The sequence below is a fragment of the Nostoc sp. DedSLP04 genome (assembly GCF_034530775.1).
GTDB lineage: Bacteria > Cyanobacteriota > Cyanobacteriia > Cyanobacteriales > Nostocaceae > Nostoc.
The window spans coordinates 115,343-173,013 of the sequence record NZ_JAVRCL010000006.1 but is presented as its reverse complement, the minus strand read 5'-3'; the positions used below and the strand labels follow the sequence as shown (position 1 = coordinate 173,013).

Below are 57,671 nucleotides of genomic sequence, written 5' to 3'. Positions count from 1 at the left end.
CAAAATATCTTGTAAATCAGTGATTTTCGCTTGTAATTCTTCGTGTTCCAGACGAATTTTGTCTGCTTCTAAGGCAGTCAACCGCCGCAATTGCATTTGCAAAATTGCATCTGCTTGCACTTCTGAGAGTCCGTAAGTTGTGATTAATTCGCCTTTAGCTGTGGGTGCATCGGGAGCATGACGAATTAAGACAATAATTGGATCTAAATGAGACAGGGCTATTAATAACCCTTGTAGAAGATGGTCGCGTTCCTCGGCTTTCCGCAGTTCGTAGCGGGTGCGTCTGGCAATGGATTCGATGCGGAAATCCAAGAAGACGGTTAAGAACTGCTTGAGGGTGAGTACTTGCGGTTCGCTATTTACCAACGCTAGCATATTCGCGCCGAAGTTGGCTTGCAGTGGTGTTTGCTTGTAGAGATTGTTCAACACAACGCGGGGATAAGCATCACGCTTGAGTTCGATGACAACTCGCATCCCATCGCGATCGCTTTCATCCCGGATATCTGCAATCCCTTCTAGACGCTTCTCGTTCACCATTTCGGCAATTTTTTCAATCAGCGCCGCTTTGTTGGTTTGATAGGGCAATTCGGTGATGATAATTGCTTCTCTATCTGGGCGTCCCCGTTGTTCAACGGTTTCAATGTTAGCGACACCACGCATGGTAATAGAACCACGTCCGGTAGTGTAAGCTTCTCGAATGGCAGATGTTCCCAAAATTTGCGCCCCAGTCGGAAAGTCTGGGCCGTGGACATACTGCATTAATTCGATGTCGGTGATTTCAGGATTGTGGATGACAGCCACCAAAGCATCAATCAATTCGCCCAAGTTGTGGGGCGGAATATTGGTGGCCATGCCCACGGCAATCCCAGAGGAACCGTTGAGCAATAACTGCGGAATCCGTGCTGGTAAAACTGTCGGTTCTTGTTGGGAACCGTCAAAGTTATCGGCAAAATCTACGGTTTCATACTCGATGTCGTGGAGTAAACCAGCACTGGTTAAAGCTTGCAAGCGGCATTCTGTGTACCGCATGGCGGCTGGCGGATCGTTGTCTACCGAACCAAAGTTACCATGCCCGTTAACTAGGGGCGATCGCATGGAAAAATCCTGCGCCATCCGCACCAAAGCATCATACACAGCTGTGTCACCGTGGGGGTGATATTTACCTAATACTTCACCCACTACACGGGCGCATTTCTTAAAGGGGCGATCGTGGAGCAGACCTAGCTCGTGCATTGCGTAGAGAATGCGACGATGCACAGGTTTTAGACCATCCCTGGCATCTGGCAGCGCCCGACCCACTATCACGCTCATGGCGTATTCCAGATAAGACTGCGACATTTCGTTTCGCAAGTCTGTCGGGATAATCCTCTCCTGTGAGGTTGTCATAACCTAAAAATCTCCAAAAATCGTAGATTTTAGCTCTTTTACTCAACAAAGCGCAAAATTATTCTAAATTGCTCTTGAATAATTGCTATAATTTGATACAATCTTAACATATATTGTTTTTTATTGCCTGGGCAGCTAACTCAGCCGCTTATTTGATCCGTAGCTTCTCTCTGGGATTTGAGTTGAGATGCGATCAGAGGAACTTTAGGGGCAAGAAAAAATCCAATCAAGCTGGCAAAAAGGATTGGCGTAAGGGGACTCAAGTTAGTCAGTTTTGATAGTAGCAAAGTCGTACTTATCGGTGTACGCGTTACCGCTGCGTTGACAGCCGCCATTGTACAAATCATGGCAAGGGCAGGATCGAGTCCCGGAATTAAGACTGCTACTGCTTTACCAATGCAAGCACCAGTGAAAAATAGGGGAATGATGAATCCACCGCGCCACCCACCTGTTACCGTAATGCTAATGGCAGCCATTTTCCCAAGGGCGAGAGTTAAGAGAAAAACAGCACCAAAGTTAGCTCTCAGGACTGAATCTAACTCTTCATGTCCAAAATAACGGGTAAGGGGTAATAAAACTGCTAAAATGCCAAGTCCCACTCCTGCTAGTGTTGTGCGTACATAAATGGGAACAGGAGTTGATGCAGAGACGCCCAGACGTGAAACAGCTTGCCAAAAGGCATCGCAGCCGCGAAAAATACCTATAAAAATCCATCCCGCCACTGCCCCGATAATTCCAAACACGATCGCGATCGCAAAATCATCAATCCTTTCTAAGTGATACTGAGGAAAATGCCAAGTGGGGGCAATACCCAAATGTGTAATTGCTGCAAACACCAGATAGCTAGCGCAACTCGAAACAATGGCTGGCATTAAAGCTTCGTAATATTCCACAATATGCTCGTGGTGCAAAATCTCCAAAGCGAACATCGCACCACCAAGAGGTGAGCCAAACAAGGCAGTGAAGCCAGCCGCCATTGCTGCTAAACTCATGGTTCTGAGGTCTTCACCTTGGAGTTTTAAGCGATCGGCAATCCAAGTACCAAAAGAACCTGTTACCTGTACGAGTGGCGCTTCTGGGCCTGCACTACCGCCTGCCGAGATGCTGACTAGAGAAGCAAGAATCATTGAAGGATTTTTGCGAACATCTAGGCGTCCACCACGGAAATGAATATTATCAACAATCACAGCGATTTCACCGGGATTTCCCAAATAATGAATCACCAGACCAATAATTAAGCCGCTAAGTGGCATCACTATCAGGAGGCTAAAACCCTCAAATCGCTGGAATCTGTGAGTTAGAAACTCTAGAACATTCCAGTACAACGCTGCAAACAGACCACCAGCAGTCCCCACGGCTATCCAGCAGATAACCCACTGCGAAATCATTAGGGGATTACGCTTTACCAGTCCAAAAAGTTGAGCAAATGTCCAGCGTTGAGTTTGATTACTAGCGGGGGGCTTGTTTGGTAACACTGCTTATTTCCTATTTGTGAAACCGAGAGTAGTGAATATTTACGCTTTTATCGTATAGGCTATTTATTAGATATTTCCTATTTTGAAGCCAAATACCCAAGGGTGAAGGACAAAGATTCCTTTCCCTATAGCCCATCAAGTGTTCCCTATTTTCTAATTAGTAAGACTAGCCCTTTTAAGGTGAGCATATATACTATCGAGGTTTTTACGGCATTTCAGGCTTCGGCTGGAATTGAACAAAGAATTTATGGATTAAACTCTAAATTTTGGGATTGTAAATTAAGCGATCGCAGCCGCCAAAATACCAAAAATAGGTTAAAATATCATTTCTTTTGTAGTACAAATGTTCACCTAGAAAGGGCTAGTAGTAAGACTTACGCATTGACAAAATAACTAAATTATGAGTTGTGGATTTTCGACATTCAAGCTCAATTTTTCAACTCTTCTTTAGCAATGTCTATGGCAGATGTTTGCCTATGTGACGATGAAGAATGATTGAAATTAGCTTGAAACTAGTTTTTTGCGAATCTACACGCTGATGAATTTTAGACGACTTTAAGACTTAGATAGTCATAAGTGCTTGGATAAGTAATATTTGCAAGTCGATCGAAAGGAGGATATTCATCAAAAATTTGTCACCTTCAAGAGTGAGAAAAGTATGTCGAAAGCCTCAATTTTCGGCGAACTTTTGTGCCTTCAAACACTAAAAGTTGAAAACTTAAAATTACTGCTAAACATCTATTAAGGAAAAAGAAAGTAATGATACATACTATCATTGGAACCAATGGAAATGACACCCTGTATGGCACTAACGACCCCAACATAATTAATGGTAAAGCTGGGAATGATATCATCATTACAGGTTATGGTGCCAACGATACTTTAACGGGTGGGGGCGGCAAAGATACATTTATTTTTTATAGGTCAGGCGGCGGCACTGATATAATCACTGATTTCGGTGGTGTAGGTAAAGAAACAAATCCAACAGCAGCAGTAATTGCGAAAGTCGATACTATCGAATTTTTGGATGAATTGAATGCGCGAAATTTGCTACTCACCCAAAATGGTAACAATCTAGAAATCACTTTTGAAAACGTATATAATACCACAAAAATCATCCTACAAAACTTCAAACTAGAAGACTTAGATAACCTGAAAGCTTCTGGTACAAGACCAGCCATAGGCAATATCTTGTTTAATGGGTTTGAGGAAACTAGTATCACTGATAGTTTTGATGTCCTGGATGCCAACTCAACTGATACAAGCATCGGCATCAAGAACACAGTAACCTTCCTCAATGACCTGAATAACAACATTACAGGTTTAGACAACTCAGATGATGTGGTGAATGGTCAGGGAGGCAATGACAAAATTGATGGATTAAGTGGTGACGATTTGCTGCGGGGTGGTACAGGCAACAATACTCTCATTGGTGGTCTGGGCAATGATACCCTTGATGCTTCCTATTCTTCTGGAAATAACATTCTCACAGGGGATGCAGGGGATGACTACCTTGATATTAGCTACTCTACTGGCAACAATACGGTTTCAGGTGGAGATGGCAATGATTACTTTTACACCCCTGGAGTTCGGGGTAGCAACATCCTAAATGGAGGGGATGGCAATGACTCCTTCAGTTTGTTTGTTCCATATACTGCTCCCTCTTCCTTAGCAACTCAAACGGTAGACGGAGGGACAGGTGACGATTTGTTAACCGTCAATTCCAATACGACTGAGGCAATCACTTCGACTTTCAATCATGCTACTAATACTGGCTCGATTACAGCAGGCATATATCAGATTAACTATAAGAATATTGAACGATTAGATATCTCAGGCACATCCTACAATGATTACATTGTGGGGAGCAATGGCAACGATACCATCATAGCTAGTCTTGGTAACGACACTTTAACGGGTAGCGGTGGCAAGGATACATTTGTTTACGACATTTATAGCCCGGGTGCAAGTAGTGATACAATCACTGATTTCGGTGGGGTAGGTAAAGGAATTAATCCAACAGCAGCAGTAATTGCCGAAGTAGACACCCTAAATTTCGCTGGCGACGGCTTAACTGCTCAAAATTTAGTGCTGACTCAGAATGGCAGCAATCTAGAAATCACCTTTGACGCGGACAATAGTCCCAAAATCATCCTACAAAACTTTGCTTTAGAAAACCTGGATAACCTAAGCTTATCTACAGGAGCCACTGTCAACTCAGGCAATATCCTGTTTTCTGGACAAACTACCATTACTGACAGCTTTGATGTCTTCAATGCCAACTCCACTCAAGGTACTATCTTCAACAAGAACACAGTCACCTTCCTTAACGATCTGAACAATAATGTTAGCGGCTTTGACAACTCAGATGATGTCATCAATGGTCAGGGGGGTGACGATCTTATTGATGGCAAAAGTGGCAATGATTTACTGCGGGGTGGTGTAGGCAATGATACTCTTATTGGTGGCGTAGGGAATGACATCCTCGTTGAGGATACTGGCAATAATTCCCTTGTTGGTGGTATTGGTAACGATACTTTCAATGTTGACTCTTCAACAGGCAAGAACACCCTCGATGGTGGCGCTGGTGACGATACATTGTATGCTCTGGGTTCACAAGGCAATAATTTACTCTCTGGCGGCGATGGCAATGATTATCTCTTCACCTCTGAGCTTCCTATTGCTGAGGGACACGACTTTATTGGCTCCTCAGGTAATAATACCCTCAATGGTGGCGCTGGTGACGATACATTGCGTGCTGAGTCTCCAAAAAGTAATAGCTTACTCTCTGGAGACGATGGCAATGATTATCTTTCCACCTCTGGCGTTGATGGTTATAGACTGGAATATATTTTTAGATCCTCAGGCAATAACACCCTCAACGGTGGCATTGGTGATGATACCTTGCTTGCTGAGATTTCAACAGGTAACAACCTACTCTCTGGTGGCGATGGCAATGATTTACTCTCGATCTCTGGCATTGTCATCGGAACCGGAACCTACATTGGAGATACTTTCCATCCCTCTTCAGGTAATAATACTCTCAACGGTGGCACTGGTGACGATACATTACGTGCTGAAATTTCAACAGGCAATAACTTACTCTCTGGTGGCGATGGCAATGATTCCTTGTATCTAAGCACCTCATCCCCAGATACTGTCCGCTCTTATTTAGTGACTCAAACAGTAGATGGAGGTCAGGCTGACGATTTACTCTCCGTGGATTATAGCAATGCTACTGGAGGAATCACAACAACATTTAATGCCACTACTAACATTGGCTCGATGACAGCAGGCAAGTATCAAGTTAGTTATCAGAATATTGAAAGATTAAATATCTTAGATACAGCCTACGATGACAACATTGTGGGGAGCAATGGCAACGATACTCTCTCCATAGATAGTGGTGGCAAAGATACGATAGACGGCGGTAAAGGTGACGATTTGTTGAGAGTTGATTACAGCAATGCTACCACAGGAATCACAACAACATTTAATCCTACTACTAACAAGGGAGAAATTATAGCGGGTAGGAGACTAGTTAGCTACCAAAATATAGAAGGATTAAATATTTCAGGTTCCTACTATGATGACTTGATTGTGGGGAATAATGGCAATGATACCCTCGACGGTAGTAGTGGCAATGATACCCTCAAAGGTGGTAATGGTAATGATATCCTTATAGGTGACAGCGGTAATGATAGCCTTTATGGGGGAGCTGGTACTGATACCTTTGTTTTCAATACTTTCAGTGAAGGCGTCGAGCGCCTTTATGACTTTGACGCCACTAATGAACTAATTGAGATATCAACTCGTGGTTTTCCTAGTCGCGATTTATCACTAGGTGTACTTAAGACAAGTCAGTTTACAATCGGAGCATCTGCAACCACAAGTAATCAGCTATTTATTTATAACTCGACTACAGGTGGATTGTTCTTTGATGAGGATGGTAGTGCAGGTGTCTATAGTCAGGTACAGTTTGCACAATTATCTCCTGGCTTGTCACTAACCAACAACAATTTTGTGCTTTTTGCTCCTTATTAGCACTCTATCACTTGAAGCAGAAAAAATAGAAAATCGTCGAATTGCGATGTGCTTAAAACAGATGGGGGAGAAGAGGTAGTATTTTCTCCCTTATCTCCCCAAGAAAGATAATTTTTGAATACTGAATTAGTATTCTAATTACCCAAATAAGTCACTTCAGTTTTCTGCGATCGCACCCTCTTTAACGAGAGTAAGGGTTATTGAAGGTTTCCCAAGCAGCTTTTACAGCCTTTTGCAGGCGAAAGTTAAAGTCTATTAAGTCTTTCATCAATAAGTGCCAGTTTCTCTCAGCTTCATCTTGAATTATCGCCCAAGAGTTTTCTAAGCGATCGCCTTGTATCAGTTTCCTTCCTTCAATTAATTCCCGTGCTTGACGCACAACTTTCAAATAGGTTTCACGGGTGAGAGTACCTGCGGAATCAGCCTCAGCTTGAGCGCGTCTTTTTAGCGCTTCAATTAAGGCTTTGGTTTCGCGTTTCACCTCATCAGTTTCACCAGCCATTTCGGTTTCCACTAATTTGTCGGTTTCAGAACTTATTTTTACAATTACTATGGATTCAGTAGATTCGATATTGTTAGAATTCATACTTAAAACATCCTTAATTGCAAAGTTTACTCTCCAATAAAAACTGCACCATATCTTAATAGTCATTAGCCATTTATTTATTTTACAAAGAACAAATGACAAATGACAAATTAATAAGCTTTTGTTGGCAGTTGTTGCTCTAATTTCAGCAATGCTGCAACTCGCATTTCTGTAGCTGGATGACTAGAGAACAAGTTACCCATAAACTGTCCAGAAATGGAATTAATAATTAATAACGGCTCATAAGCTGGATTGGCATTTAAAGGCATTTGCTTTGCTGAAGCTTCTAAGCGTTGCAATGCCCTAGCTAAAGCGCGGGGATTACCAGTTAATCTCGCAGAACCGGCATCAGCAGAAAATTCTCGCGTGCGCGAAATTGCTAGCTGAATAATTGTCGCAGCCAGTGGAGCAAGCATGACTGTTAATAATACTCCTATTGGATTTCCACCTCTGTTGTCATCTCGCGAACCACCGCCAAACCATAGGCTATAACTAACCATTTGGGCTAAGAATGAAATCGCACCAGCTACAGTAGCAGCAACAGCTTGAGTGAGAGTGTCACGATTAATAATATGGGTTAGCTCGTGGGCGATAACGCCTTCGAGTTCATCCTCTGGCAATATATTTAAAATACCTTCAGTGACAGCTACAGCAGCATGTTCTGGATCGCGCCCTGTAGCGAAGGCATTAGCACCCTGGCTTGGAACGATATAAACTTTAGGCATAGGAATGTTAGCGCGATCGCTCAATTTCTGCACCATCCGATAAAGTCCTGGTGCTTCCCTTTCACTTACAGGTTGCGCTTGGTATACTGCTAGGGCAATTTTATCTGATTGATACCAAGAAAACAGGTTGGTTGCTGCTGCCAAGCCAATCCCGATAATCAAACCACTAGAACCGCCAATTACCCAGTAACTAATTGCAATCAAAAGACCACTTAGTGCAGCAAGCAAAGTAGCCGTTTTCAATTGATTTGTCATGTTTTTGCTCTCCTGCTAATGCTGTGTAAATTTTTCCGAAAACAGCATTACTTCAGCTATATTTTGATTTTATCCAGCTAAACTTAGAAATATGGTATAGAAAACCTATCAGATAAGTACGGTTTTCCTACTTAAGTTTTAATAATACTAATTTAATTATAGAATCAACGTTAATAAATAGTAAAAACAACATCTATCTATAGGCATAAATTACAATGGTGATGCTTAAATTAGGCTATGTATACACCATTAGTTAAGATCGATTTACTTATAAAGATTCTGAGTCTATTCCTTCTGCTTGATATATTTGTTGGGAAAATAGCTGAAAATCTAATTCGCACGCCTTCAAAGCTTCAGTGGCTTGTGAGTATTTTGGGGCATCAAACAAATCGCGATCGCGGATTTTTGGCAACCAAGAACGCAGTTTATTTAATTCCGCCTCGTTCTCTTCTAATTCTGCAAAGGTGAGATTACCTATTTTCCGTTCCTCGCTCAATTCGCGATGCAAATCCCGACATTGCCCCAAAAACTCTTGATATTCTCGATCTGCCTGCTGTTGAAAACGATTTACCAACATAGCATTTTGCTCGGGTTCATCAATCCAAATAATCAATAAATCTGCTTCACCACCACCTGCTGTAATGTCTGCTTTCAATTCTGCTAAATATTGTTGCAAGTCTTCTCTATGCGGTAGCACGCACACCGACTGCTGTAGATAAAGTGCGCCCCAACTCTTGAGTTTACGCCAAACATACACTCGTTGCGTTGAAGGCTGTGCGGGTACTTTGTACACCAATAAGTTCCAACACTTTCTGTCCATAGATAGATTGTAACAGGTGTTGCATTAAATTGATTTTATTGTTAGTCTACTTATGAAACAACTGTTGCATTGCAGAAAATTATGAGTCTGAATCATAAAGTCGGAAGCTCACTTATTGGTTCTCAAGAATTACAGAGTTGATGTAGTAAAAGCCAGTCAGGTAAACAGGAAATATGCAACTACAAAATAAATTTTTCCAGACAATTCCCGGCACTGTTTGGGTATTGGGATTTGTCAGTTTGCTGACAGATATTAGCTCTGAGATGATTAATTCTGTATTGCCCTTATTTTTGGTATCAGTTTTAGGGGCAAATGTTTTGACTGTGGGCATCATCGAAGGCATTGCAGAAGCAACAGCCTCAGTTTTAAAAATCTTTTCGGGAGCGTTGAGTGATTATCTAGGACATCGCAAAGGATTAGCGGTGTTTGGGTACGGCTTATCCACCTTTGTTAAACCACTATTTGCTATAGCTAGCAGTCCAATTGGGGTGTTAATAGCTCGATTTGGCGATCGCATTGGTAAAGGTATTCGGGTAGCGCCCCGCGATGCCTTAGTTGCCGATTCCACCGATCCAGAGGTACGCGGTGCAGCTTATGGATTGCGTCAATCCCTTGATACTATCGGAGCATTTTTGGGGCCTTTGGCAGCATTCACCCTGATGACTGCTTCCAAAAACAACTTCCGCCTGGTTTTTTGGCTAGCACTCATCCCTGGATTTTTCGCAGTCGCTTTATTAACAGTAGGAGTACGCGAACCACAAACAAGTGAAACTCAAGGAAACCGAAGCAATCCTCTGCAATGGCAAGCTTTACGCAGCTTGAGTCAAGGATACTGGGTACTTGTAGCAGTGGCATTGTTATTCAATTTAGGCAACTCCAGCAATGCTTTTTTGTTGCTGCGAGCAGAACAAACAGGCATTTCTGCCTCACTTATACCATTGACATTAATGGTGATGAACATTGCCTACTCATTCAGCGCCTACCCATTAGGAATACTTTCCGATCGCGTGGGTAAATTTGGGTTACTGGTAGGCGGATTTCTCCTATACGCTTTAGTCTATCTGGGTTTCGCTTTTGTGCAGACACCTTGGCAAGCGTGGGGATTGTTTGCCCTTTATGGTCTACATCTGGGCATGAGTAAAGGATTGCTATTGGCGCTAGTGGCAAATAGTATACCTGCAAATCTGCGTGGCACTGCTTTTGGATTCCTCAACTTAGCTGTGGGATTAGCGCTTTTACCTGCCAGTTTGCTAGCTGGTGGGTTATGGCAAACACTGGGAGCAGAGGCGACATTTATTACTGGAAGCTTGTTTGCGTTGGCAGCTGTATTATTGTTAGTTTCTCAAAAAAACAAATATTGAAAAGCAAAAATGGTATCCTTGATTTGAAATCAAATCAATGGCGATGGAGCTCGCCGAAACCGCCTTTCCAGTCCTAAAATTCATCACTGGAAGGCTGATGGCTCCTACTTTCCTTGCTAACTGCGGGAGAGTAGGGCTTGGCTAAATGCATTACCTGACTCCCCTGTAGAAAGTATCTCTCTACAAATCGCACCTCAAGGAGTCATGGTATGAAACACTTTCGTCAGTTTGAACCATTTATTGCCTTACCTCATTTAATCAAGTGGTTGCCTATCTCCTTTGTGGTTGGCATTGTTGCTGGAACAGCTTCTGCGGCTCTTTTAGCATCATTAGAATGGGCAACTGATTGGCGAGAATCACATCGCTGGATTATCGCTTTGCTTCCCTTTGGTGGCTTCTTGAGTGGTTGGATTTATCATCAATTTGGTCGGACTGTAGAAGCAGGAAATAACCTTTTACTCGAAGAAATTCATAACCCCAAAAAGATTATTCCTTTTCGTATGGCTCCTCTTGTTTTACTAGGAACAGACCTTACCCATTTATTTGGTGGTTCAGCCGGTCGTGAAGGTACAGCATTACAAATGGGTGCTTCTTTGGCAGACCAGTTAACTAAAATATTGCATTTTCAAGGGGCTAATCGCAGAATTTTGTTAACGGCAGGTATCAGTGGGGGATTCGCTTCAGTTTTCGGTACTCCCTTAGCTGGAACCGTATTTGGTCTAGAAGTTTTAGCGATTGGTAAAATTCATTACGACGCTCTTTTTCCTTCTTTAATTGCTGCGATCGTCGGAAATCAAGTAACTTTACTATTAGGTTTACATCATACAGCATACCGACACGCTCCCTCTATACCGCCGCTCACAATTTGGGGATTGATTGCTGCGATTATTGCAGGTGCAATTTTTGGAATTGTCGCGAGATTCTTTGCTAAAGTAACTCACAAAATTAGCCACTTATTTAAAGCTAAGATATCCTATCCTCCAATACGTCCTTTGATAGGCGGTGCGATAATAGCAGCAATTGTTGGATTGAGTGGAACAACCAAGTACATTGGGCTTGGTATCCCAACCATTGTTGATTCTTTCTATACTCAGCTATCTCCTTGGGATTTTGCTGCCAAATTGGGTATGACTGCTTTAACTCTAGGAGCAGGTTTTAAAGGAGGAGAAGTGACACCTTTGTTTTTTATTGGTGCAACTTTAGGTAATGCTTTGTCGTTGCTTTTAGCATTACCTGCACCACTGCTAGCAGGAATGGGATTTGTGGGTGTGTTTGCGGGTGCAGCAAATACACCATTGGCATCCACCTTAATGGGAATTGAACTATTTGGTCTGGAATCGGGGATATTTATTGGTATTGGTTGTGTAGTTAGCTACTTATTTTCAGGTCATTCTGGAATTTACTCAGCACAGCGTATTGGGTTGAGTAAATACTCTGCTGTATATTTAGAAGAAGGGGTGACTTTGGCTAATTATGGACGACAAAAAATTGATTTAACCAATGATAACGAAGAAATAGGAAGTAATTATCAGGAATAATTTATTGATGTAATTAATGGATAATTGGAAGAGTGTGTATTTTACCGCCGTAGGTATCGCAATTGTCAGACTAGTGATGCATGAGCGATAACCGCTATGCTTAACTTATATATTTGCGATCATTTCACAAATATGGTGTTTAGGATGAAAAGTTACTATGCTCATAGAGTTTAGTATTGGCAATTACCGATCCTTTAAGGATAAAGTCACCTTTAGTATGGTAGCTGCCAATATTGTTGCGAAAGAAAGAGAAATGCTGAAAGAGAAGGATTTAAAGTTGCTTACTCTAATGAAGCTTTTGAATTATGGTATGTATTGCATTTTGAATTTTTAAATACTGGACTTCCTCGCAAAGATTACATAGGTAAGTTAGAGAAAGAGAAATTGCTTGGACACAAATATAAAAAAAATAGTGCGACAATCTATGACGAAATAGAAAATCGGCAATCTACTGCCATCAAACACGCTAAAAGTCTTCTCAAGCAATATAACCCTTCTAATCCAGTAAATGATAATCCTTCAACAACAGTACATCTTTTAGTTGAGGAGCTAAATAAATTTATTCGATAATGCTTATCTTTGAGATGACATCAATTATTTTTATACCATATACTGCTTATTTTTATTTACTAAATCATCGCTTCCAATTCTTCCAAAGCTTGAAAACTTCCTACTTGCCAACTACGTTCCACAGCAGCAGGGATAATCTCAGTAATAGCTATATCTTCAAAATTAGGACTGGTGTCAGATTTTATGTATTTCCCCTCTTTCAACAAATAAATAGAAAGGCTCCCGCTATCGTAAACCCATAGTTCTGGAACTCCAATGGCTTCATAAGCATCAAGAGTAGTTTTTGATGTGACATCAGTTTCAATTGCTAAATCAGGCGGTGGATCGTCAGGTTGTAAGCGGCGACGACCAATCATTTGTTGATAATTCTGAATATAAAAGCAAGCATCAGGTTCAACTCCTGCTAAACCTTGCTTTTTAAAGGTGGTGGAACCAAAAGGTTGATATCTGATATCTTTAGCCTTCAGCAATATTTTGACAATATCAGAAATTAAATCTTTGGGTATTTCATGTTCTGGTAAAGGAGCCATAATTTCTAAAGAACCCTGGCTGTAGGCAATTCGGGTAGTTCTTTTTTCTCCCAATTCTTGTAATATAGATTCAAATTCTTCCCACTTAACATCTGGAATTGTTACTGTGCTACCAGGCGCTAACTGCATCTGGCTAACGGGTTTGAAAACGGGGATAGCAGCAGTCACGTCGCTTCGCTCCAATTCAAAATTCAAAATTCAAAATCTATTAGGTTGCGGTGGATAATATAGCCCACCGTAACCTTTAGATTAATAGAATGAGTTTAACAAAAGTGGCTAAAAGCGATCGCTCTACACTTTAAACTTCTCAGCAATCCGCTTCATCGCCTCTTCGACATTCTCCCGGCTGTTAAACGCCGATATGCGGAAGTAACCTTCACCCGCAGCACCAAAGCCTGAACCGGGTGTCCCCACAACGTTGACAGTTTGCAGCAACTTATCAAAGAATTCCCAACTGGATAAACCATTAGGCGTTTTTACCCAAACGTAAGGTGCATTCACCCCGCCATACACCGCCAATCCGGCGGCTGTGAGTTTCTCACGGATAATTTTAGCGTTCTCTAGATAGAAACTCACCAATCCCTTGATTTGTGCTTGTCCTTCTTCGGAGTAAACCGCTTCCGCTCCCCGTTGGACAATGTAAGAAACGCCGTTGAATTTGGTAGACTGGCGACGATTCCACAGTTTCCACAGTTCGACATCGGAACCATCGGCGGCTTTTGCTGTGAGTGTCTTCGGTACTACAGTTAACGCGCAACGAGTTCCTGTAAAACCTGCATTTTTGGAGAAAGACCGAAATTCGATCGCAACTTCTCTTGCACCTGCAATTTCATAAATTGAGTGAGGAAGCGACGGATCGGTAATATAAGCTTCGTAAGCTGCATCAAAGAAAATAATCGAGTTATTCGCTTTGGCATAGTCCACCCATGCTTTGAGATATTCCTTAGTAGCAGTTGCGCCAGTGGGGTTATTGGGAAAGCAGAGATAAATTAAATCGACTTTCTTTGAGGGAATCTCGGCGGTGAAGTTGTTATCAGCTGTAATTGGTAGATAAACTAAACCCTCAAATTCGCCTTTATCGTTAGCATCCCCAGTATTTCCCACCATAACGTTAGTGTCTACATACACAGGGTAAACTGGGTCAGTCACGGCAATTAGATTGTCATGACCAAAGATTTCTAGAATATTGCCGGTGTCGCACTTGGAACCGTCAGAGATAAAGATTTCCGAAGCATCTATATTGGCTCCCCGTGCTTGGAAATCTTGAGTAGCAATTTTCTCCCGCAACCATGCGTAGCCTTGCTCTGGCCCGTAGCCTTTAAAAGTATTGCGATCGCCCATTTCTTCCACAGCTTTAATCATCGCTGTGCGGCAAGCCTCCGGTAGAGGTTCGGTAACATCGCCAATCCCCAGCCGAATAATTTTAGCATCACTGTTCGCTTCGGCAAAGGCATTCACCCGCCGAGCAATTTCTGGAAACAGATAACCCGCTTTCAGCTTCAGGTAGTTGTCGTTAATAGTTGCCATTATGTAGATTATGAAAAACGCCCTCAAATAGCTTACTGCTAATTTATGAGGGCGATAACTTTGTTATGGGGAGTGGGAAGTGAGGAGTGGGGAGTGGGGGGACAAGGGGACAAGGGGACAAGGGGACAAGGGGGACAAGGGGGAATTATTGAACAAGTCTCCCCCCTCTTCCTTGTCTACCTTGTCTCTTCTCCATGCCCAATGCCCAATGCCCCATGCCCAATTAGACATTTACTGGTTGTTTATTATCGGCTGAATAACTGTTGCGATCGCCAATTCCAAACTGCGTGATTGATTCTTGTCCTGTAATCAATCTTGCTCCCCGATTACGGGTGAAATAGCTCCATGCCCACTGAATCATTACTACTAATTTGTTGTTAAATTCAATTAAGAAGTAGATGTGAATAAATAGCCAAAACAGCCATGCAACGAAACCTTTCAGCTTGGTAAAGCCCAAATCGACTACAGCAGAATTATGCCCAATCATTGCCAAACTACCATAATCGGTATAAGCAAAGGGTGGCAAATTGTTTCCTACAAGCCGCTTTTGGACTAGTGCTGCTACATATTCACCTTCTTGCTTGGCTACAGGTGCAACACCAGGTAGCGGTTTACCATTTTGATGAGAAAAATTTGCTAAGTCGCCAATTACAAAAATATTGGGATGTCCCTTAATACTCAAGTCAGGTTCAACGATAATCCGTCCAGCGCGATCGCATTCGGCATCTGTGCGTTCTGCTAGCACTTTTCCCATTGCGGAAGCTTTTACACCTGCTGCCCATAATACCGTTTTTGAGGCAATTTCTTTAACTTCATCGCCTTGTTTGAGGGTAACAATATCATTTTCAATATTTGTTACCAATGTTTTTGTCTGCACAACCACCCCCAACCGCGTTAGAGATGCTTCTGCTTCTTGTGATAACTCTGGTGCAAAGGGTGGCAAAATCCGATCCAAACCTTCTAATAACAAAATCTTGGCTTCTGAAGTGTCGATGCTGCGGAAATCTTCTTTGAGAGTTTGATTTGCTAATTCTGCGATCGCACCAGCTAACTCTACACCTGTTGGGCCACCACCCACAATTACAAAAGTTAACCAAGCACGGCGAATTTCTGGATCGGTTTCTTTTTCTGCGGCTTCAAAGGCTGAAAAGATCCGGCTACGCATTTCTATCGCATCTTCTACAGTTTTCAAGCCTGGGGCGAATTCTTCCCAGTTATCTTTGCCAAAGTAAGAATGCTTCGCACCTGTGGCGACAATTAACGTATCGTAAGGGATTGCTTCCTCACCCACAATCACTTTTTGCGCTTCTGGATCGATATTATTCACCTCTCCCAACAGCACTTTCGTATTCTTGCTCTTGCTGAGGACAGAACGCAACGGTGAGGAGATATCAGCCGGAGATAGCGCACCTGTGGCGACTTGATATAAAAGGGGTTGAAATAGATGAAAGTTACGTTTATCAATCAGAGTAACGTTTACTGCTGCTTTGGCGAGTGTTTTTGCTGCATAAAGTCCACCAAAACCACCGCCAACGATTACTACTTTATGGGGTGGATTATTGTCAAGTGAATTTACCATAAGAAATATTATCGTGTATGCCGACTATTGTAACTATTCTTAACAGATTTGTATCAAAATTGTCATCATATATTTTGTATTGCTCTTTACATTTGAAAAAGTATTAAAGTAATCGAAACTACAGGATAAACAAAATTTTTTAACACAAAGGTACAGACAATAGGAGTTTGGAATCTTTGAATCCCTGTTTATCTATGTAGATTTATCAAAGGTAGATGTAGAATTTATGCAAGTTTAGTCAGAACTAGTTGACTCTGGTGTTTGTGGCAAACGTGGTGAATGAGTTCGCCGCCAACGCCTAAAGCCATAGACAAGAGCAACAAAAATTAACAAATAGGGGCTGTAAACAATTAACCAAATACCCAGTTTAAGTAAGCCAACGGAAAATGCCCTCAAAGAATGGGTAGAGTTATTCCAAGTTTCCTTAACTTGCAAACCCAAGTCAGGTTGGGGACTGGTGCTAGAAACTGCTGCTTCTAGGTTCAGCGTAATAGTGGAATATGCAACTTGATTTTGTAAGCTTTTTAGTTGGGCATCAATTTGTTCTATTGTTTGTCGGACATTACTCAGTTCTTGGGCAACACTAAGCACATCTCTGACAGAACCAGCCCGATCCATAATTTTTTGCAAATTGGCTTCAGTTTTTTGCAAATTGGTTAATCTGGCTTGGAAATCTACTAGGCGATCGCCTACATCTTCGGCAGTGATATTACGACTATTAACAGTGCCTAATTTAGCTAGTTGTTCTAGGGTAGGTTCTAGCCGATTCTCTGGTATCCGCAATTGGATTGTTGCTGTGTAGCGCGGGTTGTCGTTTTTGGGTTGTTGTTGTTTCAACCCGATTAAATCCCCTTGCTGTTGATTGATAATTTGCGAAACGGCATCGACAGTTTGATCTACAGAGGCGACAGTCAAAGAGATTGCTGCCTTTTTGATGAGTTGGGGACGAGAACGCGCTATTGGTGCAGCTTCCGCCTTTTGGGAAATATTGTTTTCACGAGCAGCTAATTGATTTACTGCGCCACCAGCTGCCATTTGAGGTGCAGACTGATTTGTTGACCGATCCGAAGAAGCGCAACTGGTGAAAATTACCCCTCCCAATAACGCACTTATAAATAAAGCAGATGTGCGCGGTAATTTAGGCGAAGTATACATAATCTACCCCTAGATGGATGAAGTTAACCCCAGTATTACTGAAGTAAAACTCAAAGCCTGTATTGTTGCGATTTATGTAACAGGGTTAGTCATTTTTATTTACAGAGCTTGATGAGATATCTCAAAAAGATTATTAGCAAGTCATTTGACGATTATTTCAAAAAATATCTGCAACAAGTCTGTTTGCCAGTAGGGTCATAAAATTGCTTTCTGATAGTTGATATTTTTGAAATTGTTTGATTTTGAAAACAAGCTGGATCTGCGATCGCTGCTTGCAAATCTGCCTTTATACCAATTCAAAATAGCCTACGGTATCTTGTCGGTCAAAATTCTCTGGCACTTTCAGCAGCCTGTCTCAATGCTAAAAAAGCTTCTTTTAGAGGTTGGCTAACAGCACTGTCTGGTTCTGTTAGCACTAGCTGTTGGTAGGCTGATAAAAATTGCGATCGCAGCCGATGGAACAAATGCAGAAAGTGACGTACAAAGCTGATACAATCCAAAACCACAATTTCTATACCATCTGTACGGTCGTACATACTTGAGGCATATTCCTGAATACCTTCTTCGATCGCATCCGTCGTGATAAAAATATAGTTGTCAACCCGCTTGCCTGTGCTATTGATTTTTTGCAAGGCACGGTCAATATCTGCTAAGGTGACGCGTCGGGTCTTCATTTCATAGCTGGTAATCACCTTCTCATCATCAACTAAAGTAATTTCCAAATCTCCCAAAGCTCCAGTCTGCTCGTCTGCTGCATTGTGGGATTCTAGAGGTAAAAAACGCTCTCCAATATATTGTTCTGCTACTTGATAGGCAGCAGCAACAATTAGTACGGGAAGACGGCTTGAACCTCGGCAAGCCAAATGCTGTTTTAGGAGTGTGATAATTTCCTCTGCTGACAAAGGTATTGCGTCTTCCGACTTCTTCAGGTCTGCTAGTAGTGTTTCCATACGCTGCCGCTTCTCGTTCCGAGCAATAATTAGACAGCGAATGGTTTCGGCTAGCAGTTCTTCAGCAGTTATTCTACCTTGATGAACATCATCAAGTAATTGCAGGGCAGCTTCATAGAGTTTGGGCGGTCGTCCCACCAGATTGACTGCTGGGGTTAAGGTGATGTTGCGGTTACGTAATGCAGGGGTGAGGAACGCGGTAGTGGGATTACAAGGCAACTCGTGTTTGTTAATGAATGCTGTGATGTAACTTTCATCGTAGTAGCGCCCAGAGTAAGCATCTGTGTGCCTATTTCGGTGTAAGGCTTGCGGATATCAATATTCCCACGGTGAACGGCTGCCAAAGAGCAGGCCAGCAACAAACGAACTACAGCACGATTGCCTACATAACGCGATACATAGTCAATTTTTTCGGCAATGCTGGGGTTGGTGACAATCGGTTGTGCTATCGATGAAGAGACTTTTTGTAAGGCTACATCAAGGATAGCTGCTGGGGTTGTGGACATGGAGCGATTTCTTCAACAGTAAGTGTGGAGGCTTGCGGGTCATAATTGAGCCAAAGTATTTCTTGCCGTAACTGCTTGATGGAATGGCAGTGCTTCAGGGGCGCTTTAATGCAGTTCCAGTCACCATATAGTTCCTGCATCAACGAACAATCATAGCCTGAAAGGGCAACTTTACCTTTAACTGAACGCAAAACACCCGCTAGTTGCCGATGCTGGTCGTCGGTCATTTCATAAGCGTAAGCCTTGCTATCCCCACGGGAATCGTGCGGGTAGGGAGGGTCACAGTAAAATAATGTTTCTGGACTATCGTAGCGTCGAATAATATCAATTGCTCGGTCGTTCTCAATTTGCACGCGCAGCAGCCGTTGCACGATTTCGGGCAGATCCTCAACACTACCAAGCCACCGGGAAACTGCACCAGCCATTCCAGCGCGGCTAGTAAGTTTGCAGTGCGCCCATCGTCCAACACTGGCGGTTTGTGCCAAGCCTGTTCTCACTTGTCGCGCCCGGACGAAAAATCGTCTAGCCCTTTCCAGGTCTGACAAACTTTCTTCTTCTTTGGTAATAGCAATCCGAAATTCTTCACGCGAAAATGGGGTTAACCCAATCGCCTCGATGAGTTGGTCTTTTTGGTCGCGTAGTACGCGAAAAAAGTTGACTACCTGGCCATCAATATCATTGTAGGTTTCCACAGGCGAAGGCTCCCGGTTCAACAACACGGCTGCTGAACCGCCAAAGGGTTCGCAGTAGTGGGTCGTTTTTGACAACAAGGGTAAAAGCCAGTCTAAATGACTGTACTTGCCGCCATACCAACCAAATGCAATTTTCTTTGCCATGAAAGCCAACCTCAAAGGGATTGCTTTACCCGAAACCGAGGATAAGGGTAAAACGCAATTTATTATATAGTGTTGAGAAATAAAGTATAAACAAACAAAAATACTTACATTATTTTTTCAGAGAATAATCTATCATTCTTTTTCGGTAAGGCGATCGCCAACAGTATTAGATACATGTAATTTCCGGCAAAATAGTCTGTAAAAGCGTATCCTGTCTGAGTTTTATACCAGCCGGAGTAGAACGGAACATCTCTAGAAGTTAATAAACTTATTCCAGATAATTGCAGTGAGTTCCATATTCTTGACTTCGGAGGTGGTACGCTCACATTCTCAAGCTACCAAGTAGGCAAGCAACCAAAAGCCATTGAACAAAGTCCAGGTAGCAGTAACGGGATGAAAGCAATTATGAGCGCTTGAGTATTGCCCTAGTGTGTATAGATACAGGTGGTATTCAGTTCAAAAAAGAGGGAATACTAAACGTAAGTGAAAGGTTACTACTTAACAATTGGATTTTTTGAAATGGATTGGTTATTAAAGGATATAGCTAAAAGCGTAGTGAAAGGTATATCTGTGGAGTTCCTCCTAAATCGTGCTGGTACTAAGAGCCAACAACATGATTATAAAGGAGCGATTGAAGATTGCAACCAGATTTTAAGTATCAATCCGAATAATGCTGATGCTTACTGTTTACGTGGTCTAATCCTAGCTAATTTAAGGCAGGATCAATCTGCAATTCAGGACTATACACAGGCTTTACGTATTAACCCAAATTTGTCAGCAGCCTATTTTAACAGAGGAATTTCTCGCACAGAAATAAGAGATTATCAAGGGGCTATCGAAGATTATAATCAATCAATAAATATTAATCCAAATACAGCATTTATATACTCCAAAAGAGGATTGAGTTTCCTAAGTATGGGAAATTACAAAAATGCTATTCAAGATTTTCAGCAAGCACTTTTGCTAGAGCCAAAACTCCCTTCAGCTTATTACGGAAAAGCTTTATTTTATTTACACACTAAAATATATTCAGAAGCAATTGTAAATTTTAATCTTGCTATTGAATTATACCCTAACTATATAGATGCTTTTTGCAATAGAGGTCTGGCGTATGGTGCTATGGGAAATTATGTGCTGGCAATTGAAGATTTTAATCGAACTTTACAATTAAATCCAAACTATTATGGTGCTTATTATGGTACGGGTGTGGTCAAAATGTATCAAAACCAATTTAAAGAAGCGATAATTAAATTTAATAAATGTATTGAAATTAATCCTTTACATGTATCTTCTTATTTCTATAGAGGATATATTTATGAATTGGGCAGTTATTATAATAAAGCGCTTGAGAATTACAGTGCTGCAATTAAAATTGATGCTTTTCATAAAGAAGCTCATGAAAAACAAGGTTTTATTAGAATTAAAATTGGCGATTTAGAAGGTGGTATTCAAGATTTAAAACTAGCCGCTAATATTTCTTTAAAGCAGGGGAATGTGGACGATTATCAAAGAATATTAAATAATATTAAAGAGTTAGAAATTTAGATTTTTTCAAAGCTTAACTTTTCTGAGGTATTAAGATAAACCCCTATCATCCTTGAGTGATTAGGGGTTTTAGTTTAACTATTACTTAGTCAAACACGACGATTTAGTACTAAATCTTCTCTAACTCCTGATTGAAAGTGATTAATTGCAGCTTGAAGCACATTCACATTTATGGGGTTATCAATTGGTACACAAGCATACACCAGATAAATCTTTACAGCAACGAGAGAATTTTTGTTTAACACACCAACAAAAAGCATTCTGCCAAAATCTTCTCTTTTAATACAAATCTCGTAATTTTGAGAATAAAATATATTAGCTAATGCTTGAAAGCATGGCAAATATTGCATTTCTTCGTGGTCGAGAATTTGTAGATTATGGGGATTGTAAATTTTCCCATTTACAGCAGAGTAAGCCACCATAACTCCTTAGACATTCATTTTTTAGGAATATATAATTATACATAAATAATTACGTATTTAGTACATTAGTTCTAAAAAACGTAAAAGCAAGGAACCACAACCGAACAAGGAAGTTACTCAGCATTGGCTGCTGAAAACTTTTACTACATTAGGGTGTCGAAGGTGGGTTATAAATTATCAAAAACGATCAACTTTTTTAGACTTGAACAAAAGTGTATCACAGGCTACTATTCTTTGGCGATCGCTACGCCCCCCGAACGCGAGTGCGTCTCGTAGAGAAGGCATCGCAAAACTTTTCGGTCTACTGAAACTGAGTAACTTTACTTGCTTGAGATAAAGAAGTTAGGCAATTATTGCCGTCGTAAACACTCCCCCTAAGTCCAAAGAGACAAATTGAATGATTGATAATTCATCTGTGTTACTCAATTTGGGGTACAATCGTAAGCCTGCCAATAAATGACGACGCTTGCTGACAGGAGATGCTTCTATGGCCCGGATGTATTATGACGAAGATGCCAATTTAGACCTTTTGGCTGGAAAAACTATTGCTATCATCGGCTATGGTTCCCAAGGTCATGCCCACGCTCTCAATCTCAAAGATAGTGGTTTGAATGTGATTGTGGGACTATATCCGGGTAGTAAGTCAGTCGCAAAAGCTGAAGCAGCTGGGTTAACTGTGAAAAACGTTGCAGATGCTGCTAATGCTGCTGACTTCATCATGATTTTGTTACCTGATGAAGTTCAAAAAACAATTTACAAAAACGAGATTGAACCCAATCTAGAAGAAGGGAATGTGTTAGCTTTTGCCCACGGGTTCAATATTCACTTTGGGCAAGTTGTACCACCAGATAACGTCGATGTGGTGATGGTAGCACCCAAAGGGCCGGGGCATTTGGTACGACGGACTTATGAAGGTGGTGAAGGTGTACCAGCGTTGTTTGCAGTTTATCAAGATGCCAGTGGTCAAGCACGCGATCGCGCCATGTCTTATGCTAAAGGTATCGGTGGTACTCGCGCCGGTGTTCTGGAAACTACTTTCCGTGAAGAAACTGAAACCGATTTATTTGGCGAACAAGCGGTATTGTGCGGTGGTTTGAGTGCTTTAATCAAAGCCGGATTTGAAACTTTGGTAGAAGCTGGTTATCAACCAGAATTGGCTTATTTTGAATGTCTGCATGAAGTCAAGCTGATTGTTGACTTGGTTGTGGAAGGTGGTTTAGCCAAAATGCGCGACAGTATTTCTAACACGGCCGAATATGGTGATTATACCCGTGGCCCGCGGATTGTCACCGAACAAACCAAAGCTGAAATGCAGAAGATTCTCAGCGAAATTCAATCTGGACAATTTGCACGAGAATTCGTTTTGGAAAACCAATCTGGTAAACCAGGATTTACCGCCATGCGTCGTAAAGAAGCTGAACACAAAATTGAGGAAGTTGGTAAAGATTTACGCGCTATGTTTAGCTGGTTGAAAAAGGCTTAAGCACTGAAGTTGTGCTTTCACTAGTTTAAACACACAATCGCTTACAAGCAGCACAATTTTGACCTCCCTTTCCTTCCTCTCTCCTAAGAAGAGAGAGGCTTTAAATCTTACTCCCCTTCCCTGCTAGGGAAGGGGTTGGGGGTTAGGTCTGTATTGGACTCAACTGCAAACCGCTATAGTATGCGACTGAGGCATATTCTATTAACTTTTAATATCTTGAACAATCCGAAAACCAGCGTGCTGATAAAAATTTGGGCGGAACCAGTTGCGGTAATATTTTAAAGCTTCTGTACCATTAGTTATCCAACATCCTCCTAACATCATTTGATGTTTATCATCAAAAAAGATCGCAGAATTATCTTCATAAAGGAAATGAGGTTGATATCCTGGAAGCGGGTTTAAGTTATTACTTAACCATTCCCAAACATTCCCACGCAAATCATACAATCCCGAAGAACTTTTAGCTGTTTCTAACATCCCAACGGGACTAGGGGAGCCAAATTTTAAATTGAGATTATAATTTTCTACATCATCTAATAAACTATTACCATAAGTTGCTAAATGGTATTCTGCTTCACTCATTAAACGAGTATCTTTCCCTTGCCAACGACAATAAGCCATTGCTTCATAATGATTGACTTCCACAGGCCAATCTAGCGGTAAGTCAATTTCATCAAACATAGCTCGATATTTGTAGCTACCATTTTCATGTAACCAAAATTTAGGACATTGAATACCGTATCGAGTTTTCCAATTCCAAGATTCTTCATCCCAATATTCTTGATTTTCGTAGCCACCAGCCTTGACAAAATAGATAAAATCAGCATTGGTAATCAGATATTTACTGGCGAAAAAGGGTGCAACTTCAACAGTGCGATCGCCATAATCAATATCCCATCCATAAGTTGAATCATCTAAGGCTTTACCAAGTTTTACTACCCCACCAGCAACTTTTATCATTTCGTTCTGAGGAGTGTAACCATTAAAAGGAGCATATTGCCAATTTTGAGGACGTTTCACTCTCTCAATTGGTAGTTGGCGAATTAACATCGAAGAAGTTTCAATGTGAATACGCTGGTGTTCCATCCCCATCATTAATGCCCAAAGGGGATGATTTGGATGAATTGGCAGAATAATTGGGATGGTTTTAATTACTTCAGAAATTACAGAATATGCTTGTTTTCGGTACTCCCAAGTTTGTGCAACTTGTGGCCATTCCAAATGAGCGATCGCTGCATTTAACTCCTCTGGTTTTTCTGGATCTACTCCAATTTCAAACAAAATTTCATACTCTGGATTGAGGCGTTTTTCTAATAATCCGACCTGAATTAATTTATTGATGTAGAAAACAGCCGAATGTCCCAGATAAAAAATTAGAGGATTTCTCAAAGGGTCAGGATTGAGATAAAATGTCTCTTCCCCGACTAGACTTTTCAATAATATATCTTCCAATTGCCAAGCATTCTCAAAGTAATCGAGGAGCGCTTGGTTATTACAACTATCAAGTTTTGGAGGTTTAGCAGATTGTAGACTATTCATGGTCTAATTCCTATTAGTGAACAATGAAACAAATTAATTATCTATAATTTCGATTTGATTCCTGAATTTACTTGCATAAGTAAAAAATACGGAAAAAAACAATAGATATGTACTGAGTTTTTTGAAAAAACAAATATTAATCTTATCGGATGTATTAAACACAATAGGATTTAAGGAGAGATCAAATAAGATTCTTAAATATGACAGATTTATTATTTAATAGCAATACTTATTATTTAATATTAGTTATTTAAATAATACTAAAACTGCATCGATTTAGTGTGGTAAGTCTGTAGATTTGAATAATTTCATACTTGTTGAATTAATCAAACTCTCAGTCAAGAAATAATTCAGTGGTAATCAATATAACTATATGATTGAATGTAAAGACTTTTGATACTATTACCAATGAAAAATTACAACTCTCTAAAGAGGGTTTTATTTGTCTTAAATTATTTAAAATTAAGTGAAAAATAATTGTAGGTTGAATAGCAAAGCCCTTACTACAAACCTTTAATTGTTTACGTTGTCCTACTTAGGTGGGTAAAATAATGACTACAACTTTGCAAGACGCATCTCCAATTATCATTGCCCATCGAGGTGCTAGCGGCTATCGTCCAGAACATACTTTAGCTGCTTATGAATTAGCGATCGCACTTGGGGCTGATTATATTGAACCTGATTTAGTTTCCACTAAAGATAGTATTTTAATTGCTCGTCACGAAAATGAAATTTCTGAAACCACCAACGTTACAATTCATACAGAGTTTGCTCACCTGCAAACCACTAAAATAATTGATGGCGAATCAAAAACTGGCTGGTTTACTGAAGACTTTACCCTAAAAGAACTGAAAACACTACGAGCTAAAGAGCGAATTCCCCAACTGCGATCGCAAAATACCACCTATGATGGACTTTTAGAAATCCCCACACTGCAAGAAATTATCGATTTAGTCAAGGTTAAAAGTGGCGAAATTAATCGGACGATTGGCATTTACCCAGAAACTAAGCACCCAACTTACTTTCAATCTATTGGGTTAGCCCTAGAACCACCCCTACTTGCAACTTTAACAGCCAACGGTTATCAGGGAGCTAACGCACCTGTTTTTATTCAGTCTTTTGAAGTCGGTAATTTACAAGATTTATCCACAAAGACTGATTTACCTTTGGTGCAATTGCTGAATAACAGTGGTAAACCTTATGATTTTGTCGTTAGCGGCTGCGATCGCACTTATGCAGATTTAATCACAGCATCAGGTTTAGCAGAAATTGCCAAATATGCACAGGCGATTGGGATTCATAAAAATTTACTGGTTCCTAGAGACAACAATGGTAAATTGCGATCGCCTACATCATTAGTGATAGATGCTCATGCGGCTGGTTTGCTGGTTCATGCCTGGACTTTCCGCAATGAAGACTGTTTTTTGCCACTGGATTTTCAAGGAAATCCTCAAGGTGAATATGAACTATTTTTCAGCTTAGGTGTTGATGGCGTATTTAGCGATTACCCAGATACAGCAGCTTGCCACCGTACTCTTCAGTGGTAATTTGGTAAGGGAATAGAAAATCACGGCAAGGTAACATGGTTTTACTTAAGTGGAAATCCTGTATAACAGCAATAACTTTCACCGCAATCAGTCTGACTGCATCCAAGTCGGCATTGGCGGTATCTTTATACTCACTTACTGACTTAGGCAATCTTACAGGAGAAGCCTACAGTTATGCTACAGACATTAATAACTCAGGTGAAGTAGCGATTAATTCTTTGGACAGTTCTTTTTTTTACAGTAATGGTTCTGTCAAAAAAATTAGTCCGTTGCCTGGTGATAATGTACTTGCAGTGAGTGGTATCAATAACTTGGGGCAAGTAGTTGGTAATTCCATCGGTAAGACCGACGGTGATAATAACGTCTTTATTTACAGTGATGGAACAACGCAAAATACCGGTCTTAAAGGCATTCCTTATGCTATCAATAACTCAGGTGAGGTGGTTGGCGGTACAACTGGTGGCGGTATATTCCCAAAACTTGCCTTTCCCAACGGAGCCGCTTTCCTATACAGCAATGGTACGACGACTATTATTAACAATAATTTAAAAGAAAATTATGTTGCCTATGGCATAAATAATCTAAGTCAGGTAGTTGGCATTTTCGGTTCTTCCGGCCGAGCCTTTTTATCCGACAAGGGTGTAATCACTAATCTCGGTACCCTCCCTGGTGACAGGTACAGTCAAGCAAATGATATTAATGACTCAGGACAAGTAGTTGGTAGTTCGGGACTGACTGGCGTAAATGATAGTCGTGCTTTTCTGTACAGTCCCAACACAGGACTCCAAGACCTCGGTAGGTTACGTCCTACAGATTTGTTTAGTACTGGTTTGGGGATCAATAATTTGGGTCAAGTAGTCGGGTTTTCTGGCACTAACAATAACTTTTTTGCCGCAGATGGCAATGGTTTACGGGCTTTTCTTTATAGTGATAAGACTCTGTACGACTTAAATAACCTGATTGCTCCTGGTTCAGAGGATGGCTTTACCTTAACAGCGGCATCTGCCATTAATAATAATGGACAAATTGTCGGTCGTGGTGCAGTTAATGGTGAATTACACGCCTTCCTCTTGACACCAATCTCATCTGTCTCTGTAGCTGAACCGACTTCAGGCTTTCCTATCTTGTCGTTCGGTGCTGGTGTAATTTTATTTCCAGCACTTAAGCGCAAACGTCACTCAAAAAGTGCAGCCATACAATAAAGAAGTTAATGCAATAACTTCAGGCAGACAAAATGATTACTTGGGAATATGGATTTATAAAAATGCTCGTTGAAAATTCTTGAGGATATGTCTCTAAGCCATGCTTCGAGACACATCTCTACTTTAGGCAAGGGATGACATCACTTAAGTTGTTCTTGATTTTCACAAACTAGTCATCACCTGAGCTAATTGATTAGATAAATCAATTACAGACTCCTGGGATTTTTTAAATAAAACTCCAGCTAAAAAATAATAATCGCCAGAATAAAATGCCATCTGATTTTTTTGGAGTTTTTCGATGTGCTTCTTTACCTTGGGGTCAGAGCTATAGTAACCGAACTTTAAAGGTAACACCATGAAGTTTTGAACATAATAACCATTTTGTTTTGCTATGTTCAACGTATTGATTGGGTTAGAAAAGCTAGATATTAAAACCAATACATTTTCATAATCTAACGATAAAAGCTCATTGGTAACTGTAGCTCCATCTACACCCCCAAATAAAAGTGGCATATAAATATCGTTATCTGGTGCGGGTAGATAGGGCGGATTAGCTACAAGATACTCGGCATCGGGTTGAGAAGAATTAAACAAAGACGAATTGTGGATGATGTATTTATTAGTGAGATTGTATTCATCAATGGTTGAATTTGCAACTTTCCATGCAGAAGTATTTAATTCAAATCCCTGGATGACACCATCAAAGTTGTTTCTTAATAAAGAATTAATTACAGGGCTACCATCTCCTGAACCAAACTCCACAATAGATTCGGAATTTTTACAATTTCTGATAACAAAGCTTTCTAAGCAGTTTGAGTAGAAATTAGATTCTTCTGGGCAAAAAAAGATATCTTTCATTTGATTGCACTTCCAGGTGTAAGGTATAATCAATGTAATAGGTGGTTGTCTATTACCTTGTATTCAGGCAATAAAAAGTTTTCCTTTAGCAATCCTTTGCTAAAGAAATCTGAGCGCAAGTGAATTAGCAATAAAATGATTTAAAGATGTCAAATTAAAAGGCTAATAATAACTTGCTATTTTGATTTTTTAGATTGCTCATAGGAATAAGGCGGCTTATTCTGCTTCGCGTATCGATCGCACAACAGCCGTCCCGGCGCGATCGCTCATGAGTTTCTGCTGATCGTACCCAAGCAGCAATTCCCATGCATCATTGGGATATCGTTCTGCTAATGGCAAAGCCACATCATCTAACATCCAACGGCCGTGGCGTTCATCTTCCCTGATGTGTAGTTCCCAATAACCCACTGCTACTTCTGAAAGTAAGAGCCGTTGCGCCGCCACCATATAATTTTTGTAAACCGCAGGGCCAGCCACCTCAAAATAGGTCAAACCGCCGCTATAACGCAGGAAATAGCGTTTGCGCTCAGTCATCAAAAAATTATGATTGGTAGAAGCCAAAACTTCCCAAGGTACTAAATCGAAATATGCCTCTGGTTCAGTGTTCATTCCAAACTCAGCAAGCATTTGGGCAAAAAAAGTAGAGTGCTTGCGAGATAAACGACCATTGCCGTATTCTTCTATTAATACTCGCATCAGCGTACATTGCACTTCATTAGCAACACCACCCAAAATGCGGGAAAGATGACTAGCTTCAACCAAGCCATCAAAGGAGCCGATCGCTAGCAGGTGACGATAGCCAGATTCAGTCATTTCCTCACGAATGTAGCGGCTACTCTGTGACAAAAGCGGATCTAAATCGGCAGATGTGCGCTCAATTAGAGCTTGTTTTACATCTAATTGTTGCAGTGCAGCCACATCGAATTGTGCCAGTTCCCACTGTTGCCAAGCAGCTTCAATCTGGTCGCGACATGAGGACAAGTAAAGCGATCGCTCATTGTTATAATGCCGCAAATCGTCGTACCAAAACAGCTTTAGCCGATTAATTCGATAAAGTATCCGTTGAAGAAAACGGTGAGCCTGTTCATCAGAGCGATCGTTTCCATAAGCAGCCTCAATTGCCATAGAGAGCGCCTGTTCAAACTCACTGGCTATTGAAGGTTTTGCATCCAGTTGACGATCCAAATCCTCCATTGCTAGCAGTTCTATAAATTGCTTCTCAGCACGGTCGTACTTGGTAATTGTTTTTTCTTCAGTTGGGGTGCTATTTTTCGTAGCCCCAGCATTAGGAAATATAAGTAAATTGCTTTGCATGAAATCTTCGGTAGCTTTAGAAAAGTGATAAATTACTTTCACCTCTAATATCTAGGTTTCCACACCAGTAGCTTTCTGTACCTCTTTCCCTGGTTATAGAGAAAGATTAAGTTTTGGGGCATTGGGCATTGGGAATTGGAAAGAGGACTTGGAGACAAGGAGAATTGGGGACAAGGGGAAAGAGTTGTTGTAAGTTCTAAACTTTTGTCACCTTGTCACCTTGTCCCCTTGTCCCCTTGTCCCCTTGCTTCCCCTGCCCCTCTGCTCCCCTGCCCCCCTGCTCCTGCCTCCTGCCTCCTGCCTCCTTGCACCCCAACCCTACGGTACTTGCGTCCGTTGCTCGATTGTCTTACTGGGCGGAATCTGCTCAAGAGGAATCAGTGCTTCGATTACCGACTTCACAATTGGCGCGGCGACAGTAGAACCATAAGCACTTTCTCCTTTTGGCTCATCCACCAGTGCAAACACTACATAGCGAGGAGATTCCACGGGTAAAATAGCCACGAAACTGGTCATTCTCGCACCCTTGATGTATCCGCCATTGGGACTAGCTTTTTGGGCTGTACCAGTTTTACCAGCAATGCGATATCCCGGAATTTGTGCCGGCTTACCGCTGCCTTGAGTAACAACAGTTTCCATCATTTCCACAACCTTTTGAGTTGTTGCGGTTGAGAAAATTTGCCGGGGGATAGTGTGAGTGGGTGAATCATGCATCTGCCCTTTGCTATCAATCAACCCGCGAACTACATGGGGTGTAACTAACTTACCGCCATTAGCTAAAGCACCGTGCATTTGCACTAGCTGTAAGGGTGTCATAGAAAAGCCTTGTCCAAAGGAAGTAGTAGCTGGTTCAATTGGCGAAGCGATAAATTCTTCTTGACTTTTGAGCCTTCCGCCGACTTCAAAAGGCAAATCTGTATCAACTTTTTGTCCTAGCCCTAAGCGTTCTAACCAGTTGTAGTAAATTGAAGGCTTTAAACGTTGGATAATTTGCACCATGCCAATATTGCTAGAATATTGCAAAATCTGAGCGATGCTGATTCGCCCATTACCATTATTCATCGCATTTTTGATGGTGTAATTAGCGACTCGAATCGAACCGGAGTCATTAAACATATCATCTGGTTTGATGATGCCATTTTCCAGAGCGATCGCCACATTCAAAGGCTTAAAAGTCGATCCCGGTTCATAAAGATCCGCTACTGTCCAATTTTTAAATAGTGAAATATCAGATTTAGCATATTCATTAGGATTATAAGTAGGCTGAGAAACCAGGGCGAGTAAGGAACCATCCAATGCATCCATGACAATTACCGCTCCACGTTTGGCGGCAAATTTCTGCATCTGTTGTTTGAGCGCAATCCGAGCAATTCGTTGCAGACGGCTATCGATAGTCAGTTGTAATCGCAAATCGTCAAAATGCAAAAAACCTTCGGGCGCCCGGTCTGGCATCAAGGTTCCATTTCCCGACCGACTGAGCCGCACCGTTTGCACAGGACGTTCTAGCAACTTCTCTTGAGAGTATTCCACACCAGCTTGACCGCGACGGTCAATGTCCACGTAGCCCACCACATCAGCAACCAAATCGTCTGGCGGATAATATCGGGAGTATTTTTGAGCCCACTCCAAGCCATTTAAGCGCAAAGAAATGACGCGATCGATAATTTCTTCTGGTAAGGCTGGCGCAAGTATAATTCCGCTTCTTTTGCTTTGAAAAGTTTTCACCAATTCAGCAGTGTCTTTTGCCAAAATTGGGGCAAGTCGCTCTGCCATATCTTCATTAGACTTATCAAACAGCTTGGGATGAGCATACAAAGTATATACAGGGCGGTCAATAGCCAACAGATCGCTATTGCGATCTACCACTGGGCGACGGGGCATAAAAGGTCGCACATTCACCATTTGCTGATTGCGTGCATACTCAGTTAACTTTGGCCCCTTGACAATTTGTAGATTATACAAGTTAATAGCCAACCCCAACCCTGATGCCATTAATACGCCCCAGACGATGAACAGTCGCGACTTAGTGTTGGATGTTTGGTCTTGCATATTAGAGGCTAATTTTCCCAAAAGCCCTCGTTTATCACCCTTGTGTCGCCCTGTAAATTTTGGATTCCGAAACTTTCTGAATTTTGTTTTGCTTGGTGACTTCTGCATTGGGTTCGTCCTTTGTCTTTGTCTGTTGCCTTTTGTGATTAACCAGAAGTCTCAGTCCTAATGACTAATGACAAATGACAAATGACTCTTAGAGATTAGTATCCCAGTGGCGAGAGTGTTTGCGGTTGGGTTTCAGAATTTGGCGTTGTGTTAGGCGATGCTGATTTAGGACTCCCAGATGCAGGAGGCAAGAAAATCATCCCTTCAGGAGTTGGTGATACCAGCCCTGCTGTTGGTTGTTCTGCTTCATTAGCCATTTTATTTTTCAGCGTCGCGTTGGTTGTCGTTAGCAGCCGTTCATGACGTTGGAGGCTTTGCAGTCTGCGATATGACTGACCCCAAAGCTCTTGAGAATAGACTGTCCAACCATAAACAGCAAGTGTCGATGCTACTAACAAGAACGCCACAACTGACGAATAACGATGAAAAGTATACAAGCGCAGCAACCACAAAGGTGCAGCTCCAGAATTAGGCATTGTGGGAAGCCCAAGAAAACCTTCCTCCGGACTCTTTTGCTTCGCATTCAACTGTTCATTGAGATTTGGTAATTGTTGTCTACCCAATTCTTTCACCGATTTAGCTATAACTGCCTTATTTGTGGGAGAAACCGCTAAATTTTTCGAGGAACGCTGTTGTCTTGAAGACGATACTGGTATAGAAGCACTCCCTGCTGCTGACTCCATAGGCGCAGAACGTCGCCTTCCTAAAGAAAGGATAGAATCTCGCCGGAACCAATTACCCCTTGTAGAAACAGTAGATTTACGAGCAACTACCATAAATTTTTAAATTTTTTAGATGGAAAATACTGCACTTTTAGATTGATTGTCTGTTTTGCTAAGGTTTAAATTACCTTCTGTACAACCAGCACACATCACAGACTATACCCTTTTAACTTTTCTGATAGGTAGCTGTATCAATGTTTGCATCCCCTAGATATGCAATGTTTGCAATTAGCGATTAGAAACTGGACAGCTTACCTTTTAGGTATCGCACCTAAAGTATGGCAACCTCAGGTAGCCAGATGCAATACTCTGTGAAAAAAATAAAATTTTTTGCTATCATAGCTCCGTTTGCTAAATAAGTTGGTATTTTTCGTTTTGCTCCTGAGTTAAGAGAAACTAATCAGGATACGTAATTCCAAAAACAATACCCCAAAGGATTGTTTTTTTTAAGTATGTAATCTCGCAGAATTTAAAAAAAGCAATAAATACGGTATCGTATTCAACAGGCGAAAAATTATTCTAGCCACAATTGGTGAAAGAGGAGTTATGAAAACAAAAATCTTTGGTTTTGCTTTAATGTTAAGTCTGGCTGCAATTCTTGGGGCCTGTGAAGGTGGTGGTGGTGATGGTGCTGGTACTGCTACTCCAGCCGCTACAGGTGAACCAACTGATGCACCTGCTGTTAAGACTACTCCTGCCGCTACCCCCGCAGCGACTCCCGCAGCGACTCCTGGAGCGACTACTCCCGCTAAACCTAAATAAGGCATCTTAAACTTTAGTTTAAATCGCGCCCAGAACTACTTAGTGACAGCATTCCTCACTACATAGCTCGAAGTATCACTCGAATTAATTGGGTTCACGAGAAAACCTCATTTTTATGCTGGTTTATCAGAGCCGAGAGTTTGCTCAAATATCAACTAAGTAGGGCAGGAAATAAAGGATACTGAGTGCTGAGTGCTGAGTTTCTAGTTCCGAGTGCTGAGTTAAAAGACCGCCCACGTTCGCGCAGCGTCTCGCAGAGAGGGGCGGGGCTTTTGCTATACTGCGAAAGTACTGAGTACTCAACTTCAAAACTCAGCACTCAGCACTCAGCACTTAAGTATGGTAAAGAGGGTTATGTCCTCTACCAAGTGTCCTTGTGAAAGTCCCGCCCGCTCAAACCTTGTTCTCAGTCCAAGGGAGTTGAGTTAATCTAAGCTATTCATTTGGCATTTTAAATTACTTATACTACTGAGTTGTGAGAGGGTAAAATAATTTATCGCGATCGCTGGCAATTGCTCTTGAGCATTCCTGTAGTCTATTCCGGATCAGAAAGACTTGGAAATCTCCCTTGATATTGCCAGATTTTTATTGGGAAAATTTGGGTATGAAAAAAACAGATTTTCATCCTGCGTTGCGAACGTAGTTCAGGAGATGAGGAGAGTTAAAACGAGAAAATCTATAAAATTACTGAGCTTAATAGTAATTAGTGCTACTTTGATTTTTTTAAGTAACTATTGGAGATCGGCAGTAATAGCATTACCGCCACCAGAGGATACCCCAGAAGAAATATTACGGACAAAGATTATTATAGAAGCGCGATCGCCTATTGATGGAAAATCCCTAACAGCTGCCGAATATATTCAATTACAAGCGCAGCTCCAACTTGCCCCGCCCCCAAAATTAGACCCCAAAATTCGGGAACAGATTTTCTTGCTTCGTATACGTAAAACGTTACTCCAGTTTTTCCCATTTTTAAATTTTTGATAAATTCGTCATTAGTCATTAGTCATTTATCCAATGCCCAATGCCCCATGCCCAATGCCCTATTATGATGTAGGATAACGGTGGCGACAAAATTGCAAATAAATGTAAAGAATATATATAGATATTAAAAAAGTAGATTTAGTCAATCACGTTATTTCACTTAGGTAGCTTCATGTCCATGACCACGATCGCCCCTGAACAGGTTAACAGCATCGTTTGGAATCAGCATAACGATCCCTTTGAAATACTAGGTTCTCATCCTATAGAGCAAGACGGCAAAACTGTCTGGGCTGTACGGGCCTACCTACCAAATGCAAGTGCAGCATGGGTCGTTCTTCCTGAACAACGTAAAGAATACCCAATGCAAACAGTGCATCATCCCCACTTTTTTGAATGCACGATTGACACTCCAGAACTGGCAAACTACCAGTTACGGATTAAAGAAGGAGAACATGAGCGTGTCATCTATGACCCTTACGCTTTCCGTTCTCCCAACTTGACAGACTTTGACTTGCATTTGTTTAGTGAAGGCAACCATCACCGGATATATGAAAAACTGGGAGCGCACCCTACGGAAATAGGCGGCGTTAAAGGTGTTTATTTTGCTGTTTGGGCACCTAACGCTCGTAATGTTTCATTATTAGGAGATTTCAACCTCTGGGATGGGCGTAAACATCAGATGCGTAAAGGCCGCACTGGAATTTGGGAATTATTTATTCCTGAAATCGGTGTGGGAGAGCATTACAAATATGAAATCAAAAATTTTGAAGGACACATTTACGAAAAATCCGATCCCTACGGTTTCCAGCAAGAAGTTCGCCCGAAAACGGCATCCATTGTCACTGATTTAGATGCTTACAGTTGGAGTGATGAAAACTGGATGGAAAAGCGGCGTCACACTGACCCCCTAACTCAGCCAGTTTCAGTTTACGAAGTGCATTTAGGCTCTTGGTTACACGCTTCGAGTGCAGAACCAGCTAAACTTCCCAATGGTGAAACTGAACCAGTAGTCGTCGTTTCTGGACTAAAGCCGGGCGCACGCTTCCTTACCTACCGAGAACTAGCTGACCGACTCATTCCTTATGTCAAAGAATTAGGATACACCCACATAGAAATGCTGCCCATTGCGGAGCATCCCTTTGATGGTTCTTGGGGTTATCAAGTAACTGGTTACTATGCCCCTACCTCGCGTTTTGGCAGACCCGAAGATTTGATGTATTTTATTGACAAATGTCACGAAAATGATATAGGGGTAATTGTAGATTGGGTTCCTGGTCACTTCCCCAAAGATGGACATGGTTTAGCTTTCTTTGATGGTAGCCACCTGTACGAACACGCTGACCCCCGCAAAGGCGAACATAAAGGATGGGGTACTTTGGTGTTCAATTACGGTCGCCATGAAGTTAGTAATTTCTTAGCAGCAAATGCTCTCTTCTGGTTTGACAAGTACCACATTGACGGGGTTCGTGTCGATGCTGTTGCCTCGATGCTCTATAACGACTATTGCCGCGAACCAGGAGAATGGCTGCCCAATCAGTACGGTGGCAGAGAAAACCTAGAAGCAGCAGATTTTCTACGTCAGGTAAATAACATTATCTTTAGCTATTTCCCCGGTGTTCTCTCAATTGCTGAAGAATCCACTTCTTGGCCAATGGTATCTTGGCCTACCTATACAGGCGGACTGGGTTTTAACTTGAAGTGGGATATGGGCTGGATGCACGATATGCTGGATTACTTCAGCATGGACCCCTGGTTCCGCCAGTTCCACCAAAACAATATCACCTTTAGTATGTGGTACAACCACAGCGAAAACTTTATGCTAGCCCTGTCTCACGATGAAGTCGTGCATGGCAAGAGCAATATCATCGGTAAAATACCGGGAGATACATGGCAAAAGTTAGCTAGTGTGCGTTGTTTATTTACCTATATGTTTGCTCACCCAGGCAAGAAAACCATGTTTATGAGCATGGAGTTTGGGCAGTGGAGTGAGTGGAATGATTGGACAGATTTGGAGTGGCATTTATTGCAGCATGAAGCCCACCAACAGTTAAAAACGTTTTTCCACGATTTGAATTATCTTTACCGTTCTGAACCAGTTTTGTACACCCAGGATTTTGCCCAACCGGGGTTTGAGTGGATTGACTGTAGCGATAACCGCCATAGTGTAGTTGCCTTCATGCGTCGTGACAAGGATTCTGATGATTTTGCGATCGTGGTTTGCAATTTTACACCACAACCCCATTCTCACTACCGCATCGGTGTACCGCAAAAGGGATTTTATACTGAGTTGTTCAATAGTGATGCACGTCAGTATGGCGGCAGCAATATGGGCAACTTGGGTGGCAAATGGACGGATGAGTGGTCTTTGCACAGTCATCCTTATTCACTGGATTTATGTTTACCACCTTTGGGCGTGTTGATTCTCAAGTTGGATAAGAAGAAGACTGCTGAGGTAATTGGATAACAATTTGGGGTGGGGCGATGCCCCATCCTAAAGATAATTTCGCTTATTCACAGCTACTCAACTCAGTTCTCTAAGAGGATGTCTGAGAAGTATTAAATATTTCGTCCGATCCCCCCTAGCCCCCCTTGAAAAGTGGGGAAAACTTCTAAAAGTCCCCCTTTTTAAGGGGGATTTAGGGGGATCTACAAGTCTCGAATACAACACTAAAAAGTTTTCAGACATCCTCTAATAGACTCTGGTGAAATTAAATATGCGTTATTACCTTTGTAGAGCCGTAGCATTGCTCATAAGTGTCAACTTAACGTGAAAGCCTGCCTAAAACCAGCTTTTATGTATTGTCTCGTTGTCTCGTTGTCTCGTTCCCCTGCTCAGACTGGGAATGCTGTCTTATATCATGTCCGGTGAAAGACTTATCATTAAGAACGCAGGGGGCAGGGGGCAGGGGGAAAGAGGGTTTTCCGGTTTCTGCATAGATGACGGAAATTATAACTAATTAACCGGACATGATATTAGAGGCAGAGCCGCAATTGAAGTGCATTTTCAGCCCAGAGGCTGGAAACGAGATTTGAAAAGGCTTTCAGCTTAAGTTGACACCTGTGAGCAATGCTACGGCTCTACATTCTTTTATATAGCGATTTATTAACTCGCGATCGCTCTCAATTATTTACCTGTGGAATTATACTTAGTACTCAGGGGAAGCTTCCTACTGAAGTTTGCGATGCGATCGCCCTATGCAAGTATTAGGTAGCGGGGGATATGGCTCAAAAGCCAAAATTTTGTATAGTACAAATGTATGATTTGTTAGCCTTGTCTTAGATATTTTATAATTTTATGACACAGATTAAGCCTGAAGTAAAGCGCACAGAAGAATTGCGCCAGTTATTGCAACAAGCCAGCTATGCTTATTACGTCCTAGATGCTCCAATCATGGAGGATGCAGTCTATGACCAGCTATATCGAGAATTGCAACAACTCGAAACTCAATATCCAGAATTGACAGCACCCGATAGTCCGACTCAGCGCGTGGGTGAGAGACCGGCAACGCAGTTTACCTCGGTGCGGCACAATATCCCCTTGTATAGTCTGGAGAATGCATTCAATATTGATGAGTTGCAAGCATGGGATCAGCGTTGGCGGCGACAAGTACCGAAAATAGATGCAGTGGAATATGTCACTGAACTTAAAATTGATGGTTCTGCTTTGGCTCTAACTTACCAAAATGGCATTCTAGTTAGAGGGACAACTAGGGGTGATGGGGTAACGGGTGAAGATATTACCCAAAATGTACGGACAATTCGCTCAATTCCCTTACGTTTGAATTTTGAAGGGTTAGAAATTCTCGAAAGAGTGGAAGTGCGAGGCGAGGCGTTTTTGCCGTTGGAAGTATTTAAACAAATCAACGAAGAAAGGCAAAAAGCCAGCGAGCAATTATTTGCCAATCCCCGCAATGCCGCAGCTGGTACACTCAGGCAACTAGATTCCCGCATTGTGGCTAAACGGCGCTTAGATTTCTTTGGCTACACCTTGCACATTCCTGGTAGGGATGACACCAGTATTGCTAATACCCAATGGGAAGCGTTGGAGTTGTTGGAAAAGATGGGTTTTCGAGTCAACCCCAAACACAAACTCTGTGCTTCGATCGCAGAAGTGGCAAAATATTACGAATACTGGGATACGGAACGGCTGAATTTACCTTACATGACTGATGGGGTAGTAGTAAAGCTGAATTCTTTTAAACTTCAGGAACAGCTAGGATTTACGCAGAAATTCCCCCGGTGGGCAGTAGCCTTAAAGTATCCAGCCGAAGAAGCACCTACGCGTGTGGAAAATATTGCTGTAAATGTTGGTAGAACGGGGGCGTTAACGCCATTAGCAGAGATGCGCCCAGTGCAACTGGCGGGAACAACAGTTTCCCGCGCCACTTTACATAATAGCGATCGCATTGCTCAATTAGATATCCGCATTGGCGATACTGTGATTGTCCGCAAAGCTGGGGAAATCATTCCAGAAGTGCTGAGGGTAATCAAAGAACTCCGTCCCGCTGACACCGAACCCTTCCTTATGCCCACCCATTGTCCAGTCTGCGGCCAATTGGTGGTGCGAGAATCAGGTGAGGCGGTGACTCGATGCGTCAATGCTTCCTGTGCGGCGATTCTTAAAGGTTCCATTGAACATTGGGTAAGTCGTGATGCCTTGGATATTAAAGGTATGGGCGAAAAGCTAGTGTATCAACTCGTTGATAAAGGTTTAGTGGATTGTGTTGCCGATTTATATGAGTTGACAGCAGAGAAATTATGTGAATTAGAAAGGATGGGGAAAAAGTCGGCAGAGAAATTAGTGGATGCGATCGCGCAGTCAAAAAATCAACCTTGGTCAAGGGTATTGTATGGTTTAGGCATCCGTCATGTTGGCAGTGTCAATGCTCAATTGTTGACTCAGAAATATTTTACTGTAGAGCAGTTAGCGGCAGCAAAGCAATCAGATATTGAAGGCATTTATGGTATTGGTGCTGAAATTGCCCAATCTGTGTATCAGTGGTTTCGGATTGATGCTAACCAAAGGTTGATAGAACGCTTACAAGCAGAAGGATTGCAATTAGCTGCCACCCAGGAAACAAAAATACTTGGGGATGGTAATCAAAAATTTGCAGGTAAAACTTTTGTAATTACAGGTACATTGCCAACCTTGAAGCGAGATGAAGCGAAGGCTTTGATTCAAAAAGCTGGGGGAAAAGTAACTGATTCAGTGAGTAAAAAAACCGATTATTTAGTGTTAGGAGAAGATGCCGGTTCCAAGTTAGAGAAAGCAATTTCCTTGGGAATTACACAGTTAAGCGAGACGCAATTGTTGGAAATGCTTGAAGATTAAAATCAGGTAAAAGCCTGGAAAGCTATATATTTCGTGAACGAATCCAGGCAATTAACCCATACTTATCAATTAGCCTAAAAGTATAACCGCTCCAACCTGCATTATTTATTTGGGTGATAAAATCTACTTATGTTTTATATTTTTTAGACTTTGGTATCAATACATATTTAGTACTTCTTAATACTTAACTAATACCAATTCGTAATTAAGAAAGTCAGCTAGGATCTGGGTTTCGGGGTTTAAATCTATTGCCATATTTTAGAGAATTGGTATAAATATAACTTCATAATCACTTTTGCGGAATTTTGATATCTTCTTGTGTATCAAACTTTATTGGCTTATATCTTGCTTTTAGAGCGAGTCCACAAGCGTCTTCATTCTCACCGGAATGAGCAAAGGTGGAGCGTCTCCGGCTCCACTCCTAAATTGTGACTCCTGAATTATTCTTCAATCTTCATTTATCTGAAAGCTGAGTGCAAGATATAAGCCAATATGAACAAAAAAAATTAAATTTTTGTATATTTACAGAGATTTGTTATGAACAAAAGACAACAGGTTTTTAACGGTATTGTCTTGTGGTTGGGACTGGCATTCCTCGGTTTAATGCTGCAACACTTCTACAGTGTACTGCAATATATTTTCTTTTTGCGAGTACCTATAATTGTTGGTTTATTGCTGTTATTCTTGCCAACAATTTCAGTGAATCCTGGTTTATCAGCGATGTTGAAAAACTTATTTGTACTTCGCGCTAATAATCAATTGATTTTGGTTATTGGAGGTGCAGTTTTAGCAGGACTGTCTACAATACAAGTTTTCGATATCATCTTGTATAATTCCCATCTTCGTTTTGATGTACCTCAACAGCAAGTAATTCCAGTATTTCTCCAATATTTAATCGCTATTATTTTAAGTCTTCCAATTGCTATAAAGGCGACTCAGCTTTCTAAAAAAGAAATACAAGAAGCAGATCGTTGCTGGGAAGGTTGGGGAATTATATTTGGCATTATTGCAGGAGCTTTATTGCTAATAACCAATTACTTTAACAAGCATTTTTTTGAACATAATCAGTTTTTAATACAGGCTTTATTAAAAATAATTTCTTTTTTACCAGAAAGAATACAAAGGGGTTATGTAGATGCCAATGGTGATTTATCTTATGGAATTGCTGCAATAACAGTATTTTCACTTTTTCTACTAATTGTTTATGGCTTAGGTTATTTTATCTTGAAACCTCGCCAAAAAAAAGGGAGATTTGAAGCTCCTGCTCTTTTTTATATTACTCTCATTTTATCAGTTATTGTAGTGTGGATAGGAGGAATTTCTTACTTTGTTGATGTGTCTCGCATTCCCACATTGCTATTATTTTTAGCAATTTCATCTGTTTCTTATGCTATTTTTCAGGTAGACCATTTTTATAAAATATACTCAAAAAATAACTGGCTAAAACCAACAAAAGAAAAGTGGATTGACGTTATCTCTCAACGTCTGAAAAATCAACAAACTGAAGATAAAACTTTAGTAGTAGTTTGTGCTAGTGGTGGAGGTATTCAAGCATCTGGATGGACAGCTAAAGTTTTGACTGGTTTACAGCAAGAACTTGGATCTAAATTTACCAAAGCTATTGGTTGGATAAGCTCAGTTTCTGGTGGTTCTGTCGGTACAATGTTTTATTTGGATAGATTTGGAGAACAGGGTTATCCAGAAGAAAATCAATTAAAACAGATTTTTAAAAGCGCTACAGAAGATAGTTTGGATGCTACAGGTTGGGGATTCGCTTATCCAGATTTACTTCGTTTTATTGGTTTACCTTTTGTCTTACCAAAAGAGAAAGAGAAAGATACTACAACTGAACAAGACCGTGGTACTGCTATCGAAATAGATTGGAAAGGGGAAATGAAAAATCCTGATGCAACTTTAGGTAGCTGGAGCAAAAAAATTGACCAAGGAATTATTCCTATTCCTATTTTTAATGCAACTTTAGTTGAAGATGGACGACGTTTTTTAGTTAGTCCAATGACTTTTAGTCCGCATAAGGATTACAAATCTATAGATTTTAATACCCTTTATCCAGAATATGATATTGATGTGACGACAGCCGCTAGATTATCTGCCACTTTTCCTTATGTATCTCCTGTGTGCCGTCCTAGTCAAGACACTAGATGGAATTATCATATAGGTGATGGTGGTTACTTCGACAACTTTGGTATTGGTACTACCATAGATTTACTGAATCAACTATTAGAATCTGAGCAATCTTCCCAAATTAAAAAAGTTGTTTTAATCCAAATAAATGCTTTTCCTGATGATGAGAATCCCCAAAAAGAAAAAGGCGCTCCGGGATGGCAGATGGAAGTTATTGGTTCATTGCTCGCTTTATTAAATGTTCGTAGTGATACACAGAACGAAGGCAATACATTAAATATAGAACTTTTGACAGACAAGTATAAATGTGGCTACAAGCATGATGAGCCGGAAAAAGTGCAGCAATTTTTAAAAGATAAATCTTGTCAGAAAGGAATAGAAATTATGCATATTCCTATTAAATTTCCTCGTGGTAAAATTAATCCTCCACTTTCTTGGCAGTTAACTCAAGAACAAAAAGAAGCTATTCAAAATGCATGGGAAGATTGGAAAATCAGCAACTTTGATATTATTTCTCAACTAAAAAAGATATTTCCAGAGTAATGAGTATTAATTCATCAAATGATTTAGGATTTCTGTAATAATCCTATTCGATTTATCAGCCGCAGATTTCCGAATTTTTAAAGAAGTCAGGGATCTTGTCTCTCAGTCATGATTCAGCATTGATATAGCAAACTAGTTTTGCAAAATTGGATGATTAGACTTTTTGCATGAATAAAAAGCCCTCACCCTAAATCCCTCTCCCAAGTTTGGGAGAGGGACTTTAAAATTGTCTCTACTCAAACGGGGGTAAGTTATTCGGGTCAATACCTTGAGATTGTAAGTAAGCAATCAGTCGTTCTTTTTGCTGACGTTCTTGTTCGGCGCGTTGACGTTCTTGTTCGGCGCGTTGGCGTTCTTGTTCAATCTGTTCTACAGCCCACAGTAGCAAATTACCATCTCGATCCCACCAGCGCAACCAATAACCAGTGCGACCTTCTTTTGTTCCTTGCCAAGTTCCTAAAAATAAGCCCATTACATCAATCCAATGACGACCATTTTCGTCGGGTTGCTTTAACTCATAGCGCTTATTTTCCAGTTGATAATATTCTAATAAACCGCCATAAGGTTCAAAAATCACGTAGATGGGAATCTGCAAAATTTGCTCGTAGAAAAACCATTTTCCTGGTGGATAAGTTCGCTTGACTGAATATTCTCCACCTTCAGTATCGGATAAAAATTCAATAGCGATCGCCGGAATATCTCCTTCTAAATTGGGTGTATAACTTTTGCGGTTAGCCACCATTTCATTAACCGACGGCACATAAACCCAATCTGGTGCTTTGGCAATAAATTGCTCGTTGACTGTCGCACAAAGACCAAAGTTTGAAGCTATCAACATCTGGGGTTGGATGAATCCACTGATTTCTAGGCTTTCACGCAAAGCACCAGCTAAAAGTGGCTGACCGGTATTCTCCACTGGTTCATCCTCTAGTTGAAAATCTTTGGGTAAGGCTTCCCAAGAGATTACCAGTTCTGTTGGTGATTTGGCTTGGCTGAGTTGGGTTGCCATAAACACAGCATGAATTTATTCTCGATCTTATCGCAAGCGATACTAATATCATGTCCGCATAATTAGTTATACTAACCACAGTCATTACACCCCACCCCCAACCCCTCCCCGCTTTTCGGGAGGGGAGACAAAGTGCAGCTTTGGCGGGGTGGGGTTCTTCGGGTTTAATAAGCAATCAAGCGGACATGATATAAGAGCAAAAAAAGGGGCAGAAAACCCGCCCCCTATTTAACCAGGAAAGTAAAAATGCTCTAAAGCAGTACTTTAGCTAAAATCGGTTCCACACTCTTAGAAATCTCTGGAACATACACCTGTGAAACGTAGTCGGCAATCATTCTGTCGGTGTTGAATAACGGCGCATTCGTCTTAATGGACGTTTTCATCATTTGCACCCAACGGTGGGGAATGCCTTGGGCATCTTGGTCATAGTATAGAGGAACGATTTCTTCTTCTAACAGCTGATAAAGCGATCGCGAATCAATCCCATCTTGCAATTCTTGATCGCTAGTATGAGCATCTTCACCAATTGCCCAACCGTTAATTCCTTTACCATCGGGCCCTGTTTGGTAGCCTTCGCACCACCAGCCATCCAAAACGCTGCAATTCAGACCGCCGTTAAAACAGACTTTTTGCCCACTCGTACCAGACGCTTCCAAAGGACGACGGGGATTATTTAACCAAACATCCACGCCTTGCACCAATTTTTGACCAGTGTAAATGTCGTAATCTTCAATAAAGGCAACTCGGTTGATAATCCCAGAATTGTGACACCACTCCATTAAGCGTTGGATAATCCGCTTACCTTCTTCATCGGCTGGGTGGGCTTTACCTGCAAAGATAATTTGTACTGGACGTTGAGCATTACCAAAAATCTTCAGTGCGCGTTCGGCATCGCGCAAAATCAGATCGCCGCGTTTATAAGGGCTGAAGCGTCTGGCAAATCCAATGGTCAAGACATTGGGATCGAGTAATTTTTCGGTTGCTTGAATGAGTTGATGATTTTCGCCACGCAACTCCCGTGATTTCTTTACCTTATAACGGGTGAAGGCAATCAATCTTTCTTTAAGAATGAGATGCCGCGACCACAATTCCTCATCGGGAATCTCGTCAACTTTAGCCCACATCTTGGGATCGACGGCGCGATTTTTCCAGTCTTCTCCCAAATATTCCTCGTATAAGTCACCTAACAAGGGTGCAGTCCAAGTGGGTGCATGAACGCCATTGGTAATGTAACCAATTGGTACTTTATCTTCGGATCGCTGTGGATAGAGAACTGTCCACATTTTACGGGAAACTTGACCGTGCAATTCACTCACGCCATTACAAGCACGAGACATCCGCAATGCTAAAACGGTCATCCCAAAGGGTTCCCAAGGATCGCCCAATCGCCTTGCACCCAGCGACAAAAATTGTTCGCGCGAAAGTCGCAATTGCGGCCAATAGCTGGCAAAGAAGGAGTCGATTAAATCGGGTGAGAAGACATCATGACCGGCGGGAACGGGGGTATGGGTGGTGAATACGCAACTGTTGCGCACCTTGGCTTCGATGTCGTAGAAAGATTTACCAGTCCGTTCAATTTCTACCCGCGCAACTTCTAAGGTGCAGAATGCAGCGTGTCCTTCGTTGAGGTGATAGACAGAAGGTTCAATTCCCAAGGCGTGTAGGGCGCGAACACCACCAATTCCCAAAACGACTTCTTGGGCGATGCGGGTTTCCAAGTTACCGCCGTATAAGTGTCCCGTCAACCAACGGTCAATGGGATCGTTATCGTGGCGATCGCTATCTAATAAATATAAGGTGACTCGCCCAACTTGCACTCGCCAGATTTGCACTTTTACAACCCGTTGGCGAACTTGTAACTCGATAGTCACCGATTCCCCTTGCTCATTTTTAATTAACTCCAAGGGCATGTGGTCAAAGGGGTTGTCAATATAATAATCTTCTTGCCAACCTTGGCGGTTCAAGCGTTGCCGAAAATAACCTTGGCGGTACAACAAGCCAACACCAACCAACGGCACACCCAAATCTGATGATGATTTCAAGTGATCCCCGGCGAGAATTCCTAAGCCGCCAGAGTAGACGGGTAGAGATTCATGGATGCCAAATTCGGCGCAAAAGTAAGCAATAGGATGCTCTCTGGATACTTGCGGTGCAACTCGACTAACCCAAGTATCTTGCTGGTTGATGTATTGGTCAAACTCACGTGCGAGGGCGGATATCTGCTTTAGATAAAATGGGTCTTCTGCTAATTGCGTCAAACGCTCATAAGTTGCCGACTCTAAAATTGCGACTGGATTATGCCCACAGCGTTCCCATTCTTGGGGATCGATGCTTTGGAATAGGGAGATGCGATCGCCGCTCCAACTCCACCAGTAGTTATAAGCCAAATCTGCTAAACGTTTGAGCGGTGAAGGTAACTTTTCACTCAAGTGTCGTGCTGCGGTGATTGCACTGCTATTAGCCATACTAAATCTACGTCCTCGCGCTTAACTTTTTCTCTATGTATGGGGAACTGGGGAAGAAGCAAGGGAGCAGGGAGCAAGGGAGAATTTTCCCTTTTGCACCCTGCCCCGATGCCTCTTTTCCATACCCAGTCCCTTTTATTTACTCTTCAGGTTTATAACACCGGAGCCTTCACGTGCTGAATTCTCCCCTGAAGTTGGAACAGTTTCTCGACATCAAACCTTATCCAAGTAAATGGTTTGTATTGTTTTCGTCTTCTAAAAATTATCTCTACTTTTGGACAGATTTAATATGTTTTTTCTATCAAATTCGTTGACATTATTTTACTTTTTTTGTTTTATTGTAAATATTTATTTATATTTTTACAATCAGTAACTAAAGTTATTTATATGTCTTGATAATAGTCAATTTTTAACTACAGCTACTTGCATCCCAATAATGCTTTTTATCTGAATTTCTTTTATTCCTTGGTAGCAAACCATTGTAGTGGCAAAAATTTCATAATATTTGTTACAGTTTTTAAAGTTTTTAATTCTGGTATATCTGGTTTTAATTGTTCTGCGATCGCTAATTTTGGTTCAGCTTGTGTAGGTTGAAAATTATATAAATAAACAAAAGCTAAATAAATCCATGTGTAAGGATTTTGAGCATCATATTTAGTTAATTCTTTTAAATTTTGGATTAATTCTGGGACTTGGCGCTGTAAAAGTTGTGATAAGACTAAAGTGTAACGCCAATTTAAATTATTTGGCTCTGCTTGCAGATAATAATTAGCCGCGAAATCAATTTGTTTTAAATAATCCTGAGTGGGATCGTATTGATTGAAATGACCTATCTGCACAAAGATATTATTTAATTTACCCTGTTGTAACTCTTGTGCTAGTTGTGAAGTTCGGGTAACTAAATCTAAAGCTGGCGATTTTTCTACTGTTCTTACATCTGTCACATTTACAGTAATATCTGGAAAATTTAAAGTTGTGGTTTTGTTGTTTCTTCTATCTAAATATAGTGCTGATAGCTGATATTTTCCTAGTGGTAGTGTTTTCGGAATAAATGTAGCTAAAGCTTCTTTCACCCGGAAAGTTCCTTCAGGATGACATTTGATCCCACAGTATAAATTACCTAAACCAATGGCATGATCGTGATACCAGGATGATTGGCCATTTTGCCATTTTAGCAGTAATATACCATTTTGCAAATCATTCCATGAACCTGTTATCTCATAGTTTACAGGGTTGTTTTTATCTAAAATTAATTGCTGAGAAATCGCAACTTTTTCTAGACTAATTGCAGACTCGCTATTATTAATTTTTTCAACAGTTACAGGAGGATTTTTGCAGTTATATAAATGCATTTTATCTCCATGAGGTAATATCCAATCGCCCTGTAATTTCAAATCAGGAGAAGATTCGACTAAAAATTTTAATTTCTTTTTAGTCTCTCCACTTTCTCCAGGTCTATATGGTTCATTATCTCTAGTAATATACCAACAAAAATATTGTAAATCTTGCTCTATCTGAGATAATTTGGTTGTTAATTTTCTGCCAGATACGCGAAAATCTGCTAATACTCCAAAATAATTTAAAGTATATTCATTTATCTGCGGTGTAGAAACAGGAATTACCCCTAAATTCGACCTTAAATATAAATTGGTTTCGGTGATTTTATGTATAAGTTTCTCTAGAGGATATTCTTGAGCATCATTATTAGGCAAATGTCTACCACCCCATGTTTGAATTAGGGGCAATGGAAACAAATTGTTTAGTAAAACTATGCAACTTAATACTAAAGTGGCTAATCTCAGTCTATCAAAATATATATTTTCAACTAAATTAAATAAATCCGCCAATATTAAACTAATTATCGGAAAGCATGGCAGAATAAATCTAATGTCTTTATTTGTGCCCAAAGAACAAATTATATAGCTACTAATTAAGGTAACTAATAACCAAATTCGAGCCGATTTATGGAGATTCGCTGAAATTGAATTAGTAGTAAATTTATATTTCATCAGATAAACCAATAAAATGCCAATACTCGCACATAATATTGGGAAACCAACGCTTTCTGGGATCATTTGTGGATAGTATAGCCATCCAGCAATAGTTGTGGGAGAAGGATCGCCCTCCCTTTTTCCAACTTGGTTAGCATTTAATGCCGATGTAATAATTGTTAACCAATTTAAGCCATACCAAAAACTACAAATTAACCAAGCTATTATCAAAGATAAGCAAGCTTGAATTAGTTTGATAAATCTACGTTTTCTAATAAAACTAATTAATACCCAAAGACTAGGAACTAAAATAAAAATAAAACCTGTAGGTTTAGCCAACAAAATTAAACCTATTCCAACGCCCAATAGGATAGTTAACACCCATGATAAAAACCCAATATAACTATCTTTCCAAATTGTCAGGGCTGTAAAAGTTACTGTAACAATTGCTGTCAACCCATAATCTATTAAATAATCTGTCCTAATAATTCCTAAAATAGGAAATAATACACAAAATATACTGGCAGTTATGCTAATTTTTCGATTTTCAAATAAAAAATTACCTAAATAATATACTGAAAATATAATCATTGCAGTATACAATAAGTTGACCAAACTTGCTTGGTCATATCCACGGCCGAACAATATCAAAAATGGGACAGTGCAAATATATACAAAAGGAGCGCGATAACTTGGAGTTAATTGCCACAGAGATAACCACCAATTCCCTGAGAAGATATTGAAGTTTTGAAAAACTTTATAATGATGTAATGCTGTAGCTAAATGTGCGCTTTGATCGAAGGCTGGAATTGAGTTATCTAATAAAAACCAAGCTCTATCTATAGCTAATGCTATCACCCAAATTACTAATAAAATAAGATAATCTTTTCGATGCTGAGAATGGTCAAAATTACTCATATTTATTTGCTCAAAAACAAAGTTTAATCAATTATATATCTGTCATGTATCGACGTTTTATTAATACCAAAATAAATATGTATAGTGAAGAATTATACCGCTCCCAAAGGTGAAGAGATTCTAGTAGCGGAAGATTCGCCGATTCAGAGGCTGGCCGACCTAAAGGGTAAAAAGCTCGCTTTTGACAAAGGCTCAAACGCCCATTATGTGCTTGTGCGATCGCAAGCAAAAGTCGGACTTGATTTTAGTAGCATTGAACCAATTTATTTGACACAATCGAAGGCGCTGCCCCGATTTTGCCGAGGTGAAATCGATGCTTGGGTGCATTTGGGTTCCCTACACAGCTACTCATGCCCATTGCAGATTTAGAGAGCATAGGTGATAAAGCTTACTGGCGTGTCAAGACTAAAATAGTGCATAAATATAACTCTTGTGGTGTGGGCATCTTGCCTATCGGTAATCGTGTTACCCAGTTCAGTGGCAACGGCTCCTGGTGAGATATTAGTCGAACGGATTTCACCATTTGACTCTAGCCGCAGCCCCTCAGAAATCGCCCGCACTGCGTACTTGGTGGCACAGTAAACGGCCGCTCCCGGAAACACTTTATGTCCGGCCACTGATGATAGGTTAATGACGTGACCAGACTTTTGCTGACGCATAATCGGCAACACGGCAGCAATCCCATAAAGAACGCCCTTAATGTTGATATCGATCATCCGCTCCCACTCGTCTACCTTTACTTGGTCGAGGGCAGAAAGCGGCATCAATCCGGCATTATTGATTAGTACGTCAATCCGGCCGTATGTACTCAAAGTTTCCTTGGCTAAAGCTTCCACTTGGGCGCTATCTGCTACATCCGTTACTTGATAGGTTGCAGTTCCTCCTGATTTAGCGATCGCTCCAACCAAATCTTTTAGCCGATCTTCGCGTCGAGCAGCCAGCATCAGTTTGGCTCCACTAGCAGCAAGTCGCTTCGCAGTTGCCTCACCTAACCCACTGCTGGCTCCAGTGATGATTACCACTTTGTTTTGAATCTCAGACATATTTATTCCTGGGGATTGATTATTGAGTATGAATCGTGAAACATCGGGTGCTGTTTCAGATGAACTCAGCATTATTTAACCATATCAACTAGTGGTCTGTTCCATTAATTCTGATGGGTGAACTGATTCTTAATTTTTCTTCCTTTGCGCTCTACCCTTCGGGAAGCCACTTTGTGTCTATGCGTCCTTTGCGGTTCGTTCTCTTATTTCTCAAAATTAATGCGATAAACCACTAGTTTGTATACTCGATCGACGTTTTTGTATCGGCAACATCACTAATCCGAACCGCTATCATCACGCCATTTGATTTCTGTCCCGTTAAAACTTCAATTCGGGAGTTGAGACTATCTCATAAACTTAATCTTTCTCTACATACCAAGAGGTATTGCTTCACCGTTCTTTGCCGCTTTTGCGAGTAAGTCGCGGACTTCTTCATCAGTCGTTTGAGGAAAGCTTTCGTACCAAAGACCAACGCTCTGGAAAGGGTTGGGTCTGGAGATGCAAACGATTTCGTCAACTTCAGTTTCTAACTCTTGGCAAGTTTCGGGTGCAGCCACAGGCACAGCGATCGCAATCTGAGCAGGTTGCTGTTTTCGTACAGTTACAACAGCAGCCCACATCGTTGCACCCGTTGCTAAACCATCATCTACCAAAATGACTGTGCGTCCTTTCAAATCTCTTAAGGGGTGATTTTGGCGATAAAGCCGTTCCCGCCGCTCTAACTCCCGTTCTTCTTGTAGTGCCACCTTGGCAATTACTTCATCGGATATCTTCACCAAGTTGATAATATGTTTATTGACTATCCGCACACCACCAGAAGCGATCGCTCCCATCGCTAGTTCTTCTCGATCGGGCACACCCAATTTACGTACCACTAAAACATCTAAGGGAGCATTTAAGGTTTTGGCAACTTCAAAAGCAATGGGTACACCACCCCTTGGTAGCCCTAATACCACAACATCTGGGTCATTAGCATAAGCGGTTAACTCTTGAGCCAAAACTTGACCTGCAAACCTCCGATTTTTAAATAGCATGATGTAATATTCCTAAATATTCCTAATTGGTTTCCAAAAAATTAAATAAATATTTATTTACAATACGTTTGTTATTGGCTATCAACTTCAAAAAATGTAGCAATTGAGCAAATTCCAAACTTGTTGTTATAGTTCAGATGTTCTAAATCGATCTTAGAAAGCTAAATATTCCCTGTCCTCCACTAACGGAGCGACATCTTCAATCTACAGTTCTATCAAACGGATGAGTTAGCTTTAATGCAACAAGATTTCTGCATCTTGTGTTGAGACTATTTTACTACTCCCGACTCAATATCCCTCCCCAAATGGCTGATTGAAAAGACATTGTGACGCAGTTAACTCTTGCTGTAGGGGGTTTACTGCTGTAGATAACTGGTGTTAGCGTGAAGCAAAGTTATAGGGCGATCGCAAAAGAAGGCTGACATGGAAAACCTAATGTTTAAGTAGGGCTGCATTTGAAAACTGCTATAACTTTTGCCACTTGCTAACATTTACTGTTAGACTTTTACTGAGTATTTTGTTTTACTATAAATTAAAAAATACTTAATTGTTAGCAGATGCAAAAATTTATGAAAATCCAGTGATAATGCAATTGTTAATTCTTCGTATGTCCCCTGTTGCAGACCTTGTGTTGATATTCTCTTTACATTCTCCCTAAATTGTGAACATGAGATAATGCACCATCTGCTTGTTCGTTATATAATGCTTAATATTACAGAAAAAGTCATCAAAGTTACCCAATTAACACTTTTGAATAAAAATTAATAGGGTAGAATCACTGAATATGCTTGAAAATCAAAAGAAGGGTGTTTTTCATGATCGGCTTAACCAATTCAGAAAACGGCACAGTTAGCAGCACAGCAGCTACTAAGAGACTGGCAAGGGCGATGATGGTTTCTGGCGGACAGTTTTCACTGTTATTGGCTTGTTGTAACTGTGTTCAAAAACAGCAGCAAGTGTTGAATTTGCTAACAGAATTTTCATCAGCAGATATCCACGAAATTTTGCTCTCCCCTACTGATGACAAATTATACACAGCTATTACAAGTGAAATTGGTACTACTCAACCCGAAGCTTTGATGGTACGAGGCTTAGAATCTGTAGTGGCAATTAACCAACTGATTATTAGTACCAATATCATGCGAGATGAGTTTCGGAAACAGTTTCAGTTTCCCTTGGTATTGTGGGTCAATGATGAAATTCTGCGTAAGCTAGTCTGGCTAGCACCTGATTTTAAAGACTGGGCAGCTAGTACTATTAGATTTGATGTACCGAATAATCAGTTAATTGAATCTGAACAACCTATCAGCGCCTAAATATTGCCCGAAATTACTTTCAAAATCTTATATATGCTAGGTTGAGCCGAGCAAAATCGAAGCTCAGGTTCTGTCACATTATTTTCTAAAATTACTTTTATTTAATCCTCTCTGACACAAGTCAGCTAAAAGCTCCTGGAAGCTATTTTCAAAATTAGAATGTAGTAAAAATTAAGAGTTATAACAATTAAAAATTAGACCTCTTGCATAAATCAAAAATAAAGAACTCTACCCTGCATTTGCTAAGGCAAACCCTTCCCTGTCCAAAGCATCGGGGAAGGGTTGGGGCAATACAGTTCGGTTAAAGAGAAAAAGGAAAATGACCAATGACAACTCTCACGCTTAAATTGATGCGCGTCTAGATTGTACATTTTTGCATTCAGACTGTCCTAAGTCAATTGGTCATCTGTCCTTTGAAATACAAATGACTAATGACCAATGACCAATGACAACTCTCACGAGTAAATATACAAATTAAATGCGTAACAGCTTACTTACAATTTTCTCGCTAACCATTTTGACAAATCCTGTTTGAAATAGGCTGAATCAGCCCTCCCACTCAATAGGGATTTGAATCAATCCGTCCCCTTTTGACACTCCTGAGATAGTACCCAGAAGTTGGTCTATTTCTTAAGTTGAAGGTGTCGCCACTGCGGACTTTCCAAATTTTGTAATTGGAAAAGGTCAAAGGCTTTCGGGGTTCGCATACTTCTGGCAGATGATTGCCAAGTACAAAGTATGCCGCACCCCTACCCATAACTTTCACCAAACCGTTTTTATCCACAAGAACCGACGTACTTTCACTAACCGCTATACCTAAAACACTGCTAGATACACCATCCTTAATTTGACGGGCAATGAAAGTCATAATTCGACCCATTCTTTCCCGCCTGTCAAAATGTGTATCTACGATAGTTCCCTTCAAATTACTCCAATTGAAAAAATTGTAAGTAAAAGTAATGTCTCGATAGGGATCTTCGAGTGCATCTCTAGTTTCAATGCCTTTTTCGGAAGAAGCGCAAGCATCATAGACACAATCGCTTTGGATCATTGCACCCGCACTAGTGCCACCAATACCACCTCCCTTAAGGTAAACTGACTTAACGGCAGCTTCAAGCTTGGTATCTTTCCAGTTGCGGATATATTGACATTGATCCCCGCCAGCAAAGAAAACTACATCAGCATTTCGGATTTTTTCATAAATCTCAGCTTTGTTTGCCTCTTGTCTATCCCTAACCAGAAGAGTTTCCACAAAATTTACGCCCTTCATGGCATAAATTAGCCGATTGTAATCGTGATTACCATTAGTGCGGAGAACTACAACATTAACTTTAGTGCTGGAGTTACTACCTCCCCTAACTTGGTTAATCATCCACTGGATAGCATCATCGACATCGGGGCCTCCCCCACCCAAACTCAGGACTGGGCCCGCTAAGGAGGGACGGACATTAAAGGAGGGAGTGGAGGGACGAACATCAACAGTATCACCCAGGAAGAAGCGTTTCCAGCTTGCAATAAAACGGGTTATTAGGAAGGTTCCCATCTTCAACAACTTGATTCCTGTACTTTTCAAGCGCCTTGCTATGCTTGGGAATGCCTTTGTCATACTAAACTTCTAGAGCAAACTGCAATTATTGCCAGGCTGTGACGCATTTTAATTGCTTATTTATTCGTGAAATTTGTCCTTTGTCATTAGTCATTTATCAGTTGTTGTGAATAACCAATTGACTTAAGACAGTCTTAACGAAAAATCTGCAATTTAGACGCGCACTAGCTTAACTGTGGCACTAGATAGGGTAAAATTTCCAGCGTACAGGTCTTGTACTGTTTGTTAACGCAAAATAACGCAGAGCGATCGTTAATTCTCTGCGTTACTGTGCAAAAATCTCTACATTGCTTGTAGCGTTTAATTCTGGTCAGATCGAACCTAAAATAGATTAGGTATTGGTTGTCACTGTCCAGATCCTTCCGTAGTTACTGGGAATAGTTACCCAATATTCTGAATAGCTGGGAACGCCGATTAAATTGTTTTCACCATTTAGTTCTTCTTGATAATTGCCAGCAATGGGGAACCAGAAGGGTACATTTTGATCGCGATCGCTAAAGTTAAGTGCTACTAGGCTAAACTTGTTACCATGTTTGCGTGAGAATAGCAGCACATTTTTGGAATGATAGCGGTCATAATCGTTGTAAAAGAAATGGTCGCCTTCCGTAAACTGCGGTTGCTGACTGCGCAGTTTAATCAACTTACGTACTAAAGAAAGTACGCTCTTACCAATGGGGTCATAAAAATAATCCCATCGTACAGGTCGAAGCAACATCACTCTACCAAAACCTTGTTCTGGCAGGAAATAGTTTTCACCAAATTCCTGACCTTGCCACAGTAGCGGAATCCCTTTACCAGTGAAAATCCCAATTAGGTAAGGCTGGACTTTATACCACAAGTCACGCTTCCCTTCTTTTAATAAATCATTATCGCGGGCGATCGTATCAAAGTTACAAACAAAGCGGGAGTGGTCATGATTTTCTATATATTGCAGTGCTGTTTTAGCAATTTTGTCACCATTGTTTGTAATCTCTGAAGGATAGCCATCTAGACCAAGTTTAAAGCCAAGATTAGCTAAATCACCTTTATTTCCACGAGCTACACTTTCAGCTGCACCAAAAGTTTCATTTTGCCAAGTAGAGTTGGTATAAGTTTGTTCGAGAATCTCCTTTGGTCCTTCTAATTGTTCAGCACACTGAATCAAATTGATCGTGTCATCGTTTGTGTCATTGTTAAAGAATCTCTGCCAATACTCGCCAGCTTGTCTCTTTTCTTTGACTGTTTTATAAGTGTTAAAAATTAAGTTAGCGTAACCAACTCCTGTAGAACCATCCCAGTAATTGGGTACGCAGTCATAGCGAAAACCATCGACATGATAAACATCTAGCCAGTGATAGTTGACTGTATAGAAAAACTCTTGGGTAAACTTGCGATTATAGTCTGTGCTTTCGCCAAAATAATCTTTAGCAAATGTTCCCATAAAAGGATTCTCACGATAGCCTAGTTTTCTGTAAACATAAGAGTATGGAAAACTATCACCAGTGTGACCATAAACGGCATCTACAATTACAGCAATGTTGTTTTGATGTGCCGCATCAATTAAACCTTGTAAATCTTTTCTGTTACCAAATCGTTCATCTACCCCAAAATAGCCAATTGGTAAAAAACCCCAATCTACTGTTAAGGTTACATTGGAAAGTGGCATAATTTCGAGACAATTAACTCCCAAATCTGCTATGTAGCCGAGTTTTTCAATTGTTCCATCAATATTGCCGCCGAATTCATCAATCATCAATTCGTAGAGAACAATATCTTTTAAGTTTGGAGTTTTCCAAGTTTTTTCCTTCTGGCTCCACTCATATTGTTGATAGCCAAGTGTGAAAGCGGATAATTTACCTACACCAAATTCTCTGGCAAAAGGGTCAATAATCCAATCTATTTCTCCCCGATTGGGATTTTGTAAGCAATAGCGGTAAACATATCTACCTGGTTCTCCCCATGCAGATTTGGCACTGGGTTTTGATTGAGTTTTGATATCTATTTGAGTTGACCAATAATCACCATACTCTGAGTCGATAGAATGCTTGAGTTCAAATTCTAAGGGTTGAATATCTTGGAGAAATTGATCTTTTTCGTGGATAATTTTAATTATTAGCCGATTTCCATCCTTTTGAGAAACCCAAGGTAGAAATAGTCCAAAATCAACAATACCGTTGGCTTCTCTAGCTCCTAGTTTATCCAAAGGAAGCAGTTTCATATAGTCATCCTTGATGAATTAGCTTTTTCTCGTGTTATATCATGTCCGCCAAATTACCCATAATAAAAGAACCCCACCCCCAACCCCTCCCCGCCTGCGGGGAGGGGAGACAAAGCACAGCTTTGGCGGGGTGGGGTTCTTCGAGTTTAATAAGCAATCAAGCGGACATGATATTACTGATTTCGGAATTCTAAAAATACAGCATAATTCAGGAGTAAAACATGCTTTATACCTGAGTAACAGATTTAGCTTGTGTACCTTACCAACTTGAACTATGCTGTAATATCTAAAACCAGATTAAATTTGCACTACTCCAGAAATTGCAGCAGTACCAGCTATAAACTTATCAAAGGTTGATTAAGGATTTATGCAAGTTCAAATAAAATTTTAGATCCCCAACTTCTTGAAGAAATCGGGGAGCTAAAATTTACCACGATATTTGCGATCGCTCTTGCACAACTTGCTGATATACTTGCTCTGTTTGCTTGGCGAGTTTCGGCCAGCTAAAGCGGCGCTCTAAATCCTCATAAGCATTATCCACCAGCCATTGACGATAACCTGGATTTTTCAGCACTTCCAAAATTCCCCAAGCTAAAGAATCGGGATTGTTCACCCAAGTGACAATGCCTGTTTTGGTATGTTGCACTACTTCTGGAAAACCACCAGTATCAGAAACTACCACGGGGACGCGAGAAGCAAAGCTTTCTAAAGCTACAATCCCAAATGGTTCGTAAAGACTCGGAAAAACTGCGCAGTCTGCGACAGTTTGAAATTTATCTAAGTATTCATCGGAGAGAAAACCGGTAAAATAGCAATGATGCCAAATGCCTAAATCCCAGGCTTGGCGCTTAAGATGGTCGGTATTGCCACCACCAACGATTACAAATTTCACGTTACCTCCCATTTCTGAAAGGATTTTGGGTGCGGCATTAAGTAATATAGGTACACCTTTTTCGTAGGTCATACGACCAAGATAATAAACTATTTTCTCTTCGTCTGCGGCAAATTGACGGCGAAAATCCAGAGCATGAAAATCGATGTGATGCTTTTTCTTTTCGGCTCGGATACCGTTATAAATGACATCAATTTTGTCCCAAGGACTGTAGAGCGCTCGTTCTACTTCTTGGCGCATATAGTCGCTACAAACAATAATCCGCCACGCATTGTAAGCTAGCAAGGTTTCTTTGCCATTTATATAACCTTGAATTTCTGTGTGAATACCGTTGTATCGCCCGTATTCAGTAGCATGAATTGTGGCAATTAGTGGTATTTTAAAATTATGCTTGAGAGCGATCGCCGCATCTCCGACTAACCAATCATGGGCATGAATTAAATCAAAGGGCCCTTCTTCTAAAATCAATTTACCACCGTGATCTCCCATACTCAAATTGAGATTCACTACCCAGTGGAAAAAGTCGTTACTGTATGCCACTGGCACTCGATGTATCTTTACTCCTTCAACTACTTCATACATCGATGCGTGACCAAACTCAGCTGTAATCAGGTGAATTTCATGTCCTAGCTTTACCAGTTCCGGGTACAACTCCGCCACATGTCGCGCAATTCCCCCAATAATCCTTGGTGGAAACTCCCAACTCAGTACCAGTATCTTCATCTACTAGACTCCCCAACACTTTATAAATATCTAACAAACTACATTTACCTAAAAATACAAGTCTGGCGAATGCAGTGAGTAC

42 protein-coding genes, 1 pseudogene and 1 riboswitch (1 of these 44 cut by a window edge) are annotated in these 57,671 nt (G+C 40.9%); of the genes and pseudogenes, 16 read left to right on the top strand and 27 right to left on the bottom strand.

The window, feature by feature from the left end:
* On the bottom strand, nt 1-1,386 hold the 5' portion of the coding sequence (gene gyrA / locus RMX89_RS05780) for a DNA topoisomerase (ATP-hydrolyzing) subunit A (RefSeq protein WP_322669565.1). Its footprint begins 1,218 nt before the window's first position; only the first 1,386 of its 2,604 coding nucleotides appear in the window; the start codon lies at nt 1,384-1,386; its stop codon lies off the left edge, out of view.
* A 140-nt stretch (nt 1,387-1,526) separates the two neighbouring features.
* On the bottom strand, nt 1,527-2,861 hold the full coding sequence (locus tag RMX89_RS05775; RefSeq protein ID WP_322688239.1) for a chloride channel protein: 1,335 nt from the start codon (nt 2,859-2,861) through the stop codon (nt 1,527-1,529).
* A gap of 759 nt (nt 2,862-3,620) precedes the next feature.
* Here RMX89_RS05775 and RMX89_RS05770 point away from each other — a divergent pair.
* Nucleotides 3,621-6,905, top strand: a complete 3,285-nt coding sequence (locus tag RMX89_RS05770; RefSeq protein WP_322688238.1) for a hypothetical protein — start codon at nt 3,621-3,623, stop codon at nt 6,903-6,905.
* Between the two features lie 181 nt (nt 6,906-7,086).
* On the opposite strand, the gene RMX89_RS05765 is transcribed toward RMX89_RS05770, so the two are convergent.
* From RMX89_RS05765 to RMX89_RS05755, 3 genes are all read right to left on the bottom strand, one after another.
* Nucleotides 7,087-7,491, bottom strand: coding sequence for a hypothetical protein (locus RMX89_RS05765; protein WP_322688237.1), 405 nt, complete (start codon nt 7,489-7,491; stop codon nt 7,087-7,089).
* Nucleotides 7,492-7,601: 110 nt separating this feature from the next.
* The gene (locus tag RMX89_RS05760) at nt 7,602-8,471 is read right to left on the bottom strand and encodes a zinc metalloprotease HtpX (protein ID WP_322688236.1); all 870 of its coding nucleotides are present in this window, start codon (nt 8,469-8,471) and stop codon (nt 7,602-7,604) included.
* A gap of 268 nt (nt 8,472-8,739) precedes the next feature.
* Nucleotides 8,740-9,264, bottom strand: a complete 525-nt coding sequence (locus RMX89_RS05755) for a Chromate resistance protein ChrB (protein WP_322688235.1) — start codon at nt 9,262-9,264, stop codon at nt 8,740-8,742.
* Nucleotides 9,265-9,464: 200 nt separating this feature from the next.
* Between RMX89_RS05755 and RMX89_RS05750 the strand changes: the two genes are divergently transcribed.
* The 3 genes and pseudogenes from RMX89_RS05750 to RMX89_RS05740 all read left to right on the top strand — a co-directional run.
* The gene (locus tag RMX89_RS05750; RefSeq protein WP_322688234.1) at nt 9,465-10,652 is read left to right on the top strand and encodes an MFS transporter; all 1,188 of its coding nucleotides are present in this window, start codon (nt 9,465-9,467) and stop codon (nt 10,650-10,652) included.
* A 30-nt stretch (nt 10,653-10,682) separates the two neighbouring features.
* Nucleotides 10,683-10,766, top strand: a riboswitch (Fluoride riboswitch).
* A 95-nt stretch (nt 10,767-10,861) separates the two neighbouring features.
* Nucleotides 10,862-12,190 carry a voltage-gated chloride channel family protein gene (locus RMX89_RS05745; protein WP_322688233.1) on the top strand — a complete coding sequence of 443 codons (1,329 nt, stop codon included), beginning with the start codon at nt 10,862-10,864 and terminating at the stop codon, nt 12,188-12,190.
* Between the two features lie 303 nt (nt 12,191-12,493).
* A pseudogene (locus RMX89_RS05740) lies at nt 12,494-12,760 on the top strand (RloB domain-containing protein); the annotation flags it as partial.
* A gap of 59 nt (nt 12,761-12,819) precedes the next feature.
* Here RMX89_RS05740 and RMX89_RS05735 read toward each other — a convergent pair.
* The 8 genes from RMX89_RS05735 to RMX89_RS05700 all read right to left on the bottom strand — a co-directional run bounded on the left by RMX89_RS05735 (nt 12,820) and on the right by RMX89_RS05700 (nt 20,169).
* Nucleotides 12,820-13,458 (bottom strand): Uma2 family endonuclease, encoded by a 639-nt coding sequence (locus RMX89_RS05735; RefSeq protein WP_322688232.1) that lies wholly within the window; start codon nt 13,456-13,458, stop codon nt 12,820-12,822.
* A gap of 123 nt (nt 13,459-13,581) precedes the next feature.
* Nucleotides 13,582-14,817, bottom strand: coding sequence for an LL-diaminopimelate aminotransferase (locus tag RMX89_RS05730; protein WP_322688231.1), 1,236 nt, complete (start codon nt 14,815-14,817; stop codon nt 13,582-13,584).
* A 223-nt stretch (nt 14,818-15,040) separates the two neighbouring features.
* The gene (locus RMX89_RS05725) at nt 15,041-16,396 is read right to left on the bottom strand and encodes an NAD(P)/FAD-dependent oxidoreductase (protein WP_322688230.1); all 1,356 of its coding nucleotides are present in this window, start codon (nt 16,394-16,396) and stop codon (nt 15,041-15,043) included.
* Nucleotides 16,397-16,630: 234 nt separating this feature from the next.
* Nucleotides 16,631-17,551, bottom strand: a complete 921-nt coding sequence (locus RMX89_RS05720; RefSeq protein ID WP_322688229.1) for a DUF4349 domain-containing protein — start codon at nt 17,549-17,551, stop codon at nt 16,631-16,633.
* 323 nt (nt 17,552-17,874) lie between these two features.
* Nucleotides 17,875-18,720: a restriction endonuclease, SacI family gene (locus RMX89_RS05715; protein WP_322688228.1), complete on the bottom strand. Its 846-nt coding sequence runs from the start codon at nt 18,718-18,720 to the stop codon at nt 17,875-17,877.
* The gene (locus RMX89_RS05710; protein ID WP_322688227.1) at nt 18,657-19,007 is read right to left on the bottom strand and encodes a hypothetical protein; all 351 of its coding nucleotides are present in this window, start codon (nt 19,005-19,007) and stop codon (nt 18,657-18,659) included. The genes RMX89_RS05715 and RMX89_RS05710 overlap by 64 nt, the downstream gene beginning before the upstream one ends.
* Nucleotides 18,974-19,843: a DNA adenine methylase gene (locus tag RMX89_RS05705; protein ID WP_322688226.1), complete on the bottom strand. Its 870-nt coding sequence runs from the start codon at nt 19,841-19,843 to the stop codon at nt 18,974-18,976. Before RMX89_RS05705 ends, RMX89_RS05710 begins: the two co-directional genes overlap by 34 nt.
* Before the next feature lie 104 nt (nt 19,844-19,947).
* Nucleotides 19,948-20,169, bottom strand: a complete 222-nt coding sequence (locus RMX89_RS05700) for a hypothetical protein (RefSeq protein ID WP_322688225.1) — start codon at nt 20,167-20,169, stop codon at nt 19,948-19,950.
* Nucleotides 20,170-20,362: 193 nt separating this feature from the next.
* Between RMX89_RS05700 and RMX89_RS05695 the strand changes: the two genes are divergently transcribed.
* Nucleotides 20,363-21,388, top strand: coding sequence for a tetratricopeptide repeat protein (locus tag RMX89_RS05695; protein WP_322688224.1), 1,026 nt, complete (start codon nt 20,363-20,365; stop codon nt 21,386-21,388).
* A gap of 89 nt (nt 21,389-21,477) precedes the next feature.
* Here RMX89_RS05695 and RMX89_RS05690 read toward each other — a convergent pair whose 3' ends face one another.
* The gene (locus RMX89_RS05690) at nt 21,478-21,810 is read right to left on the bottom strand and encodes a hypothetical protein (RefSeq protein WP_322688223.1); all 333 of its coding nucleotides are present in this window, start codon (nt 21,808-21,810) and stop codon (nt 21,478-21,480) included.
* A 469-nt stretch (nt 21,811-22,279) separates the two neighbouring features.
* On the opposite strand from RMX89_RS05690, the gene ilvC reads away from it, so the two are divergent.
* The gene (gene ilvC / locus RMX89_RS05685; RefSeq protein ID WP_416211781.1) at nt 22,280-23,293 is read left to right on the top strand and encodes a ketol-acid reductoisomerase; all 1,014 of its coding nucleotides are present in this window, start codon (nt 22,280-22,282) and stop codon (nt 23,291-23,293) included.
* A 201-nt stretch (nt 23,294-23,494) separates the two neighbouring features.
* Here the strand turns inward: ilvC and ovoA are convergent, their stop codons facing one another.
* Nucleotides 23,495-24,832: a 5-histidylcysteine sulfoxide synthase gene (gene ovoA / locus RMX89_RS05680; protein ID WP_322688222.1), complete on the bottom strand. Its 1,338-nt coding sequence runs from the start codon at nt 24,830-24,832 to the stop codon at nt 23,495-23,497.
* Nucleotides 24,833-25,383: 551 nt separating this feature from the next.
* Here ovoA and RMX89_RS05675 point away from each other — a divergent pair.
* Nucleotides 25,384-26,379: a glycerophosphodiester phosphodiesterase gene (locus tag RMX89_RS05675; protein WP_322688221.1), complete on the top strand. Its 996-nt coding sequence runs from the start codon at nt 25,384-25,386 to the stop codon at nt 26,377-26,379.
* Between the two features lie 35 nt (nt 26,380-26,414).
* Nucleotides 26,415-27,581, top strand: a complete 1,167-nt coding sequence (locus RMX89_RS05670) for a DUF3466 family protein (RefSeq protein WP_322688220.1) — start codon at nt 26,415-26,417, stop codon at nt 27,579-27,581.
* Between the two features lie 162 nt (nt 27,582-27,743).
* Here RMX89_RS05670 and RMX89_RS05665 read toward each other — a convergent pair whose 3' ends face one another.
* From RMX89_RS05665 to RMX89_RS05650, 4 genes are all read right to left on the bottom strand, one after another.
* A complete protein-coding gene (locus tag RMX89_RS05665) occupies nt 27,744-28,439 on the bottom strand; it encodes an SAM-dependent methyltransferase (protein WP_322688219.1) in 696 nt (231 codons plus the stop codon).
* Between the two features lie 216 nt (nt 28,440-28,655).
* Entirely contained in the window at nt 28,656-29,753 is a 1,098-nt protein-coding gene (locus RMX89_RS05660; RefSeq protein ID WP_322688218.1) for an iron-containing redox enzyme family protein, read from the bottom strand.
* Nucleotides 29,754-30,071: 318 nt separating this feature from the next.
* Nucleotides 30,072-31,910 carry a penicillin-binding protein 2 gene (locus RMX89_RS05655; protein WP_322688217.1) on the bottom strand — a complete coding sequence of 613 codons (1,839 nt, stop codon included), beginning with the start codon at nt 31,908-31,910 and terminating at the stop codon, nt 30,072-30,074.
* Between the two features lie 95 nt (nt 31,911-32,005).
* Nucleotides 32,006-32,686, bottom strand: coding sequence for a hypothetical protein (locus RMX89_RS05650; protein ID WP_322684754.1), 681 nt, complete (start codon nt 32,684-32,686; stop codon nt 32,006-32,008).
* Between the two features lie 492 nt (nt 32,687-33,178).
* On the opposite strand from RMX89_RS05650, the gene RMX89_RS05645 reads away from it, so the two are divergent.
* From RMX89_RS05645 to RMX89_RS05620, 6 genes are all read left to right on the top strand, one after another.
* Complete coding sequence (locus tag RMX89_RS05645; RefSeq protein WP_322688216.1) at nt 33,179-33,394, top strand: hypothetical protein; 216 nt, start codon at nt 33,179-33,181, stop codon at nt 33,392-33,394.
* A 651-nt stretch (nt 33,395-34,045) separates the two neighbouring features.
* Nucleotides 34,046-34,378: a hypothetical protein gene (locus RMX89_RS05640; RefSeq protein ID WP_322669538.1), complete on the top strand. Its 333-nt coding sequence runs from the start codon at nt 34,046-34,048 to the stop codon at nt 34,376-34,378.
* 172 nt (nt 34,379-34,550) lie between these two features.
* On the top strand, nt 34,551-36,842 hold the full coding sequence (gene glgB, locus RMX89_RS05635) for a 1,4-alpha-glucan branching enzyme (RefSeq protein ID WP_322688215.1): 2,292 nt from the start codon (nt 34,551-34,553) through the stop codon (nt 36,840-36,842).
* 603 nt (nt 36,843-37,445) lie between these two features.
* Nucleotides 37,446-37,586, top strand: a complete 141-nt coding sequence (locus RMX89_RS05630; protein ID WP_322682528.1) for a hypothetical protein — start codon at nt 37,446-37,448, stop codon at nt 37,584-37,586.
* An 87-nt stretch (nt 37,587-37,673) separates the two neighbouring features.
* Complete coding sequence (ligA, locus tag RMX89_RS05625; protein WP_322682529.1) at nt 37,674-39,710, top strand: NAD-dependent DNA ligase LigA; 2,037 nt, start codon at nt 37,674-37,676, stop codon at nt 39,708-39,710.
* Nucleotides 39,711-40,247: 537 nt separating this feature from the next.
* Nucleotides 40,248-42,395 carry a hypothetical protein gene (locus tag RMX89_RS05620; protein WP_322688214.1) on the top strand — a complete coding sequence of 716 codons (2,148 nt, stop codon included), beginning with the start codon at nt 40,248-40,250 and terminating at the stop codon, nt 42,393-42,395.
* 232 nt (nt 42,396-42,627) lie between these two features.
* On the opposite strand, the gene RMX89_RS05615 is transcribed toward RMX89_RS05620, so the two are convergent.
* The 3 genes from RMX89_RS05615 to RMX89_RS05605 form a co-directional block, all read right to left on the bottom strand.
* Nucleotides 42,628-43,404 carry a Uma2 family endonuclease gene (locus RMX89_RS05615; protein WP_322688213.1) on the bottom strand — a complete coding sequence of 259 codons (777 nt, stop codon included), beginning with the start codon at nt 43,402-43,404 and terminating at the stop codon, nt 42,628-42,630.
* Between the two features lie 251 nt (nt 43,405-43,655).
* The gene (gene glgP, locus RMX89_RS05610) at nt 43,656-45,869 is read right to left on the bottom strand and encodes an alpha-glucan family phosphorylase (protein WP_322682532.1); all 2,214 of its coding nucleotides are present in this window, start codon (nt 45,867-45,869) and stop codon (nt 43,656-43,658) included.
* Nucleotides 45,870-46,327: 458 nt separating this feature from the next.
* Entirely contained in the window at nt 46,328-48,778 is a 2,451-nt protein-coding gene (locus RMX89_RS05605; RefSeq protein ID WP_322688212.1) for a hypothetical protein, read from the bottom strand.
* 84 nt (nt 48,779-48,862) lie between these two features.
* On the opposite strand from RMX89_RS05605, the gene RMX89_RS05600 reads away from it, so the two are divergent.
* The gene (locus tag RMX89_RS05600) at nt 48,863-49,147 is read left to right on the top strand and encodes an ABC transporter substrate-binding protein (RefSeq protein WP_322688211.1); all 285 of its coding nucleotides are present in this window, start codon (nt 48,863-48,865) and stop codon (nt 49,145-49,147) included.
* Here RMX89_RS05600 and RMX89_RS05595 read toward each other — a convergent pair.
* Together RMX89_RS05595 and RMX89_RS05590 are read right to left on the bottom strand one after the other, a co-directional pair.
* Nucleotides 49,144-49,893 carry an SDR family oxidoreductase gene (locus RMX89_RS05595; protein WP_416211963.1) on the bottom strand — a complete coding sequence of 250 codons (750 nt, stop codon included), beginning with the start codon at nt 49,891-49,893 and terminating at the stop codon, nt 49,144-49,146. The genes RMX89_RS05600 and RMX89_RS05595 overlap by 4 nt on opposite strands.
* 296 nt (nt 49,894-50,189) lie before the next feature.
* Nucleotides 50,190-50,855 (bottom strand): phosphoribosyltransferase, encoded by a 666-nt coding sequence (locus RMX89_RS05590; protein ID WP_322688210.1) that lies wholly within the window; start codon nt 50,853-50,855, stop codon nt 50,190-50,192.
* 815 nt (nt 50,856-51,670) lie between these two features.
* Between RMX89_RS05590 and RMX89_RS05585 the strand changes: the two genes are divergently transcribed.
* Nucleotides 51,671-52,171, top strand: coding sequence for a hypothetical protein (locus RMX89_RS05585; protein WP_322669527.1), 501 nt, complete (start codon nt 51,671-51,673; stop codon nt 52,169-52,171).
* A gap of 559 nt (nt 52,172-52,730) precedes the next feature.
* Here RMX89_RS05585 and RMX89_RS05580 read toward each other — a convergent pair.
* The 3 genes from RMX89_RS05580 to RMX89_RS05570 all read right to left on the bottom strand — a co-directional run bounded on the left by RMX89_RS05580 (nt 52,731) and on the right by RMX89_RS05570 (nt 57,589).
* On the bottom strand, nt 52,731-53,777 hold the full coding sequence (locus RMX89_RS05580) for a cyanophycinase (protein WP_322688209.1): 1,047 nt from the start codon (nt 53,775-53,777) through the stop codon (nt 52,731-52,733).
* A 331-nt stretch (nt 53,778-54,108) separates the two neighbouring features.
* The gene (locus RMX89_RS05575; protein WP_322688208.1) at nt 54,109-55,974 is read right to left on the bottom strand and encodes an alpha-amylase family glycosyl hydrolase; all 1,866 of its coding nucleotides are present in this window, start codon (nt 55,972-55,974) and stop codon (nt 54,109-54,111) included.
* Nucleotides 55,975-56,401: 427 nt separating this feature from the next.
* Nucleotides 56,402-57,589 carry a glycosyltransferase family 4 protein gene (locus tag RMX89_RS05570; protein WP_322688207.1) on the bottom strand — a complete coding sequence of 396 codons (1,188 nt, stop codon included), beginning with the start codon at nt 57,587-57,589 and terminating at the stop codon, nt 56,402-56,404.
* Nucleotides 57,590-57,671: the final 82 nt, after the last annotated feature.

Coding starts and splice junctions, on each gene's coding strand:
- ligA (WP_322682529.1), top strand. CDS start 37,674: ATGACACAGATTAAGCCTGAAGTAAAGCGCACAGAAGAATTGCGCCAG.
- RMX89_RS05640 (WP_322669538.1), top strand. CDS start 34,046: ATGAGGAGAGTTAAAACGAGAAAATCTATAAAATTACTGAGCTTAATA.
- RMX89_RS05590 (WP_322688210.1), bottom strand. CDS start 50,855: ATGCTATTTAAAAATCGGAGGTTTGCAGGTCAAGTTTTGGCTCAAGAG.
- RMX89_RS05660 (WP_322688218.1), bottom strand. CDS start 29,753: ATGCAAAGCAATTTACTTATATTTCCTAATGCTGGGGCTACGAAAAAT.
- RMX89_RS05595 (WP_416211963.1), bottom strand. CDS start 49,893: ATGCTGAGTTCATCTGAAACAGCACCCGATGTTTCACGATTCATACTC.
- RMX89_RS05585 (WP_322669527.1), top strand. CDS start 51,671: ATGATCGGCTTAACCAATTCAGAAAACGGCACAGTTAGCAGCACAGCA.
- RMX89_RS05645 (WP_322688216.1), top strand. CDS start 33,179: ATGAAAACAAAAATCTTTGGTTTTGCTTTAATGTTAAGTCTGGCTGCA.
- RMX89_RS05620 (WP_322688214.1), top strand. CDS start 40,248: ATGAACAAAAGACAACAGGTTTTTAACGGTATTGTCTTGTGGTTGGGA.
- RMX89_RS05665 (WP_322688219.1), bottom strand. CDS start 28,439: ATGAAAGATATCTTTTTTTGCCCAGAAGAATCTAATTTCTACTCAAAC.
- RMX89_RS05750 (WP_322688234.1), top strand. CDS start 9,465: ATGCAACTACAAAATAAATTTTTCCAGACAATTCCCGGCACTGTTTGG.
- RMX89_RS05575 (WP_322688208.1), bottom strand. CDS start 55,974: ATGAAACTGCTTCCTTTGGATAAACTAGGAGCTAGAGAAGCCAACGGT.
- RMX89_RS05690 (WP_322688223.1), bottom strand. CDS start 21,810: ATGGTGGCTTACTCTGCTGTAAATGGGAAAATTTACAATCCCCATAAT.
- RMX89_RS05770 (WP_322688238.1), top strand. CDS start 3,621: ATGATACATACTATCATTGGAACCAATGGAAATGACACCCTGTATGGC.
- RMX89_RS05675 (WP_322688221.1), top strand. CDS start 25,384: ATGACTACAACTTTGCAAGACGCATCTCCAATTATCATTGCCCATCGA.
- RMX89_RS05760 (WP_322688236.1), bottom strand. CDS start 8,471: ATGACAAATCAATTGAAAACGGCTACTTTGCTTGCTGCACTAAGTGGT.
- RMX89_RS05695 (WP_322688224.1), top strand. CDS start 20,363: ATGGATTGGTTATTAAAGGATATAGCTAAAAGCGTAGTGAAAGGTATA.
- RMX89_RS05720 (WP_322688229.1), bottom strand. CDS start 17,551: ATGTATACTTCGCCTAAATTACCGCGCACATCTGCTTTATTTATAAGT.
- RMX89_RS05615 (WP_322688213.1), bottom strand. CDS start 43,404: ATGGCAACCCAACTCAGCCAAGCCAAATCACCAACAGAACTGGTAATC.
- ovoA (WP_322688222.1), bottom strand. CDS start 24,832: ATGAATAGTCTACAATCTGCTAAACCTCCAAAACTTGATAGTTGTAAT.
- RMX89_RS05655 (WP_322688217.1), bottom strand. CDS start 31,910: ATGCAGAAGTCACCAAGCAAAACAAAATTCAGAAAGTTTCGGAATCCA.
- RMX89_RS05745 (WP_322688233.1), top strand. CDS start 10,862: ATGAAACACTTTCGTCAGTTTGAACCATTTATTGCCTTACCTCATTTA.
- RMX89_RS05765 (WP_322688237.1), bottom strand. CDS start 7,491: ATGAATTCTAACAATATCGAATCTACTGAATCCATAGTAATTGTAAAA.
- RMX89_RS05730 (WP_322688231.1), bottom strand. CDS start 14,817: ATGGCAACTATTAACGACAACTACCTGAAGCTGAAAGCGGGTTATCTG.
- RMX89_RS05725 (WP_322688230.1), bottom strand. CDS start 16,396: ATGGTAAATTCACTTGACAATAATCCACCCCATAAAGTAGTAATCGTT.
- glgB (WP_322688215.1), top strand. CDS start 34,551: ATGTCCATGACCACGATCGCCCCTGAACAGGTTAACAGCATCGTTTGG.
- RMX89_RS05650 (WP_322684754.1), bottom strand. CDS start 32,686: ATGGTAGTTGCTCGTAAATCTACTGTTTCTACAAGGGGTAATTGGTTC.
- RMX89_RS05670 (WP_322688220.1), top strand. CDS start 26,415: ATGGTTTTACTTAAGTGGAAATCCTGTATAACAGCAATAACTTTCACC.
- RMX89_RS05580 (WP_322688209.1), bottom strand. CDS start 53,777: ATGACAAAGGCATTCCCAAGCATAGCAAGGCGCTTGAAAAGTACAGGA.
- RMX89_RS05570 (WP_322688207.1), bottom strand. CDS start 57,589: ATGAAGATACTGGTACTGAGTTGGGAGTTTCCACCAAGGATTATTGGG.
- RMX89_RS05605 (WP_322688212.1), bottom strand. CDS start 48,778: ATGAGTAATTTTGACCATTCTCAGCATCGAAAAGATTATCTTATTTTA.
- glgP (WP_322682532.1), bottom strand. CDS start 45,869: ATGGCTAATAGCAGTGCAATCACCGCAGCACGACACTTGAGTGAAAAG.
- RMX89_RS05630 (WP_322682528.1), top strand. CDS start 37,446: ATGCTACGGCTCTACATTCTTTTATATAGCGATTTATTAACTCGCGAT.
- RMX89_RS05710 (WP_322688227.1), bottom strand. CDS start 19,007: ATGTCCACAACCCCAGCAGCTATCCTTGATGTAGCCTTACAAAAAGTC.
- RMX89_RS05705 (WP_322688226.1), bottom strand. CDS start 19,843: ATGGCAAAGAAAATTGCATTTGGTTGGTATGGCGGCAAGTACAGTCAT.